Below are 49,925 nucleotides of genomic sequence, written 5' to 3'. Positions count from 1 at the left end.
GTCACGGGCTCGTCGTCGTGCAGCCGTACGGCTGGCCGGCGACGAGCCCGTGACCGTCGGACGGTACAGCGACCACCGGCCCCCGCAGGTGTCGGCCGCCGAGGCCGTGCGGCGGGTCGCCGACGCCGCCGACTGCCGGGGCTGGGAGGTGTTCCTGCCGCGCTCCGTCGCCCCCGCCGAGGTCCGGCACATCCGGTCCGTACGGCAGGTCAACGGGTGGCGCTACCGACCCGACGCCCACGGCACACCGCCCTGCCTCTGTTTCGGCTGCCGGGATCGCGGCGGCTACGGCGCCCGCCGGCTCCGTGAGCGGCGGCCCCATCCGCTCGACGGGCCGCCGCCCGCTCCCCGCGTACTGCTCGCCCAGGTCGAGGCGGCCGAGGCCCGCGGCGACACGACGGCGCTCCGTGAGGCGCTCCGGTGGTACGGGATGCGGCGACGCGCTCCGCTGGCACGTCTCTCCCGGCTCGCCCGGCATGACGACCCGGCCGTGCGGATCGCCCTCGCCGAAGCCGCTGCCTCCTGGTCGACGCCCGGAGTCGACCTCCTTCTGAAGGAGTTGGCGGACGACCTCGATCCCGGGGTGCGAGAGGCCGCTCTGGACGCGCTTGTTCGGTGAGCGAACACACCTGACCGGTTTCCGCTCTTGACGCGGAGTCAAATTCTCGCTGAACATTCAGCACGCACAACAGAACATCTGAACACCCAGACAACTGAACACAGCACACGCACTCGCACAGCTCCAGCGCCTCGTGGCACTCAAGCCCGAGGCGTCTCGCACGTTCCGTCCCATCCCCGTTCGGAATCCGGAGCCCCCACAGATGAACATCTCCGTGCCCAGACGTGTCACCAAAGCCACCGCGGTCGCCGCTCTCGCGGCGCTCGCCCTAGCCGGGCTCACCGGCACCACCGCCTCGGCCAACCCGGCCGCGGCCGCCGCCGCACCCGACATCCCGCTGGCCAACGTCAAGCAGCACTTGACGGACCTCCAGTCGATAGCCACCGCCAACGGTGGCAACCGCGCCCACGGCCGTACCGGCTACAAGGCGTCGATCGACTTCGTGAAGGCCAAGCTGGACGCCGCCGGATACACCACCACCGTCCAACAGTTCACCTCGGGCGGATCCACCGGCTACAACCTGATAGCCGACTGGCCCGGCGGTGATCCGAACCAGGTCCTGATGGCCGGTTCGCACCTGGACTCCGTGTCCTCGGGTCCCGGCATCAACGACAACGGCTCCGGCTCCGCGGCCGTCCTCGAAACCGCCCTCGCCGTCGCCCGGTCCGGCTACCAGCCCACCAAGCACCTGCGTTTCGGCTGGTGGGGCGCGGAGGAGCTCGGTCTCGTCGGCTCGAAGTACTACGTGGCCCAGCTGCCCACCGCGGAGCGCGCCAAGCTCTCGGGCTACCTCAACTTCGACATGATCGGGTCGCCGAACCCGGGCTACTTCGTCTACGACGACGACCCGACGATCGAGACGACGTTCAAGAACTACTTCGCCGGTCTCGGCGTCCCGACGGAGATCGAGACGGAGGGCGACGGCCGCTCCGACCACGCCTCCTTCAAGAACGTCGGCGTCCCCGTCGGCGGCCTCTTCACGGGTGCCAGCCGGGTCAAGTCCAGTGCCCAGGTGCAGAAGTGGGGCGGTACGGCCACGGCCTTCGACCGCTGCTACCACTCGTCCTGCGACACGACGTCGAACATCAACGACACCGCCCTCGACCGCAACAGCGACGCGATCGCGCACGCGATCTGGACGCTGTCCGCCGGCACGACCACGCCGCCCCCCGGCAAGGTCTTCGAGAACACGGCCGACGTCTCGGTCCCGGACAACGGCGCCGCGGTGACCTCCACGGTCAACGTCACGGGTGTCACGGGCAACGCTCCGAGCAACCTCGCCGTCGGCGTGGACATCGTCCACACCTACCGCGGTGACCTCGTCGTCGACCTCGTCGCCCCGGACGGCTCGGTGTACAGCCTGTCCAACCGGTCGGGCGGCAGCGCCGACAACATCGTCCAGACCTTCACCGTGAACGCCTCCTCCGAGGTCGCCAACGGTGCCTGGAAGCTTCGCGTCCAGGACAAGGCCTCGGTCGACACCGGTTACATCAGCGGCTTCAAGCTGACGTTCCCGTAAGGCCGCAGGAACGGAAACACAAGAACGCCCGGGCGGGTCGGTGAACATCGCCCCCGACCCGCCCGGGGTCCCAACTCTCTTCCGTACGGCGCTACTTGCCGGCGTTCGCCGCGTCCACCAGAGCGTCCTTCGTCACCGCGCCGACGTAGACCTTGCCGTCGTCGGTGAGGAGCGCGTTCACGATCTTCGTCTTGAAGAGGGTGCCCGAGCCGAACTTGCCGGTGACCTTGTCGCCGAAGGAGTCCAGGAGCCCCTGGACCTCCTTCGGCGCCTCGTCCGTCCTGGGCGCCGGCGCCCCGGTGTCGATCTTCGCGATCGTCGTCCAGCCCTCGCCGATGACGTTCACGCCGCCCTTGCCGGAGTCGAGGCCGGGACCGAAGCCGCCGAACGCGTCCTCAAGGCCCTCCGGCAGCTGACCGCCGAACGGGTCGCCCTCCTCACCCGCCGCCTTCTCCGCCCCGCCCTCGGTCACCTTCGCGCCCGCCGGAGCCTTGAAGGTGAAGTCGGAGGCCGCCGGCTTCGAGAAGTCGACCTTCGTGAAGCCCGCGTCGACGACGGGCTTGCCGCCCTCGACCGAGGCGAGGGTGAACTTCAGCGGGGTGCCGTTCGCCGCGTCCACCGCGATCTTCACTGACTCGACCGTCGAACCGGACTGCTTCGGCTTGATCACCAGCTGGTACGCGTCCCGGCCGGCCACCTTCGCCGTACCGTCGACGGTGATCGAGGTGGTGTCGCCCGCCGCCTTCAGGACCTCGTCCGCGAGCTGCTTGGGCGTGCCCGGGAGCTCCTTGCCCTTCGGGCCGTCGTGGGCGCCCGGGGCGTCCGCGTCCGCCGGGGCCTTCTCGTGGAAGACCTCCTTGGACTTGCTGTCGTACGCCCAGACGTCGTCGCCGTTGTGGATCAGGCTGTACTCGTCGGAGCCGTCGAGCAGGGTCAGCTTCTGGCGCTCGGGGCCGTCCGCCGCCACCCGCAGGGTGTGGCTGCCGGAGACGAGCTGGGTCAGCCGCTCCGAGGGGTCGACCGACGCGCTGCCACCGGCGCCGCCGCCCATGCCGCCGGCGAGGCCGCCGAGGCCGGAGGTCAGGCCCTCCAGGGGCAGCCCCAGGTCGGTGGAGATCCGGAACGTGCCGGACAGGGTCTGGGTGTCGGAGGCGGCGATCTTCTCGATGAGCTGCTGGGCGGTGATCTCCGGCAGATCGGGGTCGCCGGACGCCGCCAGCGCCGGGACAAGGCCGATGGTCGCCGCGGCAACTCCTGCCACCGCGACCGGGACGATGTACCGGCTCGCCTTACGGGTCTGTGCCATGGTCTCCCCTACCTCCGTGCCCTTCACGGGCCCTCGTGGTCGATGTCTCCATCTCACCAAAAGGGAGGGGCTGAAGCGTCAGCCCCGGGGATCAACCTCACGTACTGCTTCGGGATGACCCGACCCTGAGACGGGCCGCCGTGCGACGGACCGCGTCAGGTCCGTCCGTACGCCGCCGCCGGACCGCGTCAGGCCTGTCCGTACGCCGCCGCCGGACCGCGCCGGACCGTCCGTACGCCGCTCCCGGGGGCGTCAGCCCGCCCGGTGCACCACCGCGTCGCACAGCTCCGCGAGAGCGGCCTTCGCGTACCCGTCCGGCAGCGGCGCGAGCATCGCGCGCGCCTCCTCCGCGTACCGCACGGTGTCCCGGCGGGCCTGCTCCAGGGCCGGGTGGGCGCGCAGTCGGCGCAGGACCTCGGCGTGCCGGGTGTCGTCGGTCAGGTCGCCGTCGACGAGGTCGACGAGCTCCAGGTCCTCGGGGCGCCCGTGGGCGGCGGCCGCGGCCCGCAGGTGCAGGACGGGCAGGGTGGGGATGCCCTCGCGGAGGTCGGTGCCGGGGGTCTTGCCGGACTCGTGGGAGTCGGAGGCGATGTCGAGGACGTCGTCGGCGAGCTGGAAGGCGACGCCGAGCCGTTCGCCGTACTGGGTGAGGATGTCGACGACGCTCTCGTCGGCTCCGGCCATCATGGCGCCGAAGCGGCAGGAGACGGCCACGAGGGAGCCGGTCTTGCCGCCGAGGACGTCGAGGTAGTGGTCGACCGGGTCGCGGCCCTCCTGCGGGCCCGCGGTCTCCAGGATCTGTCCGGTGACGAGCCGTTCGAACGCCTCGGACTGGATGCGTACGGCCTCGGGACCGAGGTCCGCGAGCGTGTGCGAGGCGCGGGCGAAGAGGAAGTCACCCGTGAGGACGGCGATCGAGTTGCCCCAGCGGGTGTTGGCGCTGTCGACGCCGCGCCGGACGTCTGCCTCGTCCATGACGTCGTCGTGGTACAGCGTGGCCAGGTGGGTGAGTTCGACGACGACGGCGGAGGGCACGACGCCGGGCGCGTAGGGGTCGCCGAACTGGGCGGCGAGCATCACGAGCAGGGGGCGGAACCGCTTGCCGCCGGCCAGGACGAGGTGCTGGGCGGCCTCCGTGATGAAGGGGACATCGCTCTTGGTGGCGTCGAGGAGGCCCGCCTCCACTGCCGCCAACCCGGTCTGGACATCGGCCTCAAGAGCCTGGTCCCGCACGCTAAGACCGAACGGCCCGACGACGGTCACGAGGGGGTCTCCTGTCTGCTGACGCCTGCTGATGTTCCCACGAATCGTTCACACGGATTGCTGGCGATCACGCTGACGATCACATGGATTGTCGATGTGTCGCTCGATTCACTCAAGCCAGCGTATCCGGTCACCTTTCGATCACCGTGGGCGCCTTCCCGTCACCCCCGGTATGTTCGGGATCAGCTCATACGACCAGGAGTATGCCCTTTGTCCCGAACAGCGATCGACACCGATACGAACGGCGAGCAGCCTCCCCCCGAGGACGACCGCGCCTTCCTCGGGCATCCCCGGGGGCTGCTGACCCTCTCCGGCCTGGAGGTCTGGGAGCGGTTCTCGTTCCTCGGCATGCAGGCGATCCTCGTCCTCTACTTCGCCGCGGCCGTCTCCGACGGCGGTCTCGGCATGGCGGCGGGCACCGCGGCCTCGGTCTCCGCGGCGTACGGCACGCTCGTCTACCTGGTCTCGGTGGCCGGCGGCTGGCTCGCGGACCGCATCCTCGGCTCGTACCGGGCGGTCCTCTGGGGCGGCATCCTGATCGCCTGCGGCCACTACGCGATGGCCGTGCCGACGGCCGCCATGACCTGGGTGGGCCTCGGCCTGATCAGCGCGGGCACGGGACTGCTCAAGCCGAACGTGGCGACCATGGTCGGCAAGCTGTACCGGACGGACGACGACCGCCGGGACGCCGGTTTCGCGCTCTACTACATGGCGATCAACATCGGCGCGTTCGCCGGCCCGCTGATCACCGGCTGGCTCGCCGACCACAAGGGCTACCACTGGGGCTTCTCGGCCGCCGCGCTCGGCATGACGTTCGGCCTCGTCCAGTACGTGGCGGGCCGCCGTCACCTGGCCGGACGCAAGCACTCCGCCGAGTTCGCGCTGGCCCCCGAGGCCATGCGGCGGGCGGTCCGGCTGATGATCGGCGGGGCGGTCGTCGTGGCCCTCGCCGCCACCGCCCTCGCGCTCGCCGGCTGGCTGACCATGGACCGGTTCGTGGACGTGCTGACCGTGATCTCGGTGATCGCGCCTGTCGTCTACTTCTGGGTGATGTTCACGAGCCCCCGGGTCACCGCGGAGGAGCGCGGCCGCCTCAAGCCGTACGTGGTGCTGTTCCTGGCCTCGGTCGTCTTCAACTTCATCCTGTTCCAGGCGTACTCGACGATGATCCTGCTGGCCTCCACCAACGCCCGTACGACCATCCTCGGCTTCGACTTCCCGGCGAGCTGGTACGCCTCCGCCCTCGGCGCCTTCGAGGTGGCCCTGGCGCCCGTCGTGGCCGCCGTCTGGGCCCGGATGGGGCACAGGCAGCCGCACGCCTCCAACAAGATCGCCTTCGGTGTGATCCTCGGCGGTCTGTCCTTCCTCCTGATGGTCCTGCCGACGTCCGGGCACGCCGACGACACCTACCGGATGGCCGCCTGGTGGATCGTCGGCTCGTACCTGCTGCTGGGCCTCGGAGACGTACTCCTGGAGACCTCCGGGATGTCGGCCACCAGCAAGCTCGCCCCGAAGGCCTTCTCCAGCCAGACCATGTCGCTCTGGTTCCTCTCGCTCGCGCTCGCCAACGGCATCCAGGCACAGATCGTGAAGCTCTACGACGACGTCTCCAAGCCCGTCTACTTCGGGGTGAACGGCGCCGTGGCCGTGGTCGTCGGCCTCGTCGTGATCGCCCTGGCGCCCTGGCTGCGCCGCACCATGCACCCCGTCCACTGAGGACGGCACACCCGTCCATTGAGGTGACCTGATGACGAAGATCCGTACCGAGTTCCCGTACGAGACCCGCCACGAGGACCTCCGCATCCCGCTCCCGGACGGAACCCGGCTGTACGCGCGCGTGTGGCGGCCGCTCACCGACGAGCCCGTGCCGGCTCTCCTGGAGTACCTGCCGTACCGGCTCACCGACTGGACGGCGCCCCGGGACTGGCAGCGCCACCCCTGGTACGCGGGCCACGGCTACGCCTCCGTACGGGTCGACGTCCGCGGCCACGGCAACAGCGAGGGCCTGCCCGGCGACGAGTACGACCCGGTCGAGCTCGCCGACGGCGTGGCCGTCGTGAACTGGCTCGCCGAGCAGCCGTGGTGCACCGGCAAGGTCGGCATGTTCGGCATCTCGTGGGGCGGCTTCAACTCGCTCCAGATCGCCGCGCTCGCCCCCGAGCCGCTCAAGGCGATCGTCACCGTCTGCTCCACCGACGACCGCTACGACAACGACGTCCACTACATGGGCGGCTCGGTCCTCGCCGTCGACATGCACGCCTGGGCCGCCACCATGCTCGCCTTCGTCTGCCGCCCGCCCGACCCGCGGTACGTGGGCGAGGAGTGGCGCGCGATGTGGCTGAAGCGCCTGGAGGCCGTGGAACCGTTCCTGCACACCTGGCTCTCCCACCAGACCCGCGACGCGTACTGGCGGCACGGCAGCGTCTGCGAGGACTACGGCGCGATCCGGGCCGCCGTCCTCGCCGTCGGCGGCTGGCACGACCCGTACCGCGACACCGTCCTGCGGCTCACCGAACACCTCCCCCAGGACCGGGTGCGCGGCATCATCGGCCCCTGGTCGCACCAGTACCCGGACCGCGGCCTGCCGCCCGGCCCGGCCATCGGCTTCCTCCAGGAGACCCTCCGCTGGTGGGACCACCACCTCAAGGACGCCGACAACGACGTGATGGCCGAGCCGCTGCTCCGCTCCTGGATCAGCGACTCGCACCTGCCGGCGACGGTGTACGACGAGCTGCCGGGACGCTGGGTCACCGACCCCGCCTGGCCCTCCCCGAACGTCACCCCCGTGACGTACGCCTTCCAGGGGGTGCCGGTCGTCGTCGACTCACCCCAGCAGACCGGGCTCGACGCGGGCCGCTTCTTCCCCTTCGGCAACGACGCCGACCTGCCGCCCGACCAGCGCGACGAGGACGCCCACTCGGCCTGCTTCGACTTCCCCGTCCCGGAGGACGGCGGCCCCGTGGAGATCCTCGGCCGCCCGTCGGTGAGCCTCGCCCTGCGCACGGCCGCCCCGACCGGACAGGTCGTCGCCCGGCTCTGCGACATCGCCCCCGACGGCTCCTCCACCCTGGTCACCCGGGGCGTGCTGAACTTCTCCGCCCGCTACGGCCGCGACCGGGCCGTCGAGGCGCAGATCGGCGAGACGGAGAGCTTCGTCTTCGAGCTGAACGGCATCGGCCACGCCTTCGCGCCCGGCCACCGGGTGCGCCTCGCGGTCTCGTCCACTTACTGGCCGTGGATCTGGCCGCAGCCGGACGCGGCCGGCTTCACCCTCGACCCGGCCGGCTCCTCCCTGACCCTGCCGGTCCGCCGCCCCACCGAGGACGCCGTCGAATGGGAGGAGCCGGAGCAGGCGGAACCGCTCGGCGTGGCGTTCCCGCGCACCCTGGAGGAACCGCGCCCGGAGCGGGTGGTGGTCAGGGACGTGGCGAAGGGGGAATGGACCCTGGAGGTCGACCCGAGGTACGGCGGCACGCGCGTGTACCCGGACGGCCTTGAGTTCACCGAGGACGCGGTGGAGACGTACACGATCGACGAGAGCGGTCCGCTGTCCGCCCGTACGAACTCGGAGTGGACGATCCGGCTGCACCGCCCGGAGCTGGCCTGGGACGTCACGGTCGACACCCGCTCGGAGATCACCTGCGACGCGGACGCGTTCTTCACGACGAACGAGGTGGTGTGCAAGGACGGCGGGGAGGTCGTCTTCCACCGGACATGGGAGAAGACAATTCCCAGAACGGCGGGGTGAATCCCGGGCGCGAACGGCCGGCGCGTTCCCTGACGCCCGGGCGCCGAGAGGTCCGAACCGTGCACCACCTGGGAGCCGTGTGCGCCCTGCTGAGCCTGATGGGGCCGGACAGCGCCGCGACATGAGTACGGGCCCGCACCCCGTGATGCCGGAGTGCGGGCCCGTACGAGTGGCTTACGCGTTCGCGCCGGCCTTGCGGCGGCGGGCGATCACCAGCGCGCCGGCGCCGAGGGCGACGGTCGCGGCGGCCACGAGGCCGAGCTGGGTGAGGTTCTCGTTCGCGCCGGTGGCGGCCAGGTTGCCCTTCACCGGGGTGTTCGAGGAACCGCCCTGCTGGGTGGTGTTGTTGTTGCCACCGGTGGTGGGCGCCGGGGTGGGCGTCGCGGTGGTCTCCGACGGGGTCGGCTTGGGCTCCGGCTTCGGCTTCGGCTTGTCGGTCTTGGCCGCGAGGATGTCGAAGTCCGCGTGCGCGTACTCCTCACCGATGCCGCAGGTCTTGTCGTTGTTCTCGTACGCGCCGACGGCGAAGGCGACACCGGGGCCGGCCGGGGTCTTGGCGTCGACCGTGAGGCGCAGCTTCACGTCGGCGTGACCGCCCTTGGCGATCGATCCGACCTCGATGAAGTCGAACTCCTCGTTGATCGGCGACCAGTGCGGGTTGCCGGCGCCGGTCCACTCGACGGTGATGTACCGCTTGAAGAAGCCGTCCTCGTCGATCGGCTCCTCGCCGTCCGGGAGGGCGGCGGCGTCGGCGTAGGCCCCGACCTCGTCCAGGACCCGGTCGGCGTTGTTGGTGATGCGCAGGGAGAAGACGGCGCTCGTGCCGACGGTGACCGTCTTGGGGCCGGTGAGCGCGACCTTGACGGCGTCGTCCTCCTTGCAGTCCCCGAAACCGTCGTTCTCGAACTCCTCCAGGGCCTTCTCGGCCTTGGCGAGGTCGGCACGGGCCACCGTCAGGTCCGCGTCGAGGAGGGAGATCTTCCGAGCGAGAGCGACGCGCGCGTCGTCGAAGGGCTTCGTGGCCTCCTTCGCCTTCTCGTGCCGGAGCTCGGCGGCGGCCAGGGTGGCGGCGGCGGCCTCGACGGCCGTCTTCGCGTCGGCGACTGCCTTCTCGGCCGCCTCCTTCTGCTCAGGCGTGGCGGCCGCGAGGGCCTCCTCGGCCTTGACCAGCTTCTCGTCGGCGTCCTTCTTGGCGGTCTTGGCCGTGCCGAGAGCCTTCCAGGCCTCGGAGAGCTCGGTCGCCAGTGCCGCGTCGAGCTTCATGTTCTTGAGCTCGGTCACGAGCGCCTCGCGCTCGGCCTCAAGCTTCTCGACCTTCTCCTCCGCCTTGGTGACGGCGGCGATGAGCTTCTCGTACTCGTCGAAGTCGGGGTCTTCGTCACCCGACGTCGTCTTCTGCGTCGACGCGGGCGTCGGCTTCGTGTCGGCGAAGGCGGGCGCGGCCGAGAGGAACACGACCGGGGTGGTCACAGCGGCGGCCACGGCGGTCGCGAGGATGCGACGAATCTTCACAGTGCGGGACCCTTTTTCCTGGTCAGGGAAGGATGAAAGAAATGCGGGGCGCGCGCCTGCGGCAACTTCACGCGGCGCGATACCACCCTGATCGTATGGCCAGGACCGGCCGTTCGGGAGGCCCGTTTTCGCAGCTCGGAGTGGGGTCGGGCACCTTCCGCCCACACAAAGCACGCAAAGGCCGACAGTTGCCCACGGAGGCCGCACTTTCTGTGTGATCCATGTCATCCACGCCCGACAGCGCGCCCCGTAACGTGTCCCCCACACACGTGGAAAGCGAGGCACGCACCGATGTCCGAGCACAGCCCGCTCGACCTGGCCGAGGGCGATCCCTTCGGCCCGCACAACCTCCCGTACGGCGTCTTCTCCACCGCCGACGAGCCCGACCGGCGCCGGCTCGGCGTCCGGATCGGCGGGCACGTGCTGGACGCGGGTGCCGCGGCGCACGCGCTCGGCTCCCCGTACGCGGCGCTCCTCGACCGACCGAGCCTCAACCCGCTGCTCGCGGCCGGGCGGACCGCCTGGCGTGACGTCCGCCGGGCGCTCACCGCCTGGCTCACGGTGCCGGCGCACCGGGCGGACATCGAGCCGCTGCTGCACCCGCTCGGCGAGGTGACCCTGCATCTGCCGTACGAGGTCGCCGACTACGTCGACTTCTACGCGAGCGAGCACCACGCGACGAACGTGGGCCGGATCTTCCGCCCGGACGGCGACGCGCTCACCCCCAACTGGAAGCACCTGCCGATCGGTTACCACGGTCGCGCGGGCACGGTCGTGGTCTCCGGCACCGATGTCGTACGCCCTTCGGGGCAGCGGAAGGCCCCGACGGACCCGGCCCCGGTCTTCGGCCCCTCGGTCAAGCTGGACATCGAGGCGGAGGTCGGCTTCCTGGTCGGCACCCCGTCGGAGCTCGGCAAGCCGGTCGCGCTCGCCGACTTCCGGGAGCACGTCTTCGGTCTGACGCTGCTCAACGACTGGTCGGCGCGGGACGTGCAGGCCTGGGAGTACGTGCCGCTGGGCCCGTTCCTCGGCAAGTCGTTCCAGACCTCGGTGGCGGCGTGGGTGACGCCCCTGGAGGCACTGGACACCGCCCGGACCGCCCCGCCCGCGCGGGACTTCCCGCTCCTTCCGTACCTGGACGACGCGGGTGAGGAGGAGCCGGGCGGCTTCGACGTGCGGATCACGGTGGAGATCAACGGCGAGGCGGTGGCCGAGCCGCCGTTCTCCACCATGTACTGGACGGCCGCTCAGCAGCTCGCCCACATGACGGTGAACGGCGCCTCGCTGCGTACGGGTGACCTGTACGGCTCCGGGACGGTGTCCGGGCCCGAGGTGAACCAGCGCGGTTCACTGCTGGAGCTCACCTGGAACGGCCGGGACGCGATCGAACTCGCCGGTGGCAAGCGGACGTTCCTGGAGGACGGCGACGAGGTCGTGATGACGGCCTGGGCGCCGGGCCCGGACGGCACGCGGGTGGGTCTTGGCGAGGTCCGGGGCCGGATCGTCCCCTCGGCCTGACCGGCCCGCCTACACGGCCCGCCAGAGCGCGGGCACGTTCGGCGGCTCCCAGCCGGCCTGGCCGGTGTGTGCCTGGAGGCACACATAGGCCGGGCCGCCGTACGTGACCCGGTCCCCGACCCGGTAGGCGGTCCCGGCGGCCCAACTCCCGCCGGGCGGCTGGGTGGTCGCGGTCGCGGTGGGACTCGGGCCGGGGTTCTGCGGCACGTTCAGGACGAAGTCGAAGGCCGCCTCCTTGGCCCCGCCCGCGTCCCGCACGCTCATCAGGAGCCGGGCGTCGAAGATGCTGTCGGTGTTGTTGCGGGGCTCGCCCGGGAAGTACAGCTGCGAGGTGAGCACCGGGCGCCCGGGCGCCTGCACCTTGACGTGGAGGTGCCTGGTGCGGCCCGGATAGAGGCCGGGCACGATCGTGGTCAGCCTGAACGCGCCCTGGGCGTCGGTGAACTGGTGCCCGCGGAACCGGAATCCGGTGTTGTCGTAGGCGCCGTTGGTGTCGGCCTGCCAGAAGTCGAGCAGGGCGCCGGCTATCGGCCGGCAGGCGAGCCCGAAGACATAGCCGCTCACGGTCAGCCGGACGCCGGCCGTGCCCGACTCCAACAGGCTGCTCCGCAAAGGAGAGTTGGGCTTGAAGTACGGGCCCTCGGTCTGCGGCGGGGTGGGGTCGTCGCCGTCGTCGCACTCCGGCGTCAGCGCGGGCGCCACCTCGCCCGTGGCGAGCGTACGGGCGAGCGCCGGTACGCCCATGAGGACCGTGGGCGCCGCGATGCCGGCCGCGAGCGCGGCCCGCAGCACCGCCTTACGGGTGACGTGCCCGGTACTGGTCTCGTTGTCCATGCCTGCCTGCTCCTCGCGTGGGGGCTGAGGGGGGTCGGCACTGAACCTAGGCTGGCCGGGCGCCGCCTTCGATGGACGGATCACGGCGGTCGTGGTGTTTCCGACCGCGGTCCTTCCGCTCGTGGTCCATCCGCTCGTGGGACGTCCGCTCGCGGGACTTCCGCTCCGGCTCCTTCCGCTCGTCGCGATTCCGCTCGTGGGACCTCCGGAAGTCCCCCGGGCTGAGTCCCGTCTCGCGACGGAAGAAGCGGCAGAAGTACGCGGGGTCGTCGAAACCGACCCGGGCCGCCACCTGACGTATCGACAGCCTGCTGCCGACCAGCAGGCGTTGGGCCTCCCGGGAGCGCGCCTCACGGAGCAGCGCGCCGGGCGTGCGGCCGGTGGCGGCCCTGACGGCCTCGGCGAGGTAGCCAGGGGTGACGCCGATCAGCTCGGCGCACTCCCGCACGGTCACCCCGTCCGTTCCGGTGCGGGCGAGCATGCGGGCGAACTCCTCCGCGACGGCGGCGGGCCTGCCCGGCGGGGGCGCGTGGGTGCCGGGGCCGCGCAGTCTCGCCGTACGGACCAGGAGGACGTGCAGCAGGGAGCGCAGGACGGTCGCGAAGCCGTCGGCGCCGTGCCCGTACTCCTCGACGAGTTCGCCCATCAGGCGTCCGGTACGCGCGTGCGTGGGCCCGTCGAGGGTGAGCCAGGGCCGCTCGCCGAGGCGGCGCAGGAGGTCCCGGTCGCCGGGGTGGTCGAGGAGGAAGTCCTCGGTGAAGAGGACGACGGTGCCGTCAAGGCCCCGGGTGTCCTCCCAGTGGTGCAGCTGCCCGGGCAGGATGAGGCCCAGGTGGGGCGGGCGGAGCTCCCAGCGGGCGAGGTCCACGACATGGGTGCCGGTCCCGGCGGTGACGTGGACGATCTCGTAGAAGGTGTGCCGGTGCGGGAAGGCGGCCCTGGACATGGGGCCGATGGTGTCGAAGGTTCCCACGGCGAAGGGCACCTGGTCGGGCAGCCGGACCTCCAGGCGGTGCATGGGCGGGTCGCCGGCTCTGGGGGCGGTGCAGGGGGTCCCTGGTAAGGCGGTCGTGCCGCTCATGGCGCGGCTCCCTCTCCTCGACTGGTACAGACCACTGGGGGCGGTTCCCACGATGGCACGGACACCTCCCGTGGGTCACCCCCGCGCACGACGAAGGGCCCGGCTCGCCCCCGAGCCGGGCCCCTCACGCGTACGGCCGGAGCTACCGGACGAACACGCTCGCCTGGTTCGCGAGGTCCAGGAAGTACTGCGGCGCGAAGCCGAGCACCAGCGTGACCGCCACACCCGCCGCGATCGTGATCGTCGTCAGGGCCGAGGGCACGGCGACCGTGGGGCCGTCCGCCTTCGGCTCGCTGAAGAACATCAGCACGATGACCCGGATGTAGAAGAACGCGGCGATCGCCGAGGAGATCACGCCGACCACGACGAGCGCGCCCGCGCCGCCGTCCGCCGCCGCCTTGAAGACCGCGAACTTCCCGGAGAAGCCGGAGGTCAGCGGAATGCCGGCGAAGGCGAGCAGGAACACCGCGAAGACCGCCGCGACGAGCGGCGAACGGCGCCCGAGACCGGCCCACTTGGAGAGGTGGGTGGCCTCGCCGCCCGCGTCCCTGACCAGCGTGACGACGGCGAAGGCGCCGATGGTCACGAAGGAGTAGGCGCCCAGGTAGAAGAGGACGGACGAGATTCCGCTGGGTGTGGCCGCGATGACACCGGCGAGCAGGAAGCCCGCGTGCGCGATCGACGAGTACGCGAGGAGCCGCTTGATGTCGGTCTGGGTGATGGCGACGATCGCACCGCCCAGCATGGTGACGATGGCGACGCCCCACATGACCGGCCGCCAGTCCCAGGTGAGGCCCGGCAGCACCACGTACAGCAGGCGGAGCAGCGCGCCGAACGCGGCGACCTTGGTCGCGGCGGCCATGAAGCCGGTGACCGGGGTCGGGGCGCCCTGGTAGACGTCCGGGGTCCACATGTGGAACGGCACGGCGCCGACCTTGAAGAGGAGCCCGGTGAGGACCATCGCGAAGCCGATGAGCAGCAGCGCGTCGTTGCCCATGGTGTCGGCGAGCGCCGGGTTCACGGTGGCGATCGAGCCGTCGACGACCTGGGCGATCGTGGCGTACGAGATGGAGCCCGCGTACCCGTAGAGCAGGGCGATCCCGAAGAGCAGGAAGGCCGAGGAGAAGGCGCCGAGCAGGAAGTACTTGACGGCCGCCTCCTGCGACATCAGCCGCTTGCGGCGGGCGACGGCGCAGAGCAGGTACAGCGGGAGGGAGAAGACCTCCAAGGCGACGAAGAGCGTCAGGAGGTCGTTGGCGGCCGGGAAGACGAGCATGCCGGCGATGGCGAAGAGGGCGAGCGGGAAGACCTCGGTGGTGGTGAACCCGGCCTTGACGGCGGCCTTCTCGTGGTCGCTGCCGGGGACGGCGGCGGCCTCGGCGGCGAAGGAGTCGACCCGGTGGCCGTGGTCGGCCGGGTCGAGCCTGCGCTCGGCGAAGGTGAAGATCGCGACGACGGAGGCGAGGAGAATGGTGCCCTGGAGGAAGAGGGCGGGTCCGTCGACGGCGATGGCGCCCATGGCCGCGATGTGGGCCTTGGTGGAGCCGTACCCGCCGGCGGCGAGGCCGACGATGGCGGCGAAGGCGGCGGCGAGCGCCACGACGCTGAGGAAGACCTGGCTGTGGTAACGGGCCTTGCGGGGCACGAAGGCCTCGACGAGGACGCTGACGATCGCGGCGCCGAGCACGATGAGTACGGGCGAGAGCTGGACGTACTCGATGTGGGGAGCCGGGATCTTGTCCAGCGGTTCGGCAGCAGTCGTCCACAGGCTGTGGACAGAGGATGCGACGGCTGATGTGCTCACTTGGCCGCCTCCACTTCGGGGCTGGGGTCCTTCTGCTGGACGTCGGACATGGTGTGCTGCACGGCCGGGTTGACGACGTCCGTCAGCGGCTTCGGGAAGACCCCGAGGAAGATCAGGACGGCGATCAGCGGAACGACGACCGCGAGTTCACGCACCCGCAGGTCGGGCAGCTCCCGTACCTCCTCCTTCACCGGCCCGGTCATCGTCCGCTGGTACAGGACGAGGGTGTAGAGCGCGGCGAGGACGATGCCCGTGGTGGCGATGACACCGGCCACCGGGTAGCGGGCGTACGTGCCGACCAGAACGAGGAACTCGCTGACGAACGGGGCGAGTCCGGGCAGCGACAGGGTCGCCAGACCACCGATGAGGAAGGTGCCGGCGAGCACCGGGGCGACCTTCTGCACACCGCCGTAGTCGGCGATGAGCCGCGAGCCGCGCCGGGAGATCAGGAAGCCGGCGACGAGCATCAGGGCGGCCGTCGAGATGCCGTGGTTGACCATGTAGAGCGTGGCGCCGGACTGGCCCTGGGTGGTCATCGCGAAGATGCCCAGGATGATGAAGCCGAAGTGCGAGATCGACGCGTAGGCGACCAGACGCTTGATGTCCCGCTGGCCGACGGCGAGCAGCGCCCCGTACACGATGCTGATGAGCGCCAGGACGATGATCGCCGGGGTGGCCCACTTGCTCGCCTCGGGGAAGAGTCCGAGGCAGAAGCGGAGCATCGCGAAGGTGCCGACCTTGTCGACGACGGCGGTGATGAGGACGGCGACCGGGGCGGTCGCCTCTCCCATCGCGTTCGGCAGCCAGGTGTGCAGGGGCCAGAGCGGCGCCTTCACAGCGAAGGCGAAGAAGAAGCCGAGGAACAGCCAGCGTTCCGTGCTGGTCGCCATCTCCAGCGAGCCGTTGGCCCGGGCCTCGGCGATCTCGGTGAGCGAGAAGTTCCCCGCGACCACGTAGAGCCCGATGACGGCGGCCAGCATGATGAGGCCGCCGACCAGGTTGTAGAGGAGGAACTTGACGGCCGCGTACGAGCGCTGGGCCGCCGCGTTCTCGTCGGAGCCCGTGTGGGCGCGGTCGCCGAAGCCGCCGATGAGGAAGTACATCGGGATGAGCATGGCTTCGAACAGGATGTAGAAGAGGAAGACGTCGGTGGCCTCGAAGGAGAGGATCACCATCGCCTCGACCATGAGGATCAGCGCGAAGAAGCCCTGGGTGGGCCGCCACCGCTTGGAGGAGGTCTCCAGGGGGTCGGCGTCGTGCCAGCCGGCCAGGATGATGAACGGGATCAGCAGCGCGGTCAGCGCGATGAGCGCGACCCCGATGCCGTCGACCCCGAGCTCGTAGCGGACGCCGAAGTCCTTGATCCAGGAGTGGGATTCGGTCAGCTGGTACCGCTCGCCGCCGGGCTCGAACCGTACGAAGACGACGGCGGCGAGCACGAGCGTGGCGAGCGAGACGAGCAGCGCCAGCCACTTGGCGGCGGTGCGGCGGGCCGCGGGGACGGCGGCGGTGAGGATCGCACCGACCGCCGGAACCGCTGCCGTCACCGTAAGGAGCGGGAAGGACATGGATTACACCGCCCTCATCAGCAGGGTCGCGGCGATCAGCACCGCCGTACCTCCGAACATGGAGACCGCGTACGAGCGGGCGTAGCCGTTCTGGAGCTTGCGCAGCCGGCCGGAGAGTCCGCCGACGGAGGCCGCGGTGCCGTTGACCACGCCGTCGACCAGGGTGTGGTCGACGTAGACCAGCGAGCGGGTCAGGTGGGTGCCACCGCGGACGAAGACGGCGTGGTTGAAGTCGTCCTGGAGGAGGTCGCGGCGGGCCGCCCGGGTGAGGAGCGAGCCGCGCGGGGCGACGACCGGGACGGGCTTGCGCCCGTACTGGACGTACGCGAGGCCGACACCGATCACCATGACGGCGACGGTGGCGGTGGTGACGGTCGCGGCGCTGAGCGGCGAGTGGCCGTGGGCGAAGCCGGTGACCGGCTCCAGCCACTCGACGAAACCGGCGAACTCGAAGAAGGCGCCTGCGGCGACGGAGCCGACGGCGAGCAGGACCATGGGGACGACCATGGACTTGGGCGACTCGTGCGGGTGCGGCGGGTTGCCGTCGGCGTCGGGCTGCCAGCGCTTCTCGCCGAAGAAGGTCATCAGCATCACGCGGGTCATGTAGTACGCGGTGATGGCCGCGCCGAGCAGGGTGACCGCGCCGAGGATCCAGCCCTCGGTGCCGCCCTTGGCGAAGGCCGCCTCGATGATCTTGTCCTTGGAGAAGAATCCGGACAGGCCGGGGAAGCCGATGATCGCGAGGTAGCCGAGGCCGAAGGTGACGAAGGTGACCGGCATGTACTTCCGCAGGCCGCCGTACTTCCGCATGTCGACCTCGTCGTTCATGCCGTGCATGACCGAACCGGCGCCGAGGAACAGCCCGGCCTTGAAGAAGCCGTGGGTCACCAGGTGCATGATCGCGAAGACGTAGCCGATGGGGCCCAGGCCGGCGGCCAGGATCATGTAGCCGATCTGCGACATCGTCGAGCCGGCGAGGGCCTTCTTGATGTCGTCCTTCGCGCAACCGACGATCGCACCGAAGAGGAGCGTGACGGCGCCGACCACGGTGACGACGAGCTGCGCGTCGGGGGCGGCGTTGAAGATGTCGGCGGAGCGGACGATCAGATAGACACCGGCGGTCACCATCGTGGCCGCGTGGATGAGGGCCGAGACCGGGGTCGGGCCCTCCATCGCGTCCCCGAGCCAGGACTGCAGTGGCACCTGGGCCGACTTTCCGCAGGCGGCGAGGAGCAGCATCAGGCTGATCGCGGTCAGCGTGCCCTCGCTGGTCTCGCCGGTCGCCCCGAGCACCGGCCCGAAGGTGAACGTCCCGAAGGTGGTGAACATGATCATGATGGCGATCGACAGGCCCATGTCGCCCACCCGGTTGACCAGGAAGGCCTTCTTCGCGGCGGTGGCCGCGGCGGGCTTGTGCTGCCAGAAGCCGATCAGGAGGTACGAGGCGAGACCGACGCCCTCCCAGCCGAAGTACAGGAGCAGGTAGTTGTCGGCGAGGACGAGCAGGAGCATCGCCGCGACGAACAGGTTGAGGTAGCCGAAGAAGCGGCGGCGGCGCTCGTCGTGCTCCATGTATCCGATGGAGTAGACGTGGATGAGCGTGCCGACCCCGCTGATCAGCAGGACGAAGGTCATCGACAGCTGGTCGAGCTGGAAGGCCATGTCCGCCTGGAAGCCCTCGACGGGGATCCAGGTGTAGAGCCGCTGGTACAGGGCCCGGTCGTCGGCGCTCTTGCCGAGCATGTCGGCGAAGAGCGCCAGGCCGATGGCGAAGGAGGCGGCCGCGAACAGCGTGCCGATCCAGTGCCCGACCCTGTCGAGCCGCCGACCGCCCAGGAGCAGGACGGCCGCGCCGAGCAGGGGTGCCCCGACGAGCAGCGCAATGAGATTTTCCACGGTCAGCCCCTCACAGCTTCATCAGGCTGGCGTCGTCGACCGAGGCCGAGTGGCGGGCACGGAAGACGGACACGATGATCGCGAGCCCGACGACGACCTCCGCGGCGGCGACGACCATCGTGAAGAACGCGATGACCTGGCCGTCGAGGTTTCCGTGCATGCGGGAGAAGGTGACGAACGCGAGGTTGCAGGCGTTGAGCATGAGCTCGACACACATGAAGACCACGATCGCGTTGCGCCGGATCAGGACCCCGACCGCACCGATGGTGAACAGCAGGGCGGCGAGGTACAGGTAGTTGACGGGATTCACCGGGTGGCCTCCTCTTCGTCCCGGTCCCGGCCGAGCCGCTCCTCGGAGCGCTGCTCCAGGGCCTTGAGGTCGGCGAGGGCCTCGGTGGACACGTCCCGGATCTGGCCCCGCTTGCGCAGGGTCTGCATGACGGTGAGCTCCGCCGGGGTGCCGTCGGGCAGCAGGCCGGCGATGTCCACGGCGTTGTGCCGGGCGTAGACGCCGGGCGCGGGCAGCGGCGGCACGTGCGTGCCCTCGCGTACGCGCTGCTCGGAGAGTTCGCGCTGGGTGGCGGCCCGCTCGGTGCGCTCGCGGTGGGTGAGCACCATCGCGCCGACGGCGGCGGTGATGAGGAGCGCGCCGGTGATCTCGAAGGCGAAGACGTACTTGGTGAAGATGAGGGCGGCGAGACCCTCGACGTTTCCGCCGTGGGCGCTGTTGGCGACGCCGAGTCCGGCGAACTCCTTCACCGAGGCGTTGCCGATGCCGGCGGCGAGCAGGATGCCGAAGCCGAGGCCGCAGGCGACGGCCCACCAGCGCTGGCCCTTGATGGTCTCCTTCAGCGAGTCCGCGGCCGTGACACCGACCAGCATGACGACGAAGAGGAAGAGCATCATGATCGCGCCGGTGTAGACGACGATCTGGACGATGCCGAGGAAGTACGCCCCGTTGGCCAGGTAGAAGACCGCCAGGATGATCATGGTTCCGGCGAGGCAGAGCGCCGAGTGCACGGCCCGCCTCATCAGGATCGTGCAGAGGGCGCCGACGACGGCGACGGTGCCGAGGACCCAGAACTGGACGGCCTCACCCGAGGACGTCGCGTAGGCCGCGAGGTTCGCGCTCATGAGTCCGCCCCCTCCGGCTCGCCCTTCTCCCCCTTGGACACGGCGACCTGGCGGACGGTCCCGGGTGCGGCGCCCTCGACGAGGCCCAGGTAGTAGTCCTGCTCGGTCATGCCCGGGTAGATCGCGTGCGGCGAGTCGACCATGGTGTCCTCAAGTCCCGCGAGGAGCTGCTCCTTGGTGTAGATCAGGTTCTCGCGGGAGGAGTCGGCCAGCTCGAACTCGTTGGTCATCGTCAGCGCCCGGGTGGGGCAGGCCTCGATGCAGAGTCCGCAGAGGATGCAGCGGGCGTAGTTGATCTGGTAGACGCGGCCGTACCGCTCGCCCGGGGAGTAACGCTCCTCCTCCGTGTTGTCCGCGCCCTCGACGTAGATGGCGTCGGCGGGACAGGCCCAGGCGCACAGCTCGCAGCCGACGCACTTCTCCAGCCCGTCGGGGTGACGGTTGAGCTGGTGCCGGCCGTGGAAGCGGGGCGCCGTCGTCTTCTGCTGCTCCGGGTACTGCTCGGTCAGCCGCTTCTTGAACATGGCCTTGAAGGTCACGCCGAAGCCGGCCACCGGATTCTGGAAATCAGACACCGTCCGTCTCCTTTCCATCACTCGCAGTAGCAGTATCGGGGGCGCCACTGACAACGAGGTCCCGGTCCTGCCGCGGCCTGCGCCGGGGCACGGGCGGCAGGGACTGTCCGGGCTTCGGCGGTACGGGGAAGCCTCCCGCCATCGGGTCGAAGGAGCGGGAGTCCGCGGGCGCGGGCGCCGCGGCCTTCGCCTTCCGGTCGCGGAACACGTCGACCACGAAGGAGAGCAACAGCAGTCCGAGGACGGCTCCTGCGACGTACAGGACGATGTTGCCGAAGGCGATGTTCTCGTTCCGCAGCGCCCGGACGGTGGCGACCAGCATCAGCCAGACCACGGAGACCGGGATGAGGACCTTCCAGCCGAGCTTCATCAGCTGGTCGTAGCGGACGCGGGGCAGCGTGCCCCGGAGCCAGATGAAGAAGAAGAGCAGCAGCTGCACCTTGATGACGAACCAGAGCATCGGCCACCAGCCGTGGTTCGCGCCCTCCCAGAAGGTGGAGACCGGGTACGGGGCCCGCCAGCCGCCCAGGAAGAGCGTCACCGACACGGCCGAGACCGTCACCATGTTCACGTACTCGGCGAGCATGAACAGCGCGAACTTGATGGACGAGTACTCGGTGTTGAAACCGCCGACGAGGTCGCCCTCGGACTCCGGCATGTCGAACGGGGCGCGGTTCGTCTCACCGACCATCGTGACGATGTAGATGATGAACGAGACCGGCAGCAGGATCACGAACCAGCGGTCCGCCTGCGCCTCGACGATCGCCGAGGTGGACATCGACCCGGAGTAGAGGAAGACGGAGGCGAAGGCCGCGCCCATCGCGATCTCGTACGAGATCATCTGCGCGCAGGAGCGCAGACCGCCCAGCAGCGGGTACGTGGAGCCGGAGGACCAGCCGGCGAGGACGATGCCGTAGATGCCGACGGAGGCGACCGCGAGGACGTACAGCATCGCGATCGGCAGGTCGGTGAGCTGCATCGAGGTGCGCTGGCCGAAGATCGAGACCTCGTTGCCGGCCGGCCCGAAGGGGATCACGGCGATCGCCATGAACGCCGGGATGGCCGCGATGATCGGGGCGAGGACGTAGACGACCTTGTCGGCCTTCTTGACGATCACGTCCTCCTTGAGCATCAGCTTGACGCCGTCCGCGAGCGACTGGAGGAGACCCCAGGGGCCGTGCCGGTTGGGGCCGATGCGCAGCTGCATCCAGGCGACGACCTTGCGCTCCCACACGATGGAGAACAGCACGGTGATCATCAGGAAGGCGAAGCAGAAGACGGCCTTGATCAGGACGAGCCACCAGGGGTCCGTACCGAACATGGACAGGTCTTCGGCGGCGAGCGGCGTGGTCATGCCTGCACCTCCGTGACATCGACGGGGCTCGGGGTCGCCGGGCCGATGCGGACCAGGTCGCCGGGGTGGGCGCCGGTGTCGGAGAGGACGCCGCGCCCGGCCGAGTTCAGCGGGAGCCAGACGACGCGGTCGGGCATCTCGGTGACCCGGAGCGGGAAGGCGACGGAACCCGCGGGGCCGGTGACTTCGAGGGTGTCGCCCTCCTTGACGCCGGTGTCGGCGGCGGTGGCGGCGGAGAGCCGGGCGACGGCCTCGTGCCGGGTGCCCGCGAGGGCGGTGTCGCCCTCCTGGAGCCGGCCGAGGTCGAGCAGCATCCGGTGTCCGGCGAGGACGGCCTCGCCGTCGCCGGGCCGGGGCGCGGCCTGGCCGGGTTCGACGGGCTCGGAGGCCCGCTCCTCCGTCCAGCCGCCGAGCCGGTCGAGTTCCCGGCGTACGGCCCTGAGGTCGGGCAGCGCCAGGTGGGCGTCGAGGGCGTCGGCGAGCATGTGGAGCACGCGCGCGTCCGCGGGGGCCGACGGCCGGGTCATCTGCTCGGGCTTGAGCGCGGCCTCGAACATCCGGGCCCTGCCCTCCCAGTTGAGGAAGGTGCCGGGCTTCTCGGCGACGGCGGCGACCGGGAGGACGACGTCGGCGCGTGCGGTGACCTCGCTGGGCCGCAGCTCCAGGGAGACGACGAAGGCCGCGTCGAGTGCTTCCCGCGCGCGTGCCGGGTCCGGGAGGTCGGAGACCTCGACGGCGCCGACGAGCAGGGCGGCGAGTTCGCCGGTGGCGGCGGCCTCCACGATCTGGCCGGTGTCGCGGCCGTAGCCGTGCGGGAGTTCACGGACGCCCCAGGCGGCGGCGACCTCCTCACGCGCGCGCGGGTTCGTGGCGGGCCGGCCGCCGGGCAGCAGCGCGGGGAGCGCTCCGGCCTCGACGGCGCCGCGTTCGCCGGATCGGCGCGGGATCCACACGAGCCGGGCGCCGGTGGCGGCGGATGCGCGCAGGGCGGCGGTCAGGGCGCCGGGGACGCCGGCGAGGCGTTCGCCGACGGCCAGGACCGCGCCCTCCTGGCGGAGGGCCTCGGCCGCGGCGAGTCCGTCGCCTTCGAGGCCGACCCGGGAGGTGAGCGCGTCGAGCCACTCGGTCTCGGTGCCGGGGGCCGCGGGCAGCAGGGTGCCGCCCGACTTCTCCAGGCCACGGGTGGCGAAGGCGGCGACCGCGTAGGTCTTCTGGCCGTGCTTGCGCCAGGCCTTGCGGAGCCGCAGGAAGACGCCGGGGGCCTCCTCCTCGGACTCCAGGCCGACGAGGAGGACGGCCGGGGCGGCTTCGAGCGAGGTGTACGTGACGCCCGTGCCGTCCAGGTCGCGGCCGCGTCCGGCGACGGCGGAGGCCAGGAAGTCGGCCTCCTCGCCGGAGTGGATCCGGGCCCGGAAGTCGATGTCGTTGGTGTCGAGGGCGACCCGGGCGAACTTGGCGTACGCGTAGGAGTCCTCGACGGTCAGCCTGCCGCCGGTGAGGACGCCGGTGCGGCCGCGGACGAGACCGCGGGCGGCCGCCTCCAGGGCCTCGGGCCAGGACGCGGGCTCCAGTTCACCGGTGTCGGTGTTGCGGACCAGCGGGGTGGTGAGCCGGTCGCGCTGCTGGGCGTACCGGAAGCCGAACCGGCCCTTGTCGCAGATCCACTCCTCGTTGACCTCCGGGTCGTCGGCGGCGAGCCGCCGCATGACCTTCCCGCGCCGGTGGTCGGTGCGGGTGGCGCAGCCGCCGGCGCACTGCTCGCACACGGACGGCGAGGAGACGAGGTCGAAGGGGCGGGAGCGGAAGCGGTAGGCGGCCGAGGTGAGGGCGCCGACCGGGCAGATCTGGATGGTGTTGCCGGAGAAGTACGACTCGAAGGGGTCGCCCTCGCCGGTGCCGACCTGCTGGAGGGCGCCGCGCTCGATGAGTTCGATCATCGGGTCGCCGGCGACCTGGTTGGAGAAGCGGGTGCAGCGGGCGCACAGGACGCAGCGCTCGCGGTCGAGCAGCACCTGGGTGGAGATCGGGACCGGCTTCTCGTAGGTGCGCTTGACGCCCTCGAAGCGGGACTCGGACTGCCCGTGGGACATGGCCTGGTTCTGCAGGGGGCACTCGCCGCCCTTGTCGCAGACGGGGCAGTCCAGCGGGTGGTTGATGAGGAGCAGCTCCATCACGCCGTGCTGGGCCTTCTCGGCCACGGGCGAGGTGAGCTGCGACTTCACCACCATGCCGTCGGTGCAGGTGATGGTGCAGGAGGCCATCGGCTTGCGCTGGCCCTCGACCTCGACGATGCACTGGCGGCAGGCGCCGGCGGGGTCGAGGAGCGGGTGGTCGCAGAAGCGCGGGATCTCGATGCCGAGCTGTTCGGCGGCGCGGATGACCAGGGTCCCCTTGGGGACGGAGATCTCGATGCCGTCGATCGTCAGCGAGACGAGGTCTTCCGGCACTCCGGCCGGGCTGCCGCCGGCGGGCTGGGGCGTGGTGACGGTCATGCGGTCACCTCCTTGTGGTTGTCCGCCCAGGCGGTCGACTTGGCCGGGTCGAAGGGGCAGCCGCGGCCGGTGATGTGCTGCTCGTACTCCTCGCGGAAGTACGTGAGCGAGGAGAAGATCGGCGAGGCGGCGCCGTCGCCGAGGGCGCAGAACGACTTGCCGTTGATGTTGTCGGCGATGTCGTTGAGCTTGTCGAGGTCGGACAGCTTGCCCTTGCCGGCCTCGATGTCACGGAGCAACTGGACGAGCCAGTAAGTGCCTTCTCGGCACGGCGTGCACTTGCCGCAGGACTCGTGGGCGTAGAACTCGGTCCAGCGGGTGACGGCCCGGATGACGCAGGTGGTCTCGTCGAAGCACTGGAGCGCCTTGGTGCCGAGCATCGATCCGGCGGCGCCGACGCCCTCGTAGTCGAGGGGGACGTCGAGGTGCTCGTCGGTGAACATCGGGGTGGAGGAGCCGCCGGGCGTCCAGAACTTGAGCCGGTGGCCGCGGCGCATGCCGCCGCTCATGTCGAGGAGCTGGCGCAGGGTGATGCCGAGGGGGGCCTCGTACTGGCCGGGCGAGGTGACGTGCCCGGACAGCGAGTACAGCGTGAAGCCCGGGGACTTCTCGCTGCCCATCGAGGTGAACCACTCCTTGCCCCGGTTGAGGATCGCGGGAACGGACGCGATGGACTCGACGTTGTTCACCACAGTGGGGCAGGCGTACAGACCGGCGACCGCGGGGAAGGGCGGGCGCAGCCGGGGCTGGCCGCGGCGCCCTTCGAGCGAGTCGAGCAGCGCGGTCTCCTCACCGCAGATGTACGCGCCTGCGCCGGCGTGCACGGTGATGTCCAGGTTCAGTCCGCTGCCGAGGATGTTCCGGCCGAGGTAGCCGGCGGCGTACGCCTCGCGCACCGCCTCGTGGAGGCGGCGCAGGACGGGGACGACCTCGCCGCGCAGGTAGATGAACGCGTGCTCGGAGCGGATCGCGTAGCAGGCGATGATCATTCCCTCGATGAGGGAGTGCGGGTTGGCGAAGAGGAGGGGGATGTCCTTGCAGGTGCCGGGCTCGGACTCGTCGGCGTTGACGACGAGGTAGTGCGGCTTGCCGTCGCCCTGCGGGATGAACTGCCACTTCATGCCGGTGGGGAAGCCGGCGCCGCCGCGTCCGCGGAGGCCGGATTCCTTGACGTACGCGATGAGGGCGTCGGGACTCATCGCGAGGGCCCGCCTGAGCCCCTGGTATCCCTCGTGCCGCTCGTAGGTCTCCAGGGTCCAGGAGTCGGGCTGGTCCCAGAAGGCGGAGAGGACGGGCGACAGGAGCTTCTCGGGACTGCTGTTGTTGATCTCGGCGGCCAAGGTCATCACTCCCCCTCCTGACCGGAGGTCTCACCGCGCGGGTGGACGATTCGGTGGTGCGGCTGCTCGCCCTTGGCGAGTCGGAGTCCCACGAGCGAGGCGGGGCCCGCGCCGCCGGTGGCCTCGACGGCGCCCGGGCGCTCGTCCGGGAAGCCGGCGAGGATGCGGGCGGTCTCCTTGAACGTGCAGATCGGGGCGCCGCGGGTGGGTTCGACGGTCCGGCCGGCCCGCAGGTCGTCGACCATGCGCTTGGCGGACTCGGGGGTCTGGTTGTCGAAGAACTCCCAGTTGACCATCACCACGGGGGCGAAGTCGCAGGCCGCGTTGCACTCGATGTGTTCGAGCGTGATCTTGCCGTCGGCGGTGGTCTCGTTGTTGCCGACGGCGAGGTGCTCCTTGAGCTCCTCGAAGATGGCGTCGCCGCCCATGACCGCGCAGAGCGTGTTCGTACAGACGCCAACCTGGTAGTCACCGGAGGGCTTGCGCCGGTACATCGTGTAGAAGGTGGCGACGGCGGTGACCTCGGCGGTGGTGAGGCCGAGGGTCTCGGCGCAGAACGCCATGCCGGTACGGGTGACATGGCCCTCCTCCGACTGCACGAGGTGCAGCATCGGCAGGAGCGCGGAGCGGGAGTCCGGGTAGCGGTCGATGATCGCCCGCGCGTCCTCCGTCAGGCGGGCGTGGACCTCGGCCGGGTACGCGGGGGCGGGGAGCTGGGGCATGCCCAGACTGATCTGGTCGGTCATCGGTCGACGCCTCCCATCACGGGGTCGATGGAGGCGACGGCGACGATGACGTCGGCGACCTGGCCGCCCTCGCACATCGCGGCCATGGCCTGGAGGTTGGTGAAGGACGGGTCGCGGAAGTGGACCCGGAAGGGGCGGGTGCCGCCGTCGGAGACGACGTGCACACCGAGCTCGCCCTTGGGCGACTCGACGGCCGCGTAGGCCTGCCCGGCCGGGACCCGGAAGCCCTCTGTGACCAGCTTGAAGTGGTGGATCAGGGCTTCCATGGAGGTGCCCATGATCTTCGCGATGTGGTCCATGGAGTTGCCGAGGCCGTCGGCGCCGAGCGCGAGCTGCGCGGGCCAGGCGATCTTCTTGTCGCCGACCATGACGTCGCCCGGCTCCAGACGGTCGAGGCACTGCTCGACGATCCGGAGGGACTGCCGCATCTCCTCCAGGCGGACGAGGAAGCGCCCGTAGGAGTCGCAGGTGTCGGCGGTGGGGACCTCGAAGTCGTAGTTCTCGTAGCCGCAGTACGGGTCGGTCTTGCGCAGGTCGTGCGGGAGGCCCGCCGAGCGCAGGATCGGTCCGGTGGCGCCGAGCGCCATGCAGCCGGTGAGGTCGAGGTAGCCGACGTCCTGCATGCGGGCCTTGAAGATGGGGTTGCCGGTGGCGAGCTTGTCGTACTCCGGCAGGTTCTTCTTCATGGTCTTCACGAACTCGCGCACGGCGTCGACGGCGCCGGGCGGCAGGTCCTGGGCGAGGCCGCCGGGGCGGATGAACGCGTGGTTCATCCGCAGGCCGGTGATCAGCTCGTACAGGTCCAGGATCATCTCGCGGTCCCGGAAGCCGTAGATCATGATCGTGGTGGCGCCGAGCTCCATGCCGCCGGTGGCGATGCACACCAGGTGGGAGGAGAGCCGGTTGAGCTCCATCAGCAGGACGCGGATGATGCTGGCCCGGTCCGGGATCTGGTCGGTGATGCCGAGCAGCTTCTCCACGCCCAGGCAGTACGCCGTCTCGTTGTAGAACGAGGTCAGGTAGTCCATGCGCGTGACGAAGGTGGTGCCCTGCGTCCAGGTCCGGTACTCGAGGTTCTTCTCGATGCCGGTGTGGAGGTAGCCGATGCCGCAGCGGGCCTCGGTGACGGTCTCGCCGTCGATCTCCAGGATGAGCCGGAGCACGCCGTGGGTGGACGGGTGCTGGGGGCCCATGTTGACGATGATGCGCTCGTCGTCGGCCTTCGCGGCGGACTGGACGACCTCTTCCCAGTCACCGCCGGTCACCGTGTAGACGGTGCCTTCTGTCGTCTCGCGGGGAGACGCGTGGGAAGTGCTCACGAGTACGACCTCCGCTGGTCCGGAGCCGGGATCTGGGCGCCCTTGTACTCGATGGCGATGCCACCGAGGGGGTAGTCCTTGCGCTGCGGGTGGCCCTGCCAGTCGTCCGGCATCATGATCCGGGTCAGGGCGGGGTGGCCGTCGAAGACGATGCCGAAGAAGTCGTACGTCTCGCGCTCGTGCCAGTCGTTCGTCGGGTAGACCGCGACGAGCGACGGCAGGTGCGGGTCGGTGTCCGGCGCGGAGGTCTCCAGGCGGATCAGCCGGCCGTGCGTGAGCGAACGCAGGTGGTAGACGGCGTGCAGCTCGCGGCCCTTGTCGCCCGGGTAGTGGACGCCCGAGACGCCGGTGCACAGCTCGAAGCGGAGCGCCGGGTCGTCGCGGAGGGTGCGTGCGACGCGGACGAGGTGCTCCCGTTCGATGTGGAAGGTGAGCTCGCCCCGGTCGACGACCGTCCTCTCGATGGCGTTCTCGGGGAGCAGGCCCTGCTCCTCCAGCGCGCCCTCGAGTTCGTCGGCCACCTCGTCGAACCAGCCGCCGTAGGGGCGGGAGGCCGGACCGGGGAGCCGGATCGAGCGGACGAGTCCGCCGTAGCCGGAGGTGTCGCCGCCGTTGTTGGCGCCGAACATGCCGCGCTGGACGCGGACCTCCTCGCCGTGCTCCCCGCGCTGCCCCGGCAGGTTCTGCGCGCTGAGGTCCTTCTCGGGATTGGGTGTCTCGTCGCTGTCGCTCACCGGAGCAGACCCTTCAGTTCAATCGTCGGCAGCGCCTTCAGCGCCGCCTCCTCCGCCTCCCGGGCCGCCTCCTCGGCGTTCACGCCGAGCTTGGAGGTCTGGATCTTCTGGTGGAGCTTGAGGATCGCGTCGAGCAGCATCTCCGGGCGCGGCGGGCAGCCGGGCAGGTAGATGTCGACCGGCACGATGTGGTCGACGCCCTGGACGATCGCGTAGTTGTTGAACATGCCGCCCGAGGAGGCGCAGACGCCCATGGAGATGACCCACTTGGGGTTGGGCATCTGGTCGTAGACCTGCCTCAGGACCGGCGCCATCTTCTGGCTGACCCGGCCGGCCACGATCATCAGGTCGGCCTGGCGCGGCGAGCCGCGGAAGACCTCCATGCCGAAGCGGGCCAGGTCGTACCGGCCGGCTCCGGTGGTCATCATCTCGATGGCGCAGCAGGCGAGGCCGAAGGTCGCGGGGAACACGGACGCCTTGCGCACCCAGCCCGCGGCCTGTTCGACCGTCGTCAGCAGAAAGCCGCTCGGGAGTTTCTCTTCGAGTCCCATAGGTGCCCCTCAGCCCCTCAGTCCCATTCCAGGCCGCCGCGACGCCACACATACGCGTAGGCGACGAAGACGGTGAGCACGAAGAGCAGCATCTCCACGAGCCCGAAAAGCCCCAGGGCGTCGAAGGTGACCGCCCAGGGGTAGAGGAAGACGATCTCGATGTCGAAGACGATGAAGAGCATCGCCGTCAGGTAGTACTTGATCGGGAAGCGGCCGCCTCCGGCGGGAGTGGGTGTCGGCTCGATGCCGCACTCGTACGCCTCAAGCTTTGCCCTGTTGTACCGCTTTGGCCCGATAAGCGTGGCCATGACCACGGAGAAGATCGCAAACCCCGCACCCAGGGCACCGAGCACGAGGACGGGCGCGTACGCATTCACGCTCCTCGCTCCTTCCAGTCGTCCTTGACCGTTGGACCGCACGGCCGGACCGTGAAAGATCGCCCCCATGTGAGGCAGTTCACAAGCCCGGCTGCCCCGCATCTTATGCCCGCCCCTCTGTGATCTGCGACACGGGGTGCACCAACGACTTTGTGATCTCCACCACCTGACGAAGGATCATGAAGTCGGATGAGCGGTGATCTTGTTGCGCGAAGCGCCCAGGTGATCACCAGATGTGACATCCGGACCGGAAATCGCTGATCGGAAGGGGTGTCGCACTATCAAGCGATGGTCACTACAGGCAAATTGGCGGTGGACGCGTCCGGGTGATAAAGGAAGCGCCTGTCGCCCGGTCGGGGGGTCCGCCGTACGGCGGTGGACGCGTGCACCCGTTCACGAGCGTTCATGAGACGGAACTGTGACCTGTGCCACATCTCGAAGGCTCCAAAAACATGGGGCTTGGCCACATGCGTCAAGAGGTGGTAAGCGTCGGGCAATTCGGGCGTTTCATTGAAAACCCGTGATCAAGGGCCAGATGAGCCGTGCCCGATTTGCCCGTTACGGCGTCAATAAGGGCGCCACGGAAGCGGATTAGGAGATTCCGAACGTAACTGTGGCGCAACCCACGTTTCTTGAAGGGAACCGTGAAGCCCTGATAGCGGTTGTCCTCATGTCCCACACCGCTCACATACCCAGCCACCGGAAGCCCCGCCGCAGCGCCTCGAAGCTCGCGCTGCGAGCCGGAGTTGCCGGTGGCGTCCTCGGCACCATCGCGGTGGCCGGTGCTGCCGGGCCGGCGAATGCCGAGCCGGTGACCGAGACCATCGAAATGCCCACCCTGGGCTCGCTCGAGACCGGCACCGGTCTCGCCTCCGCCGTCGCCGCCTCCGCCGAGGCCTCCCAGCAGGAGGCGCTCGACCAGAGCCTCCAGACGCAGGAGAACCTGGCGCTGCAGAAGGCCGCCCAGGAGGCCAAGAAGGCCAAGGCCGAGGCCGACCGCAAGGCCGCCGCCGAGAAGGCCGAGAAGGCCCGTCTCAAGGCCGAGGCCGAGGCCAAGGCCGAGCAGGAGCGCAAGGAAGCCCAGGAGCGCGCCTCCCGCACCAGCGAGCGCACCCAGCTCGCCGCCACGTCCGCGAGCGACAACTCCTCGGACTCCGGCTCCTCCAGCGGCTCCTCGGCCGGCGAGAGCCAGACGCAGGCCCCCTCCGGCTCCGCCGCCGCGATCGTGGCCTTCGCCCGCGCCCAGATCGGCGACTCGTACGTCACCGGCGGCACCGGCCCCAACTCCTGGGACTGCTCCGGCCTCGTCCAGGCCGCCTACCGCCAGGCCGGCATCGACCTGCCCCGCATCTCGTACGACCAGTCGAGCATGGGCACCTCCGTCTCCCTGAGCAACCTCCAGCCGGGCGACATCCTGTACTGGGGCAGCCGCAGCGGCTCGTACCACGTCGCGATCTACGTGGGCGGCGGCAAGTACGTCGGCGCGCAGAACTCGTCGACCGGTGTCGTCGAGCGCTCCCTGGACTGGGACATGCCCTCCGGCGCGGTCCGTCTCCTCTGACCGGCCCGCACCTCGCGGCACACGGAAAGCCGTCACTCCTCGGGGGAGTGACGGCTTTTCCCTGTTCGGTCCCTGACGGACCCCGACCCGCCCCGCACGTCCTACTTGCGGAAGTTCTCGATGATCCGGGCGTAACTGTCCCCTCCGTGACCCGCCTCGACCGCCGCGCGCATCAGGTCCAGGTGCAGCTCCGGCAGCCGGTTGTCGATGCCCCGCGCCTCCCCCGCGTGCAGCAGGTGCCCGATCGTCGTCACCTGGACGTCGATCGTGGCGTCGTCGCCCGGGTACCTCCCCTCGTCGATCTGCTCGGCGTACCCCGTCATGAACCAGGAGACCGTCTTCAGCCAGCGGGTCGCCACCGCCGTGAAGTCCCGCGCCGGCACCCCGTCCGCGCCCGCGAGGGCGGTCGCGTGCAGCCAGCCGCCGAAGACGGACCACATGAGGCCGAGCAGCCCCGCGTCGTAGAGCGAGGCGAGCCCCGCGTCCGCGCCGAGGTCCACCGGGTCGCCGAGGACGGCGAGCGTCGCGCGGTGCGCGGCGAGCAGCTCGGGCGAGCCCGAGTAGAGGAACATGTTGGCGCTGTCGCCGACCCCCGGTGGGGTCGTCATGACGGCGCCGTCGAGGTAGCCGATGCCGTGCTCGGCGGCCCACTCCGCCTCCGCGCGGGCCTGCTCGGGCGATCCTGAGGTGAGGTTGACCAGGACGCGGCCCCGCAGCGAGTCGGTCACGGGGGCGAGGAGTCCGCGTACGGCCGGGTAGTCGAGGACGCAGACCACGACGAGCTCGCTCGCGGCGACGGCCTCCGCGACGGAGGCGGCGCGGACGGCGCCCCGGGCGACGAGGGCCTCGGCCTTCCCGGGGGTGCGGTTCCAGACGGTGGTGCGGTGACCGGCGGTGAGGAAGGCACCGGCGAGGGCGGAGCCCATCTGGCCGAGACCGATGACCGTGATGCTCTGTGCGCCGGCGTGCTGTGCGTTCGCGTTCTGTGCGTCGGTGTTCTGTGCGTCGGTGTTCTGTGCGTTCATGGAAACCACGCTCGCAGCGGCGGAATCCGGACGACAGTGGCAGGACCGACGCCGACCGCACGATTCCTGCCGTACGGTCGGCAGCATGAACCCAGGGGTCGTCGCCATCGCCGTCGTACCGGACCGGCGGATCGGAACGTCGATGTGGGAGCTGTACGAACTCTCCCTGGCATGCGGTGTCTTCGGCATCCCGCATCCTGACCTCGCCGACCCCTGGTACGAGCTGCGGCTGTGCGGGGACTCCGGCGAGGGCGGCGTCTTCTCCGTGCGGACCGACCACGGTCTCGACGGGCTCGTGGGCGCGGACACCGTCATCGTGCCGTCCGTTCCCGACGCGGTCGTGGAGGACGGCGAGGAGGTGCCGGCCGAGCTGGTCGAGGCGCTGCGCGCGGCCGCCGCGTCCGGCGCCCGGATGGTGTCGCTGTGCACCGGCGCCTTCGCGCTCGCCGCCGCCGGCATCCTCGACGGCCGCCGGGCCACCGCGCACTGGCAGCACAGCGCGCAACTGGCAGCCCGCCACCCCGAGGTGATCGTGGACGACTCGGTCCTCTACACGGACGAGGAGTCCGTCCTGACCAGTGCCGGAGCCACCGCCGCGCTCGACCTCTGCCTGCACCTGGTGCGCACCGACCTCGGGGCGACCGTCGCCGGGCAGCTCGCCCGCCGTCTCGTCGTCCCGGCCCACCGTCCCGGCGGCCAGGCCCAGTTCATCGAGGCGCCGCTCCCGCCGAGCGACGACGACAGCCTGGGGCCCGTACTGCAGTGGGCGACCGAGCACCTGGCCGAGCCGCTGACCGTGGAGGAGCTGGCCCGGCGGGCCCGGATGAGCCCGCGCACCTTCCACCGGCGGGTGCGCGAGGAGTACGGCACCACCCCGCTGCAGTGGCTGCTCCAGCAGCGGGTGGCCCGCGCCCAGACCCTGCTGGAGTCGACCGACCTGCCCGTGGAGCTGGTCGGCGACCACAGCGGGCTGGGCTCGGCGGCCAATCTGCGCCGCCACTTCACCCGTGCCGTCGGGGTGTCCCCGTCCGGCTACCGGCAGTCGTTCAGGCCTTCGGGGCCACCTTCGAGAGTCCGTTGATGATGCGGTCCATGGCGTCGCCGCCCGACGGGTCGGTCAGGTTCGCCAGCATCTTCAGCGTGAACTTCATGAGGAGCGGGTGGGTCAGGCCGCGCTGGGTCGCGATCTTCATGACCTTCGGGTTGCCGATGAGCTTCACGAAGGCGCGGCCGAGCGTGTAGTAGCCGCCGTAGGTGTCCTTGAGGACCTGCGGGTAGTTCCGCAGGGCGAGCTCGCGCTGGGCGGGGGTCGCGCGGGCGTGTGCCTGGACGATGACGTCGGCCGCGATCTGGCCGGACTCCATGGCGTACGCGATGCCCTCGCCGTTGAACGGGTTGACGAGGCCGCCGGCGTCACCGACGAGCAGCAGGCCCTTGGTGTAGTGCGGCTGGCGGTTGAAGGCCATCGGGAGGGCGGCGCCGCGGATCGGCATCGTCATGTTCTCGGGGGTGAAGCCCCAGTCCTCCGGCATCGAGGCGCACCAGGCCTTGAGGACCTCGCGCCAGTCCAGCTCGCGGAAGGCCTTCGAGGAGTTGAGGATGCCGAGGCCGACGTTGGACGTGCCGTCGCCCATGCCGAAGATCCAGCCGTAGCCGGGCAGGAGCCGGTCCTGCGGGCCGCGCCGGTCCCACAGCTCCAGCCAGGACTCCAGGTAGTCGTCGTCGTGCCGGGGCGAGGTGAAGTACGTGCGGACGGCGACACCCATCGGACGGTCCTCGCGCCGGTGCAGACCCATCGCCAGGGAGATCCGGGTGGAGTTGCCGTCGGCGGCGACGACGAGCGGGGCGTGGAAGGTGACCTCGCGCTTCTCCTCGCCGAGCTTGGCGTGGACGCCGGTGATCCGGCCCGTGCGGTCGTCGATGATCGGGGCGCCGACGTTGCAGCGCTCGTAGAGGCGCGCGCCGGCCTTCTGGGCCTGGCGGGCCAGCTGCTCGTCGAAGTCGTCGCGCTTGCGGACGAGTCCGTAGTCCGGGTACGAGGCGAGTTCCGGCCAGTCGAGCTCCAGGCGGACGCCGCCGCCGATGATCCGCAGGCCCTTGTTCCGCAGCCAGCCGGCCTCTTCGGAGATGTCGATGCCCATGGAGACGAGCTGCTTGGTGGCGCGGGGGGTGAGGCCGTCACCGCAGACCTTCTCGCGCGGGAACGCGGTCTTCTCCAGGAGGAGGACGTCCAGTCCGGCCTTGGCGAGGTAGTACGCGGTGGTGGATCCGGCCGGGCCTGCCCCGACGACGATGACGTCCGCGCTGTGCTCGGAGAGGGGCTGCTCGGTCACGGCGGGTTCTCCCGAAGACTCGACGGTAGGGGTACGTAGGTACCCGGGCAGTCTATGGGGGCGGGTCACGGGCTGTCCGGAGGGCCACCCGGGGCGCGGAAGGAGCCGGCCGGGCGTGGAGGGGTCAGCCCGGACGCGGAGAGGGCAGCCCGGAACGCGGAGAGGGTCAGGCGGGCTTGAAGCCCCGGTGGAGGGCGACGATGCCACCGGTCAGGTTCCGCCAGGCCACCCGCGACCAGCCGGCCTTCTGGAGCATGCCCGCCAGGGTCGGCTGGTCGGGCCAGGAGCGGATCGACTCGGCCAGGTACACGTACGCGTCCGGGTTCGAGGAGACCGCACGGGCCACCGGCGGCAGCGCGCGCATCAGGTACTCCTCGTACACCGTGCGGAACGGCGCCCAGGTGGCGTGCGAGAACTCGCTGATGACGACCCGGCCACCGGGCTTCGTCACGCGGTACATCTCGCGCAGCGCCTGCTCGGTGTCCTGGATGTTCCGCAGGCCGAAGGAGATGGTGACCGCGTCGAACACGTCGTCGCGGAACGGCAGCCTCGTGCCGTCGCCGGCCGTGAACGGCATCCACGGGTGGTTCTTCTTGCCGACCCGGAGCATTCCGAGCGAGAAGTCGCAGGGCACGACGTACGCGCCCGCGCGGGCGAAGGGCTGCGAGGATGTGGCCGTGCCGGCGGCCAGGTCCAGCACCTTCTGCGCGGGGCGCGCGTCGACCGCCTTCGCGACCTCCTTGCGCCAGCGCCGGTCCTGGCCCAGGGAGAGCACGTCGTTCGTGAGGTCGTAGTTCGCCGCCACGTCGTCGAACATCGAGGCGACTTCGTGCGGCTGCTTGTCCAGGGAAGCTCGGGTCACCCGGCCATTGTGGCAGCCGCCGGATTCCGTCCTCGTACCGCTTCAACCTTTTGGGCCCGGCCGCTCTCAAGGATGGGTGAGTGCATGACAGCGGCCGGCACACGCCGGCGAGGAAGGCAGGGGTGCGATGGCGGTACCGACCGAAGTGAGACCCGGACCGACGACCTGGCCCGCAGCGGCATCAGGGCCCGGGTCGGCGGACGGCCCGGCCGGGGCGACAACCGGCGGAACGGCCGGCACGGCGATCGACGGAGCGGCCGGCAGCGCGGTCGACGGGACGGTCGCCGGGTTCGAGGACTTCGCGCGTGTCGCGCAGCAGCGGCTGTACCGCACGGCGTACCTGCTCTGCGGCGACCCCGAGACCGCCCGCGACCTGACCCAGACCACGCTGGCCAAGCTGTACCAGCACTGGCGGCGCGCGGGCACCGCCGATCATCCGCACGCGTACGCCAAGACGGTGCTCACCCGCACCTTCCTGAGCGAGCGACGGCGCGGACTGCGCGACCTGCTCGCGTTCACCCGGACCGGCGGCATGGCCCCTGCACCCGCCGCCGACCACACCGACCTGCGCGTCACCCTGCTCGCGGCGCTCGCCGAGCTGCCGCCACGAGCCCGCGCGATGGTCGTCCTGCGCTACTGGGACGACCAGAGCGTGGCCTCCGTGGCCTCGCTGCTGCGCTGCAGCGAGGCCACGGTCAAGAGCCAGTGCTCACGTTCGCTCGCCCGACTCCGCGTACGCCTGGGTGACGCCGGGCTCTACACCACAGGAAGCTGAGGCCCACCGTGGACGGCCACGACATCTCCCTGCTCCGCGACACCATGGACCGGACGACCGACGACCTTCCCCCGCTCCCCGACCTCGCCCCGCTCGCGGTGCGCGAGGGCCGCAGGCGACGGACGCGGGCCCGGCTCGCGATCGTCACGACCGCGTTCGGCGCGGTCACGGCCGGGGCACTCGGCCTCACCCTGCTGCCGGGGGCGAACACGGGGGTCGCGATGCCCGCCGTCGTACCGACGTCGACCGGCGCGACCCCGGGCCCCGCCCCGAGCACGCACTACCCCTCCGTCGTCGTCGAGGCGACCCCGGGCGTCACGCCGCCCGACAATCCCGACGGCCTGTCCGAGGCCGAGCGCGAGCGCCTCGCGGCCCACCAGCAGCGGGTGGCGGCCCTGCTCGACGACCTGCTCCCCGCGACCGTGACCGAGATCCGGCCGGTGAAGGACAACGGGCGCTGGTACCGGATCACCGCGGGCGGCGAGACCTTCCACACGACGGTGTCGGTACGGCCGACCGACGACCGCACCCTCGAACCCTGCTTGTCCGCGCCGGCGAGAAAGGTCACCTGCGAGGCCGTGACGTTCGACGGGAACCGTGCGGCGCAGCTGCGCTCGATGCCGGTCAACACCTCGGACACGATGGGGTCGTACGTGACCTTCCTGTACGGCGGGAGTCGCGTCACGCTCTCCGTCGAACCGGAGAACGTGTCGGCGCCGGTGACACCGCGACAGCTGCTGGCCGTCGCCGAGGACCCGCGCTTCCTCGCCCTCGTGCGGGACACGGACGAGAACCCGGTCGAGAAGAAGGCACCGCCCGCGATCCCGGGCGGATGAGCCGCGGAACGGCGCGGTAGCCCCCGGGCGGTGCGGAGCTACCGCTGCCGGAACACCAGCCGCCCGCCGATGACGGTGGCGACGCAGGTGGCCGCGCCGAGGCGGGCCAGGGAGCCCCGGTCCGGGACGTCGAAGACGGCGAAGCGGGCCGGGGCTCCCGGCGCCAGGGCCGGCAGGAGCACCAGCGGCACCGGCGAGAACGACGGCCCGCCGGGGAGCTTCTCCGGGCGGCGGCCGACGGCGAGACCGGCCCGGCGTACGGCGTCCACGGCGGCCCGGTCGCGCAGTTCGCCCGCGACGGCGACCGTCCCGTGGGCGAGCAGCCGCTGCACGCCACGGCGTGCGGAGGCGCCGCGGCGGGACGGGTCGGCCCGGAAGATCCGCTGCGCCCGCTCGCCGGTGATCGGCTCGGTGCCGAACCCCTCGGCCTCCCGGGGGTCCGGGTGGTACATGCCTTCGAGCAGCTCGGGGCCGAACGGGTTGAGGAGGCCGGGGGTGAGGATGCCGGGCCACCGCCTCACCCGGGCCTCGGGCCGGACGGCGGCCAGGTCGTCGAACGGGCCGACGGCGGCGATGCGGTCGCCGTCGACGAGGACGGCGGTCTCGGGCGACGCCTCGGCGACGTGGATGGTCAGCATGGGCGCGTCAGTTGGCGTCGAGGAGCTTCAGCTCGGGGTGTGCCGTGCCGCCCTCGATCGCCGTGGACGAGATGTGGGAGGCGACGCGCTCGTCGACCGGGTCGTTCGCCGGGTCGTCGTGGACGACGATGTGCTCGTACGTCGTGGTGCGCTGCGCCGGGACGCGGTCCGCCGTACGGATCATGTCGATCATCTCGCGCAGGTTGGAGCGGTGCTTGGCGCCGGCCGAGGAGACGACGTTCTCCTCCAGCATGATCGAGCCGAGGTCGTCCGCGCCGTAGTGCAGGGTGAGCTGGCCGATCTCCTTGCCCGTGGTGAGCCACGAGCCTTGGATGTGGGCGACGTTGTCGAGGAACAGCCGGCCGATGGCGATCATGCGCAGGTACTCGAGGAGCGTGGCCTGCGTGCGGCCCTTGAGGTGGTTGTTCTCGGGCTGGTACGTGTACGGGATGAAGGCCCGGAAGCCGCCCGTCCGGTCCTGCACGTCTCGGATCATCCGCAGGTGCTCGATCCGCTCGGCGTTGGTCTCGCCGGTGCCCATCAGCATGGTGGACGTCGACTCGACGCCGAGGCCGTGCGCGATCTCCATGATCTCCAGCCAGCGCTCGCCGCTCTCCTTCAGCGGGGCGATGGCCTTGCGCGGCCGCTCCGGCAGGAGCTCGGCGCCGGCGCCGGCGAAGGAGTCGAGGCCCGCCGCGTGGATGCGGGTGATGGCCTCCTCGACGGAGACCCCGCTGATCCGGGCCATGTGCTCGACCTCGGACGCGCCGAGGGAGTGGATGACCAGCTGCGGGAACTCGGCCTTGATGGCGGCGAAGTGCTTCTCGTAGTACTCGACGCCGTAGTCCGGGTGGTGGCCGCCCTGGAACATGATCTGGGTGCCGCCGAGCTCCACGGTCTCCGCGCAGCGGCGCAGGATGTCGTCGAGGTCGCGGGTCCAGCCCTTCTTCGTGTCCTTGGGGGCGGCGTAGAAGGCGCAGAACTTGCACGCCGTCACGCAGACGTTCGTGTAGTTGATGTTCCGCTCGATGATGTACGTCGCGATGTGCTCGGTCCCCGCGTACCGGCGGCGGCGCACGGCGTCGGCAGCGGAGCCGAGGGCGTGCAGGGGCGCCGAGCGGTAGAGGTCGAGCGCCTCCTCGGGGGTGATCCGGCCACCCGCGGCGGCGCGGTCGAGAACAGACTGGAGTTCGGCCTTCTCGGTCACCGGGTGTGTCCCTTTCGGAGGGGTTCTGTCGACCGAACCAGCCTACGCCAGCGCTCCTCACGGCTTCCGTCGGGTGGCGCGCGGGGGCGGGGCGGTAATACGGACGGTCCGGACATGGATAAAGGGGTGAATTACCGAACGGAGACGCGACGGCGAATTCCGGGAAGCCGACGGAAGGCCGGCGGGAGATCGGCAGAAGGCCGGCGGGAGATCCGCGGAAGACCGGCGGGAGATCCGCGGAAGACCGGCCGGAAGCCGAATGGGGAACCCGGAACGCGCGCGTGCCGCTAATCCCGCGCGGGCGGAAGCAGTTCGACGGTGACGTCCGCGGGGAAGCCGGTCGTGGGACCGGTGCGGCGGGCGAACTCGCGGACGCCGGCGAGCTGCTCGGGACCGAAGCGGAAGTCGAGCGTACGGAAGTACCGCTCCAGGAGTTCGGCGTCGAAGGTCTCCCAGCGGGCGGCCTGCTCGGCGACCTTGGCGACCTCCTCCAGGGAGAGGTCCCGGGAGGCGAGGAACGCCTGGTGCACCTCGTGGACGGTCTCCGGCTCGCGCGCCAGGAAGTCCTTGCGCGCCGCCCACACGGCGAAGACGAAGGGGAGGCCCGTCCAGTCCTTCCACATGAGACCGAGGTCGTGGACCTGGAGGCCGAGCCGGGGCGCGTCGTGCAGCGAGGCCCGGAGCGCGGCGTCGCCGATGAGGACGGCCGCCTCGGCCTCCTGCATCATCAGGCCCAGGTCAGGGGGGCAGGTGTAGTAGTCCGGCGTCACCCCGTACCGCTCGGCGAGGAGCAGCTGGGCGAGGCGTACGGAGGTGCGGGAGGTGGAGCCGAGCGCGACGCGCGCTCCGTCCAGCTCCTCCAGGGGCCGCTGCGAGACGATCACACACGACATGACGGGCCCGTCGCAGCCGACGGCGATGTCGGGGAGCGCGACCAGGTCCGACGCGTTGCGGAGGTACTCGACGAGGGTGATGGGGCCGATGTCCAGATCGCCCCGGACGAGCCGCTCGCTGAGCTTCTCGGGGGTGTCCTTGGTCAGCTCGAGGTCGAGGAGCGTTCCGGTCCTGGCCAGGCCCCAGTAGAGGGGGAGGCAGTTCAGGAACTGGATGTGCCCGACGCGGGGCCGGCTGCGCTGCTGGTCGTCGGTTGCATTGTCCACATCGTGAGGCTAGACCCGTCTCGTACCGTGGGCATCGCCGGGGCACGCGCGTCAGCACACGGAGCGAGATCAAACATGCGAGTGACGTGATCTTTCCCTCTACCGTCCCGGGCGACCTGCGTGCTACGCTCAACGCAAGTTGCAGTTTGGTTTCCCTTGCAGTACAGAGCCTGCGGAGCATGTGACCCGCAGGCTTTTGTAGTTTTCAGACTTGTTTGCAGGTTCTGGAGCAGGGCGACCCTTTGGCCCATAGGAGGGCTCATGGCTACCGGAACCGTGAAGTGGTTCAACGCTGAAAAGGGCTTCGGCTTCATCGCCCAGGACGGCGGCGGCCCGGATGTCTTCGTCCACTACTCCGCGATCAACGCGAACGGCTTCCGTTCGCTCGAGGAGAACCAGCTCGTGACCTTCGACGTCACGCAGGGCCCGAAGGGCCCGCAGGCGGAGAACGTCTCCCCGGCCTAAGGGCCTGGGTCGGCGACACGCACGACTAGAGCAGTACCCAAGGAGCCCCGCTCCGTGTCTTCGGGCACGAGCGGGGCTCCTGCCCTTCGAGGGGCCCGTTCCCGGGCCCCTCAGGACATTCCTCCGGGCTCCTCAGGGCCTGCCGGGCCCCTCAGCAGTTCGGGATCACGGTCCCGTTGTTGTCGCGGGCCTCGTCGTTGCCCCAGCGGGACAGGTAGTACGCGGAGACGTACGCCCCTCGCCCGTTCTTCCCGGCGTACACGGTGTCGAGGTCGGTCCTGAGCCACCAGTGGTTGTAGTTCCCGGCGGCGTCCCGGATCTCCTGGCCCCAGACCTTGCAGTAGACGTAGTTCGTGCCCTGGTTCAGGACGCCCTGGGGGGCGGTGGTGTTGGGCTGGGCGTAGCCGGTGGCGTTGGCGAAGGTGTCGACCCAGTACTTCCCGCCTCCCCCTCCCGAGCAGCCGTTGTCGCTGGTCAGGGACTTGGAGCCGTACGAGCCGGGGTAGGGCGCGAGGGAGGAGCCGTTGATCACGATCGACTGGCCGACGCCGTTGTAGAGCTGCTCGTAGTGGATGTGGGCGCCGGAGCTGTTGCCGGTGCTGCCGGTGGTGCCGATCTGCTGGCCCTGGGAGACCGCGGCGCCGTTGGCCACCGAGTACGCGTTCAGGTGGAAGTAGTACGTCTTCCAGCCGCCCCCGTGCTCGACGACGATGTAGTTGCCCGCGCCGGACGGCTGGGAGTAGCGGTACGCGGTGCCGGACGCCGAGGCCAGGACCGCGGTGCCGGCGGTCGTACCGCCGTCGGACCTGATGAAGTCGAGGGCCTGGCGGACCTCGGCCGAGTGGTGGCTGTACGTCCAGGTCTGGCCGCAGGGGAAGGGCGCCTTGAAGAGCGGCGCGGCCTGGGCGGGGGTGGTGGTGACGAGCGCGGTGAGCAGGCCCGCGACGAGCGCGAGCAGGGTGCCGAGGGGGGTGATCCGGGCACGCATGCGTCCTCCGGTACGTGGGGGTTGAGGGCCTGGGGACAAGGGTCGACGCGCGTTGACCGACAGGGAACGGACCACAGCGTGCCGGAAGATCGCGTCTCGCAGTAGACGGCGAAGACCACACCCGTACCGCGGTGCTTACGTAGTCTGGACACATGACCGAACGGAAGCCGCCCGGAGTCAGCTTCGAGTCGTTCGTGGACAAGCAGATCCGCGAGGCGTCGGAGCGTGGCGAGTTCAGCAGCCTGTCGGGGTTCGGGAAGCCGCTCCCCGACGACTCGGCCCCGTACGACGAGCTGTGGTGGATCAAGGGAAAGATGCACCGCGAGGGCGCGTCCGTACTCCCGCCCTCACTGGCCCTGCGCAAGGCGGCGGAGGACGCGGAGGAGGCGGTGGCCGCGGCGGTCTCGGAGAGCCAGGTCCGGCGGATCCTCGGCGAGATCAACACGAGGATCGCCGAGGCGCTGATCCGCCCGCCGGCCGGTCCGCCGCTGAACCTCAAGCCGTTCGACGTCGAGGCGACGGTCGAGCGGTGGCGGGCGGAACGGAGCTCGTGACCCCTGCTCAGCGGAGCCCGTAACGCCTGCTCAGCGGAGCTCGTAGCGCCTGCTCACTCGCGTCGAGAGGAGCCCCTCATGTCCCCCATGAACAGCGCCGGTCTGCTGGTCGACTCGTTCGGCCGGATCCAGGAGGCCGTCCACGAGGCCGTCGAGGGCCTCCCCGAGGACGAGCTCGCCGCCCGGGTCGATCCGGACGCCAACTCGATCGCCTGGCTCGTCTGGCACCTCACCCGGATCCAGGACGATCACCTCGCGGGCGCCTTCGACACGGACCAGCTGTGGGACACGGACGGCTGGCGGGACCGCTTCGGGCTGCCCTTCGGGAAGACGGCGACCGGTTACGGCCAGACGAGCGCCCAGGTGGGCAAGGTGCGCGCCCCGGCCGACCTGCTGCTCGGCTACTACGACGCGGTGCACGCACGGACCCTCGACCTGGTGCGGTCGGTGACGAACGCGGACCTCGACCGGGTCGTCGACAGCGCCTGGGACCCGCCGGTCACGCTCGGCGTGCGCCTGGTGTCGGTGATCGCGGAGGACCTCCAGCACGCGGGCCAGGCGGCGTTCGTACGGGGTGTCGTGGAGCGGCGGTAGAACGGGGCGGCCCGCGTACAACCATCGGTGTCGATCATGGGTCCAACCGAGGTGCGGCGACCGCCGCAGCCCGGTTGTTCTTGGGGGAATCCACCGTGCCGTACCGTTCGTCCACCCGTCTCCTCGCCGCCGTCACCGCCGTCGTGGCCGTCACGGCCGGCACCGCTCTGACGGCCGTACCCGCGACCGCCGCCCCGGTGACCGCCGTCCAGGCGCCCGCCCAGGCAGCCGCCGTGATCACCCTGCCCCACCCCACGGAGATGGTCAGCGCCGGCGCGACCGGCTACCTCACTCGTGTCATGTACCCGTCCGGCGCCGAGTACCGCTGGACCAACTACGCCGACGGCGCCACCAAGTCCCTGACCACGCCCCGCACCACCTTCATGGGCGCCCAGTCCGACATCGTCTTCTCCCGCAAGGACGGGGACGTCGTCTACTGGGTCCACGACATGACCAGGACCGACGACGGCTTCCGGTACGGCGTGTCCCACAACGACCAGCGCTACATGCTCCGCGGCATCGCCGGCGACACGCTCGTCATGTCACGCACCGACGAGGACACCGGCGTGCTCGACGTGGACCTGCTGAGCCGCGCCTCGGGCACCAACACCATCATCGACGTCCCCGCCGTCCCCGACAACGCCCGCATGGGCCGCGTCTGGGCAAGCACCCCCGGCGTCGCGCTCCTCCAGTACTCCACCGGCACCGGTGCGGAACTGCGCACCTTCCTCGTCGCCGTGGACACCGCCACCGGCCAGGCGGTGGACGGTCCGCGCCAGACGCACTCCGAGCAGAGCGGCGCCGACGCCTTCGTCTCCCGCACCCACTGGGCCTGGATCGAGCGCACCAACACCAACCGCGTCCAGCTGGTGACAACCGTCCGGGGCGTCGACGCCCCGGAGGTCACCACGGACCTCGGCCAGGCCTCGACCGGCGCCGGCATCGACGTCAACCTGGTGGGCAACTGGGTGACCACCGCCGAGCTCAACGGGGGCACCGCCCCCGTCACCTCGGCCCTCTTTCCGCTGACCGCCCGCTCCCTGGCCGACCCCCGCACCACGGTCAAGCTCCTCGACCACGTCTCCAGCACGGCCACCGCCCCCAACGGCGACCTCTACGCGCGCGGCGGCACGGTCGCCCAGGGCGAGGGCATCTACCACATCCTCCCCGGCGACAACGGCGTGCCGGTCGCCGCCCTGGTGGCCAGCACCGACGCCCCCACCGCGCTGGCCCTCACCTCCACCGACGTCCCGTCCACGGTCGACCTGGACAAGAACGGCGGCAAGGTCACGCTCCAGTGGCAGCTGTCCCGCGAGAACGCGGTCGGCAAGGTCACCCTGCGCCACGTCCGCACCGGCAAGACCGTGGAGTTCCCGTTCGGGAACCAGGCCGGGGTCCGCCGCGAGTGGCAGGGCACCCTGACCGACGGCGCCCTCGCCCCCAACGGCGACTACACCTGGCAGCTCGACGCCAAGCCGCTCAACGGCATCGGCCCGGACCTGAAGAAGACGGGCACCTTCAAGGTGACCCGCAAGGCGGGCCTGCACGACTACGACGACAACGGCGCCCCGGACCTGCTGTCCCGCGACGCCTCCGGCCGCCTGTGGCGCGACGAGGTCAGGAAGACCTCGTCCTCCACCGACTACTGGTCGCTGGAGAGCAAGCTCGTCGGTGCCGGGTGGAACGGCTACAACCAGATCGAGGCCGTCGGCAACGTCGCCGGTGCCCCCGCCCCCGACATGGTCGCGCGGGACGCCTCCGGCGTCCTCTGGCTGTACCTCGGCAAGGGCGACGGCACCTTCGCCGGACGGACCAGGATCGGCGCCGGCTGGAACGGCTACAACAAGATCACCGGCGGCAGCGACCTCAACGGCGACGGCTGGTCCGACCTGCTCGCCACCGACGCCTCCGGCGTCCTGTGGGCGTACCAGGGCACCGGCAGCTGGTCCGCGCCCTTCCGGGGCCGTACGAAGGTCGGCGGGGGCTGGGGCGGGATGAACCAGATCACCGCCGTCGGCGACGTCGCCGGTACGCCGCAGGGCGACCTCCTCGCCCGGGACACCGCCGGCGCGCTCTGGCTCTACCAGGGCGCCACCGGCTCCTCGTTCGCCACCCGGGTCAGGGTCGGCTCGGGCTGGAGCGCGTACACCCACCTCGTCGGCATGGGCGACGTGGACCGCGACGGACGCAACGACCTGTTCGCCTACGGCAGGAGCGGCTCGTTCGTCTACCGGGGCATGGGCGTCGCCGCGTCGCCGTTCGGCCCGCGCGAGTCCAGCTCCGTCTACCCGGCGACGCCGACTCCGCGCCACCCGATCGTCTGACCCGTCCGGCCGCCCGGACCGGACATCCGAAAGGCGGCGGGGCGGCCCGTCCGTGGCCGCACCGCCGCCCACCGCAGTCTCCCGAACTCGTCACCTCCGAGAGGAACGAAACATCCCCGTGAACCACAGACCCGTACTCCGGAGGCGGCAGGCCGCCGCCGTCTCGGCCGTGCTCGCCGTCGTCACCACCGCCGGACTGGCGACCCCGGCCCTGGCCGCCGCCCCGACCGCCCCCGTGCAGTCGGTCATGGGCCGCCAGGACGCGCCGCTCACGCTCCCGGACGGCTCGAAGCTCCTCAGCTCCGGTCGTACGGGCATGCTGAGCGTCACCGACGGGTCGAGCGTCGTCTACCGCTGGACGCGCTTCTCCGACGGCGTCACCACGACGCTCCCGGGCAGGCGTTGGGGAGCCCAGGGCACGGACACCGTCGCCTCGCAGGACGGTGCCGTGGTCACGCTCACCGACATGAGCGGGGCCGCGGAGCCCGTCGTGATCGACACCTCCGCCTTCAACACGGCCGCGACCCCGTACACCCTCAACCGGGTCATCGGCACCACCCTCCTCATGACGACGAGCGTGTCCGGCGTCCCGGCGTACCACCTGGTGTCCAAGGAGGAGGGCCGGGTCGTCGACCGCAAGGTCGCCCTGCCCGAGGGCGCAAGGCCCCTGCTGGCGTACACCAACGGCCCCGGCAGTTTCGTACTCCACTACAACCGCGTGGTCGGCGAGACCTGGACGAAGCACGTGGTCGTGGTGGACCCCGCCACCGGCGCGATCAGCCAGACGTACGACAGCCTGCCGTCCACCGTCACCCGCTCCACCATCCTGTCCCCCACCCACGTGGCCTGGACGGAGACCCCCGCAGGAGGCACCGCGACCCTCGCCGTCGCCCGCCGGGACGGCACGCACGTCGAGCGGACGACGCTGGACCCGCTCAGGAACGCGGACGGCATCATCCTCCACTCCGTCGGCGACTGGCTGACGTACAACCGGAACGGCGGCGGCACCGCCGGCTGGACCGACGCCATGCACCGGTTGACCGCCCGCTCACTGAAGACCGGCGACACGATCGGGCTGATGGACCACGTCCAGTCCAGCACCGTCGACCCGGACGGCAACCTGCTCGCCCTCGGCGGCACGGTCGAGCACGGCGAAGGCCTGTACCGCGTCGCCCCCGGCGCCGACGGCACCCCGGTCGCCACCCTGGTGACGAGCGCCGGCCGGCCCACCGCCCTCACCCTGACGAACGAGACCCTCCCGCCGGCCGGCGCCGTCGACTTCGACGCCAACGGCGGCGTCCTGAAGGCCTCGGGGAAGGTGAGCCGGTCCAACGCGAGGGTGGGCCTCAGCGTCACCCACGTCGCGTCCGGACTGGCAGGGGGCGCCGGCGACACCCTGGCCACGACGGTGACCGACTTCGCCCTCACCTGGAACGGCCTCTTCCACAACGGCGTCCCGGCCTACAACGGCGACTACACCTGGACGCTGACGGCAACACCCACCAACGGCATCGGCCCCGACGTCGTCCGCACCGGCACCTTCACCCTCACCCGCGCGCCGAAGGCCCACGACTTCGACGACAACGGCTCGCCGGACCTGCTCGCCCGGGACGGGCGGGGCCGCCTGCGCTCGTACGACATCACCCAGATCGAGGGTTCCTCCACGATCCGGCCGCTCGACCCGGTGAACCTCGGGACGGGCTGGTCCGGATACGACCGGATCACGGCCACCGGTGACATCGCCGGCACGACCGCCCCCGACCTCGTCGCCCGCGACAGGACCGGCGTCCTCTGGCTCCACCAGGGCAACGGCAAGGGCCTCGCCCCCCGGACGCGGATCGGCGCCGGCTGGCAGATCTACAACACGCTCACCGCCGGCTCCGACGTCACCGGCGACGGTCGCCCCGACCTCCTCGGCACCGACACCACCGGCGCCCTCTGGCTCTACAAGGCCACCGGCGACACCGCCTCGCCCTTCGCCAAGCGGGTGAGGATCGGCGGCGGCTGGGGCGTCTACAACCAGCTCACCGCCACCGGCAACATCGCCGGCGCCCCCGCCGGAGACCTCCTGGCCCGCGACACGACCGGCACCCTCTGGCTCTACCTCGGCAAGGGCGACGGCACCTTCGCGCCCCGCGTCAAGGTCGGCGGCGGCTGGAACGCGTACGTGAGCCTCGTCGGCGCGGGCGACGTGGACCGGGACGGCCGGAACGACCTGATCGCGTACAACGCGAACGGCGGCTTCTACAGCTCCCTCTACGTCTACAGGGGCACGGGCAACTGGAACGCCCCCTTCGGCACGCGCCGGGCCCCCTACAACCCCGGCCTGGGTGAGGGCTCGATCGACCTCTTCTGAACCGGTACGGTCGCCTGCTTCGCCTCCGTGGTCCGCCGCGGCCGTTTCCGTCATGCGTCACCCACACCCTATTATCGTCACCTTGACGGTAATAGGGTGGATCGCAACGGGGGAAGGGACTCCATGCACTGGATGTCCGAGGAGTACGCCTTCGACAGGTTCAGCTCCTCCATGCGGGGCCGCTTCAAAAGGGATGCGGGAGTCGTCACGGTCTACGCGACGACGGAGCGGATGACCCGGCCCCGGGGCGAACGACCGACCGGCATGACGGACCCGTACTACTGGGAACCCGCCGCCCGCATCGCACGGTTCGTAGGGACTCCGGACAGCACGCGCGTGCGGCGGTTCCGTGGCAACGCCTGGGCACGGATCACCCAAGAGGAGTCGAACCACGCCTACTGGGTGGCGGCCGAAGGCAGGGTCGACACCTCCACTCCCTCACGGGAGCCGGGCGACGACATCGAGCAGGAGATCCGGACCACCACCGACCACCTGCAGTGGGCGGAGAAGCCGGAGCACGAGCAGTGGGAGAGGGAGTTCGGCCTCCCGCGCCCCCCGGTGCGCGGCCTGGTGGTGGTCCGGCTGCACGTCACCTAGATCTACGGCGCGTTCCGCCCCGAGGACGAGCTGGACGAGTGGGTGGAGCCGACGTACTGGTGATGGGGCCGCGCCCCCAGGAAGGATGAGGGGATGGCGTCGATCATTACCGCTCTCCCGGCGGAGTTCTGGACCGTCCGGTACGAGGGCTCACGCTTCCCGGGCGCCGCCGCCGTGACCGCCCGGCCGGGACTCGCGGCCGGCGCCAACTGCCAGCTGTTCGCGTACGAGGTGCTCAGGCACTTCGGCCTGACGCCTCCGGAACTGCGCTCCTCCGAGCTGTGGAGCGACACCGAAGCCACGGTCCACGTGCCGGTCGCGCAGCCCCTGGACCTGGTCCTGTTCAACTCCACGGCCGGCGCGTACGGGGCTCATGTCGGCGTCCAGGTCGATGACGACGCGATCCTCCACCTGTGCGCCGAGGCCGGACGCCCGCTGGTGTGGGCAGCGGCGGACTTCGCGGCACGAGAGCGGTACGCCGTCCGGCTCGGCGCCAAGAGAGTCCTCCCCCGGCCTGCCTGAGACGTCCCCGGGCGGCCCGAGACGACCATGGGCCCGTCGTGGGCCGGCCGGCGGGGGACGAGGCGGCCCGCACGCAAAAACACATCGACAGGAACGCGGTGTTCGGAGACCCTTCGTGCGATGACCAGAATCGGCGACACTCCGTCCGCGTGGGACGAGCGCACCCAGCTCACCACGTTCCTCGACTACGCACGTGACACCGCCCGCGCCAAGTGCGAGGGCGCCTCCCCGGAGAACGCCCGCACGGCGCCTCTGCCGGGCTCACCCCTGATGACCCTGAGCGGAGTGGTCAACCACCTCCGCTGGGTCGAGTACTACTGGTTCCAGGTGGTCTTCCTCGGCGAAGAGGACAAGGGCCCCTGGACCGAGGAGGACCCCGACCGCGAGATGAGGATCGCGGTCGACCTCCCCCTCACGCAGCTGCTCGACGAATACGCCGAACAGAGCGCCCGCTACCGCGAACTCGTCGCCGGGACCGACCTGGACGCCCGGGCCGAGCGCACCATCCGCGACGGCCGCCACGTCGACCTCCGCTGGATCATCCTCCACCTCGTCGAGGAGACGGCCCGGCACAACGGCCATCTCGACATCCTGCGCGAGCTGGTCGACGGCACGACCGGCGCCTAGCACCAGGCGCATGACCAGCACGTTCGTTCTCTTCGACGTCGACGGCACCCTCATGGACGCCGGCGCCAACCAACGCCGCGTCTGGCACGAGTGGGCGGCGCGGTACGGGGTCGACGGCGACGAGGTGTACGCCGTCGCGCTCCGGACGCGGCCCGTCGAGACGTTCGCGGCCGTGGTCCCGGAGCGGGACCCGGGCGAGTGCCTCGCCCTGCTGCACGCGCTGGAGGACGAGGACGTCCGGACGGGCTCGTACGGGGCCTTCGACGGGGCCGCCGAGCTGCTCAACGCCCTTCCGGTGGACCGGTGGGCGCTCGTCACGTCGAACTACGAGCACCGGGTGCGGGGGCGGTTCGAGCGGACCGGTCTTCCGATGCCGGGGCTGATCGTTGACGCGGCGTCGGTGGTCGAGGGGAAGCCGTCCCCGGTGCCGTACCTGCTCGCGGCGGAGAAGCTGGGCGCGGACCCGGCGGACTGCCTGGTGATCGAGGACGCGCCGTCCGGCGTCCGCTCGGGCCTCGCGGCCGGGATGACGGTCTGGACGGTCAACACCGAGACCCCGCACCCCGAGGCCCATCGGCACTTCAGGTCCCTGGCGGAGGCCGCGCCGCACATCGTGGGTGCGCTGTCCTGAGGAAATGCCGGACGTCAAAGGGTCGTTGACGCCTTGCCCGCGTTTCGGGACGGTCGCCCCGAGCCCATGATGCGGGTATGAAGATTCCCGACCGACGGATCGAACTGTTCACCGGCGCCGAGAGCGAGCGCCGGTTCGGCGGCCCCGCGACCGGCGACGAGAAGACCATGCTCGTGGCCATGCTGGACGCCCAGAGGGCCACTTTGAAGCTGAAGTGCTCCGGACTGGGAGCGGAGTTGGCCGCGCGTTCCGTCCCCCCTTCGTCACTGTCCCTGCTCGGCCTCGTACGGCACCTCGCCGACGTCGAGCGCCGCTGGTTCCGGTCCGTGCTCGCCGGGCACGAGGTCGAGCTGCGCTTCTCCTCCGCCGAAGCCCCCGAGGGCGACTTCGACGGCTCCGGCCCCGAACCCGAGGTCGTCGCGGAGTCCTGGGAGGCCTGGGAGGCCGAAGTCGCCTTCGCGGAGAGCCTCGTGACCGAGGCTCCGCACCTCGACGTGGAGGGGCACGACTCGTGGCGGGGAACGGTCTCACTGCGCTGGGTGCTGATCCACATGATCGAGGAGTACGCCCGCCACAACGG

General features: G+C 70.6%; 45 protein-coding genes. 19 read left to right on the top strand and 26 right to left on the bottom strand.

The window, feature by feature from the left end; genetic code table 11:
* Window positions 1–619 (top strand): HEAT repeat domain-containing protein (locus AOK00_RS38090; protein ID WP_216822233.1); only part of this gene is annotated, 619 nt, incomplete at its 5' end.
* 202 nt (window positions 620–821) lie between these two features.
* Complete coding sequence (locus AOK00_RS04600; protein ID WP_055599023.1) at window positions 822–2,138, top strand: M28 family metallopeptidase; 1,317 nt, start codon at window positions 822–824, stop codon at window positions 2,136–2,138.
* 91 nt (window positions 2,139–2,229) lie between these two features.
* On the opposite strand, the gene AOK00_RS04595 is transcribed toward AOK00_RS04600, so the two are convergent.
* Together AOK00_RS04595 and AOK00_RS04590 are read right to left on the bottom strand one after the other, a co-directional pair.
* Window positions 2,230–3,444: a LolA family protein gene (locus tag AOK00_RS04595; RefSeq protein WP_055599029.1), complete on the bottom strand. Its 1,215-nt coding sequence runs from the start codon at window positions 3,442–3,444 to the stop codon at window positions 2,230–2,232.
* 252 nt (window positions 3,445–3,696) lie between these two features.
* Window positions 3,697–4,707 (bottom strand): polyprenyl synthetase family protein, encoded by a 1,011-nt coding sequence (locus AOK00_RS04590; protein WP_055599022.1) that lies wholly within the window; start codon window positions 4,705–4,707, stop codon window positions 3,697–3,699.
* Between the two features lie 210 nt (window positions 4,708–4,917).
* Between AOK00_RS04590 and AOK00_RS04585 the strand changes: the two genes are divergently transcribed.
* Both AOK00_RS04585 and AOK00_RS04580 read left to right on the top strand, forming a co-directional pair.
* Window positions 4,918–6,423, top strand: a complete 1,506-nt coding sequence (locus AOK00_RS04585; RefSeq protein ID WP_173861502.1) for a peptide MFS transporter — start codon at window positions 4,918–4,920, stop codon at window positions 6,421–6,423.
* A gap of 31 nt (window positions 6,424–6,454) precedes the next feature.
* On the top strand, window positions 6,455–8,455 hold the full coding sequence (locus AOK00_RS04580) for a CocE/NonD family hydrolase (RefSeq protein WP_055599021.1): 2,001 nt from the start codon (window positions 6,455–6,457) through the stop codon (window positions 8,453–8,455).
* Between the two features lie 174 nt (window positions 8,456–8,629).
* Here the strand turns inward: AOK00_RS04580 and AOK00_RS04575 are convergent, their stop codons facing one another.
* Complete coding sequence (locus AOK00_RS04575) at window positions 8,630–9,967, bottom strand: hypothetical protein (protein ID WP_055599020.1); 1,338 nt, start codon at window positions 9,965–9,967, stop codon at window positions 8,630–8,632.
* A gap of 291 nt (window positions 9,968–10,258) precedes the next feature.
* Between AOK00_RS04575 and fahA the strand changes: the two genes are divergently transcribed.
* A complete protein-coding gene (gene fahA / locus AOK00_RS04570) occupies window positions 10,259–11,485 on the top strand; it encodes a fumarylacetoacetase (protein ID WP_055599019.1) in 1,227 nt (408 codons plus the stop codon).
* 9 nt (window positions 11,486–11,494) lie between these two features.
* On the opposite strand, the gene AOK00_RS04565 is transcribed toward fahA, so the two are convergent.
* From AOK00_RS04565 to AOK00_RS04490, 16 genes are all read right to left on the bottom strand, one after another.
* Window positions 11,495–12,319 (bottom strand): carbohydrate-binding protein, encoded by an 825-nt coding sequence (locus tag AOK00_RS04565; protein ID WP_055599018.1) that lies wholly within the window; start codon window positions 12,317–12,319, stop codon window positions 11,495–11,497.
* 46 nt (window positions 12,320–12,365) lie between these two features.
* Complete coding sequence (locus AOK00_RS04560; protein ID WP_079041838.1) at window positions 12,366–13,400, bottom strand: helix-turn-helix domain-containing protein; 1,035 nt, start codon at window positions 13,398–13,400, stop codon at window positions 12,366–12,368.
* 142 nt (window positions 13,401–13,542) lie between these two features.
* Window positions 13,543–15,204 carry an NADH-quinone oxidoreductase subunit NuoN gene (gene nuoN / locus AOK00_RS04555; protein ID WP_055599017.1) on the bottom strand — a complete coding sequence of 554 codons (1,662 nt, stop codon included), beginning with the start codon at window positions 15,202–15,204 and terminating at the stop codon, window positions 13,543–13,545.
* A complete protein-coding gene (locus AOK00_RS04550) occupies window positions 15,201–16,772 on the bottom strand; it encodes an NADH-quinone oxidoreductase subunit M (RefSeq protein WP_055599016.1) in 1,572 nt (523 codons plus the stop codon). Before AOK00_RS04550 ends, nuoN begins: the two co-directional genes overlap by 4 nt.
* A gap of 3 nt (window positions 16,773–16,775) precedes the next feature.
* Complete coding sequence (gene nuoL / locus AOK00_RS04545) at window positions 16,776–18,668, bottom strand: NADH-quinone oxidoreductase subunit L (RefSeq protein ID WP_055599015.1); 1,893 nt, start codon at window positions 18,666–18,668, stop codon at window positions 16,776–16,778.
* A 10-nt stretch (window positions 18,669–18,678) separates the two neighbouring features.
* On the bottom strand, window positions 18,679–18,978 hold the full coding sequence (gene nuoK, locus AOK00_RS04540; RefSeq protein WP_055599014.1) for an NADH-quinone oxidoreductase subunit NuoK: 300 nt from the start codon (window positions 18,976–18,978) through the stop codon (window positions 18,679–18,681).
* Window positions 18,975–19,802 (bottom strand): NADH-quinone oxidoreductase subunit J, encoded by an 828-nt coding sequence (locus AOK00_RS04535; RefSeq protein ID WP_055599013.1) that lies wholly within the window; start codon window positions 19,800–19,802, stop codon window positions 18,975–18,977. Before AOK00_RS04535 ends, nuoK begins: the two co-directional genes overlap by 4 nt.
* A complete protein-coding gene (nuoI, locus tag AOK00_RS04530) occupies window positions 19,799–20,395 on the bottom strand; it encodes an NADH-quinone oxidoreductase subunit NuoI (RefSeq protein WP_055599012.1) in 597 nt (198 codons plus the stop codon). The genes AOK00_RS04535 and nuoI overlap by 4 nt, the downstream gene beginning before the upstream one ends.
* On the bottom strand, window positions 20,370–21,731 hold the full coding sequence (gene nuoH, locus AOK00_RS04525) for an NADH-quinone oxidoreductase subunit NuoH (protein ID WP_055599011.1): 1,362 nt from the start codon (window positions 21,729–21,731) through the stop codon (window positions 20,370–20,372). The genes nuoI and nuoH overlap by 26 nt, the downstream gene beginning before the upstream one ends.
* Window positions 21,728–24,223, bottom strand: coding sequence for an NADH-quinone oxidoreductase subunit G (locus tag AOK00_RS04520; protein WP_055599010.1), 2,496 nt, complete (start codon window positions 24,221–24,223; stop codon window positions 21,728–21,730). The genes nuoH and AOK00_RS04520 overlap by 4 nt, the downstream gene beginning before the upstream one ends.
* Window positions 24,220–25,572 carry an NADH-quinone oxidoreductase subunit NuoF gene (nuoF, locus tag AOK00_RS04515; RefSeq protein WP_173861501.1) on the bottom strand — a complete coding sequence of 451 codons (1,353 nt, stop codon included), beginning with the start codon at window positions 25,570–25,572 and terminating at the stop codon, window positions 24,220–24,222. Before nuoF ends, AOK00_RS04520 begins: the two co-directional genes overlap by 4 nt.
* On the bottom strand, window positions 25,569–26,309 hold the full coding sequence (gene nuoE, locus AOK00_RS04510; RefSeq protein ID WP_055599008.1) for an NADH-quinone oxidoreductase subunit NuoE: 741 nt from the start codon (window positions 26,307–26,309) through the stop codon (window positions 25,569–25,571). Before nuoE ends, nuoF begins: the two co-directional genes overlap by 4 nt.
* A complete protein-coding gene (locus AOK00_RS04505; protein ID WP_055599007.1) occupies window positions 26,306–27,628 on the bottom strand; it encodes an NADH-quinone oxidoreductase subunit D in 1,323 nt (440 codons plus the stop codon). The genes nuoE and AOK00_RS04505 overlap by 4 nt, the downstream gene beginning before the upstream one ends.
* Window positions 27,625–28,362: an NADH-quinone oxidoreductase subunit C gene (locus AOK00_RS04500; protein WP_055599006.1), complete on the bottom strand. Its 738-nt coding sequence runs from the start codon at window positions 28,360–28,362 to the stop codon at window positions 27,625–27,627. The genes AOK00_RS04505 and AOK00_RS04500 overlap by 4 nt, the downstream gene beginning before the upstream one ends.
* Window positions 28,359–28,913 carry a NuoB/complex I 20 kDa subunit family protein gene (locus tag AOK00_RS04495; protein WP_024756031.1) on the bottom strand — a complete coding sequence of 185 codons (555 nt, stop codon included), beginning with the start codon at window positions 28,911–28,913 and terminating at the stop codon, window positions 28,359–28,361. The genes AOK00_RS04500 and AOK00_RS04495 overlap by 4 nt, the downstream gene beginning before the upstream one ends.
* A gap of 17 nt (window positions 28,914–28,930) precedes the next feature.
* Window positions 28,931–29,290, bottom strand: a complete 360-nt coding sequence (locus tag AOK00_RS04490; RefSeq protein WP_019888619.1) for an NADH-quinone oxidoreductase subunit A — start codon at window positions 29,288–29,290, stop codon at window positions 28,931–28,933.
* Between the two features lie 670 nt (window positions 29,291–29,960).
* Between AOK00_RS04490 and AOK00_RS04485 the strand changes: the two genes are divergently transcribed.
* Window positions 29,961–30,851 carry a C40 family peptidase gene (locus AOK00_RS04485; RefSeq protein WP_055599005.1) on the top strand — a complete coding sequence of 297 codons (891 nt, stop codon included), beginning with the start codon at window positions 29,961–29,963 and terminating at the stop codon, window positions 30,849–30,851.
* Window positions 30,852–30,952: 101 nt separating this feature from the next.
* Here AOK00_RS04485 and AOK00_RS04480 read toward each other — a convergent pair whose 3' ends face one another.
* Complete coding sequence (locus tag AOK00_RS04480) at window positions 30,953–31,876, bottom strand: NAD(P)-dependent oxidoreductase (protein ID WP_079041837.1); 924 nt, start codon at window positions 31,874–31,876, stop codon at window positions 30,953–30,955.
* Window positions 31,877–31,961: 85 nt separating this feature from the next.
* On the opposite strand from AOK00_RS04480, the gene AOK00_RS04475 reads away from it, so the two are divergent.
* Window positions 31,962–32,957, top strand: coding sequence for a GlxA family transcriptional regulator (locus AOK00_RS04475; protein ID WP_055599004.1), 996 nt, complete (start codon window positions 31,962–31,964; stop codon window positions 32,955–32,957).
* Here AOK00_RS04475 and AOK00_RS04470 read toward each other — a convergent pair.
* Window positions 32,923–34,209 (bottom strand): geranylgeranyl reductase family protein, encoded by a 1,287-nt coding sequence (locus tag AOK00_RS04470; RefSeq protein ID WP_055599003.1) that lies wholly within the window; start codon window positions 34,207–34,209, stop codon window positions 32,923–32,925. The genes AOK00_RS04475 and AOK00_RS04470 overlap by 35 nt on opposite strands.
* Before the next feature lie 166 nt (window positions 34,210–34,375).
* Window positions 34,376–35,071 (bottom strand): demethylmenaquinone methyltransferase, encoded by a 696-nt coding sequence (locus AOK00_RS04465; RefSeq protein ID WP_055599002.1) that lies wholly within the window; start codon window positions 35,069–35,071, stop codon window positions 34,376–34,378.
* 244 nt (window positions 35,072–35,315) lie between these two features.
* Here AOK00_RS04465 and AOK00_RS04460 point away from each other — a divergent pair, with 244 nt between their 5' ends.
* Window positions 35,316–35,846: a SigE family RNA polymerase sigma factor gene (locus AOK00_RS04460; RefSeq protein ID WP_055599026.1), complete on the top strand. Its 531-nt coding sequence runs from the start codon at window positions 35,316–35,318 to the stop codon at window positions 35,844–35,846.
* Between the two features lie 8 nt (window positions 35,847–35,854).
* Window positions 35,855–36,682 (top strand): hypothetical protein, encoded by an 828-nt coding sequence (locus AOK00_RS04455; protein ID WP_055599001.1) that lies wholly within the window; start codon window positions 35,855–35,857, stop codon window positions 36,680–36,682.
* Between the two features lie 38 nt (window positions 36,683–36,720).
* Here the strand turns inward: AOK00_RS04455 and AOK00_RS04450 are convergent, their stop codons facing one another.
* From AOK00_RS04450 to AOK00_RS04440, 3 genes are all read right to left on the bottom strand, one after another.
* Window positions 36,721–37,320, bottom strand: a complete 600-nt coding sequence (locus tag AOK00_RS04450) for an imidazolonepropionase-like domain-containing protein (RefSeq protein WP_055599000.1) — start codon at window positions 37,318–37,320, stop codon at window positions 36,721–36,723.
* Window positions 37,321–37,327: 7 nt separating this feature from the next.
* Window positions 37,328–38,527: a cyclic dehypoxanthinyl futalosine synthase gene (mqnC, locus tag AOK00_RS04445; protein ID WP_055598999.1), complete on the bottom strand. Its 1,200-nt coding sequence runs from the start codon at window positions 38,525–38,527 to the stop codon at window positions 37,328–37,330.
* Window positions 38,528–38,814: 287 nt separating this feature from the next.
* Complete coding sequence (locus tag AOK00_RS04440; protein WP_055598998.1) at window positions 38,815–39,687, bottom strand: menaquinone biosynthetic enzyme MqnA/MqnD family protein; 873 nt, start codon at window positions 39,685–39,687, stop codon at window positions 38,815–38,817.
* Between the two features lie 261 nt (window positions 39,688–39,948).
* Here AOK00_RS04440 and AOK00_RS04435 point away from each other — a divergent pair, with 261 nt between their 5' ends.
* Window positions 39,949–40,152 (top strand): cold-shock protein, encoded by a 204-nt coding sequence (locus AOK00_RS04435; RefSeq protein WP_015035453.1) that lies wholly within the window; start codon window positions 39,949–39,951, stop codon window positions 40,150–40,152.
* A 151-nt stretch (window positions 40,153–40,303) separates the two neighbouring features.
* Here AOK00_RS04435 and AOK00_RS04430 read toward each other — a convergent pair whose 3' ends face one another.
* Window positions 40,304–41,140, bottom strand: coding sequence for a M23 family metallopeptidase (locus AOK00_RS04430; RefSeq protein ID WP_055598997.1), 837 nt, complete (start codon window positions 41,138–41,140; stop codon window positions 40,304–40,306).
* A gap of 152 nt (window positions 41,141–41,292) precedes the next feature.
* Between AOK00_RS04430 and AOK00_RS04425 the strand changes: the two genes are divergently transcribed.
* The 9 genes from AOK00_RS04425 to AOK00_RS04385 form a co-directional block, all read left to right on the top strand.
* Entirely contained in the window at window positions 41,293–41,694 is a 402-nt protein-coding gene (locus AOK00_RS04425; RefSeq protein ID WP_030318865.1) for a DUF1992 domain-containing protein, read from the top strand.
* Between the two features lie 87 nt (window positions 41,695–41,781).
* Entirely contained in the window at window positions 41,782–42,288 is a 507-nt protein-coding gene (locus tag AOK00_RS04420; protein WP_055599025.1) for a mycothiol transferase, read from the top strand.
* Between the two features lie 95 nt (window positions 42,289–42,383).
* The gene (locus tag AOK00_RS04415; RefSeq protein ID WP_055598996.1) at window positions 42,384–44,612 is read left to right on the top strand and encodes an FG-GAP repeat domain-containing protein; all 2,229 of its coding nucleotides are present in this window, start codon (window positions 42,384–42,386) and stop codon (window positions 44,610–44,612) included.
* A 118-nt stretch (window positions 44,613–44,730) separates the two neighbouring features.
* Window positions 44,731–46,968, top strand: coding sequence for an FG-GAP repeat domain-containing protein (locus AOK00_RS04410; RefSeq protein WP_055598995.1), 2,238 nt, complete (start codon window positions 44,731–44,733; stop codon window positions 46,966–46,968).
* A 123-nt stretch (window positions 46,969–47,091) separates the two neighbouring features.
* Window positions 47,092–47,565: a hypothetical protein gene (locus AOK00_RS04405; RefSeq protein WP_055598994.1), complete on the top strand. Its 474-nt coding sequence runs from the start codon at window positions 47,092–47,094 to the stop codon at window positions 47,563–47,565.
* 93 nt (window positions 47,566–47,658) lie between these two features.
* Window positions 47,659–48,087 carry a hypothetical protein gene (locus tag AOK00_RS04400; RefSeq protein WP_055598993.1) on the top strand — a complete coding sequence of 143 codons (429 nt, stop codon included), beginning with the start codon at window positions 47,659–47,661 and terminating at the stop codon, window positions 48,085–48,087.
* A 120-nt stretch (window positions 48,088–48,207) separates the two neighbouring features.
* The gene (locus AOK00_RS04395; protein ID WP_055598992.1) at window positions 48,208–48,714 is read left to right on the top strand and encodes a DinB family protein; all 507 of its coding nucleotides are present in this window, start codon (window positions 48,208–48,210) and stop codon (window positions 48,712–48,714) included.
* A 10-nt stretch (window positions 48,715–48,724) separates the two neighbouring features.
* On the top strand, window positions 48,725–49,345 hold the full coding sequence (locus tag AOK00_RS04390; protein WP_055598991.1) for an HAD family hydrolase: 621 nt from the start codon (window positions 48,725–48,727) through the stop codon (window positions 49,343–49,345).
* Window positions 49,346–49,422: 77 nt separating this feature from the next.
* Window positions 49,423–49,925, top strand: a 503-nt coding sequence (locus tag AOK00_RS04385; protein ID WP_055598990.1) for a DinB family protein, incomplete at its 3' end; no start/stop codon positions are given.

The organism is Streptomyces aureus (assembly GCF_001418135.1).
Lineage (GTDB): Bacteria > Actinomycetota > Actinomycetes > Streptomycetales > Streptomycetaceae > Streptomyces > Streptomyces aureus_A.
This window is presented reverse-complemented; position numbering and strand designations above follow the sequence as displayed.

Coding starts and splice junctions, on each gene's coding strand:
- AOK00_RS04495 (WP_024756031.1), bottom strand. CDS start 28,913: ATGGGACTCGAAGAGAAACTCCCGAGCGGCTTTCTGCTGACGACGGTC.
- AOK00_RS04420 (WP_055599025.1), top strand. CDS start 41,782: ATGAACAGCGCCGGTCTGCTGGTCGACTCGTTCGGCCGGATCCAGGAG.
- AOK00_RS04535 (WP_055599013.1), bottom strand. CDS start 19,802: ATGAGCGCGAACCTCGCGGCCTACGCGACGTCCTCGGGTGAGGCCGTC.
- AOK00_RS04565 (WP_055599018.1), bottom strand. CDS start 12,319: ATGGACAACGAGACCAGTACCGGGCACGTCACCCGTAAGGCGGTGCTG.
- fahA (WP_055599019.1), top strand. CDS start 10,259: ATGTCCGAGCACAGCCCGCTCGACCTGGCCGAGGGCGATCCCTTCGGC.
- AOK00_RS04425 (WP_030318865.1), top strand. CDS start 41,293: ATGACCGAACGGAAGCCGCCCGGAGTCAGCTTCGAGTCGTTCGTGGAC.
- AOK00_RS04520 (WP_055599010.1), bottom strand. CDS start 24,223: ATGACCGTCACCACGCCCCAGCCCGCCGGCGGCAGCCCGGCCGGAGTG.
- AOK00_RS04580 (WP_055599021.1), top strand. CDS start 6,455: ATGACGAAGATCCGTACCGAGTTCCCGTACGAGACCCGCCACGAGGAC.
- AOK00_RS04600 (WP_055599023.1), top strand. CDS start 822: ATGAACATCTCCGTGCCCAGACGTGTCACCAAAGCCACCGCGGTCGCC.
- AOK00_RS04390 (WP_055598991.1), top strand. CDS start 48,725: ATGACCAGCACGTTCGTTCTCTTCGACGTCGACGGCACCCTCATGGAC.
- AOK00_RS04450 (WP_055599000.1), bottom strand. CDS start 37,320: ATGCTGACCATCCACGTCGCCGAGGCGTCGCCCGAGACCGCCGTCCTC.
- AOK00_RS04550 (WP_055599016.1), bottom strand. CDS start 16,772: ATGTCCTTCCCGCTCCTTACGGTGACGGCAGCGGTTCCGGCGGTCGGT.
- AOK00_RS04435 (WP_015035453.1), top strand. CDS start 39,949: ATGGCTACCGGAACCGTGAAGTGGTTCAACGCTGAAAAGGGCTTCGGC.
- AOK00_RS04560 (WP_079041838.1), bottom strand. CDS start 13,400: ATGAGCGGCACGACCGCCTTACCAGGGACCCCCTGCACCGCCCCCAGA.
- AOK00_RS04430 (WP_055598997.1), bottom strand. CDS start 41,140: ATGCGTGCCCGGATCACCCCCCTCGGCACCCTGCTCGCGCTCGTCGCG.
- AOK00_RS04475 (WP_055599004.1), top strand. CDS start 31,962: ATGAACCCAGGGGTCGTCGCCATCGCCGTCGTACCGGACCGGCGGATC.
- nuoH (WP_055599011.1), bottom strand. CDS start 21,731: ATGACCACGCCGCTCGCCGCCGAAGACCTGTCCATGTTCGGTACGGAC.
- nuoE (WP_055599008.1), bottom strand. CDS start 26,309: ATGACCGACCAGATCAGTCTGGGCATGCCCCAGCTCCCCGCCCCCGCG.
- nuoI (WP_055599012.1), bottom strand. CDS start 20,395: ATGGAAAGGAGACGGACGGTGTCTGATTTCCAGAATCCGGTGGCCGGC.
- AOK00_RS04595 (WP_055599029.1), bottom strand. CDS start 3,444: ATGGCACAGACCCGTAAGGCGAGCCGGTACATCGTCCCGGTCGCGGTG.
- AOK00_RS04400 (WP_055598993.1), top strand. CDS start 47,659: ATGGCGTCGATCATTACCGCTCTCCCGGCGGAGTTCTGGACCGTCCGG.
- AOK00_RS04405 (WP_055598994.1), top strand. CDS start 47,092: ATGCACTGGATGTCCGAGGAGTACGCCTTCGACAGGTTCAGCTCCTCC.
- AOK00_RS04395 (WP_055598992.1), top strand. CDS start 48,208: ATGACCAGAATCGGCGACACTCCGTCCGCGTGGGACGAGCGCACCCAG.
- AOK00_RS04480 (WP_079041837.1), bottom strand. CDS start 31,876: ATGAACGCACAGAACACCGACGCACAGAACACCGACGCACAGAACGCG.
- AOK00_RS04485 (WP_055599005.1), top strand. CDS start 29,961: ATGTCCCACACCGCTCACATACCCAGCCACCGGAAGCCCCGCCGCAGC.